This is a genomic window from Eubacterium sp. AB3007, assembly GCF_000688015.1.
Taxonomy (GTDB): domain Bacteria; phylum Bacillota; class Clostridia; order Peptostreptococcales; family Anaerovoracaceae; genus Aminicella.
Genome location: NZ_JIAD01000001.1, coordinates 1,959,653 through 2,014,416, shown reverse-complemented (window position 1 = coordinate 2,014,416; position 54,764 = coordinate 1,959,653). Strand labels below are relative to the sequence as shown.

Annotated in this window: 67 protein-coding genes, 1 tRNA gene, 1 pseudogene and 1 riboswitch (2 of these 70 running past the window's edge); of the genes and pseudogenes, 7 read left to right on the top strand and 62 right to left on the bottom strand. The window is 53.1% G+C overall.

Annotated features, from left to right (window positions below; all coding sequences use genetic code 11):
- Window positions 1-30 carry the beginning of a MerR family transcriptional regulator gene (locus P156_RS0109645; protein ID WP_185752199.1) on the bottom strand. 1,227 nt of this gene lie to the left of the window's left edge, so only the first 30 of its 1,257 coding nucleotides appear in the window; the start codon lies at window positions 28-30; its stop codon lies off the left edge, out of view.
- Between the two features lie 152 nt (window positions 31-182).
- Here P156_RS0109645 and hisD point away from each other — a divergent pair, with 152 nt between their 5' ends.
- A complete protein-coding gene (gene hisD, locus P156_RS0109640) occupies window positions 183-1,442 on the top strand; it encodes a histidinol dehydrogenase (RefSeq protein ID WP_027869932.1) in 1,260 nt (419 codons plus the stop codon).
- 28 nt (window positions 1,443-1,470) lie between these two features.
- Window positions 1,471-2,958 (top strand): APC family permease, encoded by a 1,488-nt coding sequence (locus tag P156_RS0109635; RefSeq protein ID WP_027869931.1) that lies wholly within the window; start codon window positions 1,471-1,473, stop codon window positions 2,956-2,958.
- A 79-nt stretch (window positions 2,959-3,037) separates the two neighbouring features.
- Here P156_RS0109635 and P156_RS0109630 read toward each other — a convergent pair whose 3' ends face one another.
- The 5 genes from P156_RS0109630 to P156_RS0109610 are packed head-to-tail and all read right to left on the bottom strand — an operon-like array spanning window position 3,038 to window position 7,488.
- Window positions 3,038-4,285: a pyridoxal phosphate-dependent aminotransferase gene (locus P156_RS0109630; RefSeq protein WP_027869930.1), complete on the bottom strand. Its 1,248-nt coding sequence runs from the start codon at window positions 4,283-4,285 to the stop codon at window positions 3,038-3,040.
- A gap of 18 nt (window positions 4,286-4,303) precedes the next feature.
- Entirely contained in the window at window positions 4,304-4,936 is a 633-nt protein-coding gene (gene trmB, locus P156_RS0109625) for a tRNA (guanosine(46)-N7)-methyltransferase TrmB (protein WP_027869929.1), read from the bottom strand.
- A gap of 4 nt (window positions 4,937-4,940) precedes the next feature.
- Window positions 4,941-5,741, bottom strand: coding sequence for an energy-coupling factor transporter transmembrane protein EcfT (locus tag P156_RS0109620; protein WP_027869928.1), 801 nt, complete (start codon window positions 5,739-5,741; stop codon window positions 4,941-4,943).
- Window positions 5,738-6,598 carry an energy-coupling factor transporter ATPase gene (locus P156_RS0109615; protein WP_027869927.1) on the bottom strand — a complete coding sequence of 287 codons (861 nt, stop codon included), beginning with the start codon at window positions 6,596-6,598 and terminating at the stop codon, window positions 5,738-5,740. The genes P156_RS0109620 and P156_RS0109615 overlap by 4 nt, the downstream gene beginning before the upstream one ends.
- A gap of 41 nt (window positions 6,599-6,639) precedes the next feature.
- A complete protein-coding gene (locus P156_RS0109610; RefSeq protein ID WP_027869926.1) occupies window positions 6,640-7,488 on the bottom strand; it encodes an energy-coupling factor transporter ATPase in 849 nt (282 codons plus the stop codon).
- 115 nt (window positions 7,489-7,603) lie between these two features.
- Here P156_RS0109610 and P156_RS0109605 point away from each other — a divergent pair.
- Window positions 7,604-7,680, top strand: a tRNA-Arg gene (locus tag P156_RS0109605).
- A gap of 139 nt (window positions 7,681-7,819) precedes the next feature.
- Here the strand turns inward: P156_RS0109605 and P156_RS13750 are convergent.
- From P156_RS13750 to P156_RS0109590, 3 genes are all read right to left on the bottom strand, one after another.
- Entirely contained in the window at window positions 7,820-9,556 is a 1,737-nt protein-coding gene (locus tag P156_RS13750) for an alpha/beta fold hydrolase (protein WP_081818538.1), read from the bottom strand.
- Between the two features lie 190 nt (window positions 9,557-9,746).
- On the bottom strand, window positions 9,747-11,687 hold the full coding sequence (locus P156_RS0109595) for a heavy metal translocating P-type ATPase (protein WP_027869925.1): 1,941 nt from the start codon (window positions 11,685-11,687) through the stop codon (window positions 9,747-9,749).
- An 8-nt stretch (window positions 11,688-11,695) separates the two neighbouring features.
- A complete protein-coding gene (locus P156_RS0109590; RefSeq protein WP_027869924.1) occupies window positions 11,696-11,914 on the bottom strand; it encodes a cation transporter in 219 nt (72 codons plus the stop codon).
- Between the two features lie 170 nt (window positions 11,915-12,084).
- On the opposite strand from P156_RS0109590, the gene P156_RS0109585 reads away from it, so the two are divergent.
- Both P156_RS0109585 and P156_RS0109580 read left to right on the top strand, forming a co-directional pair.
- Window positions 12,085-12,444, top strand: coding sequence for a metalloregulator ArsR/SmtB family transcription factor (locus tag P156_RS0109585; protein ID WP_027869923.1), 360 nt, complete (start codon window positions 12,085-12,087; stop codon window positions 12,442-12,444).
- Between the two features lie 146 nt (window positions 12,445-12,590).
- Entirely contained in the window at window positions 12,591-14,462 is a 1,872-nt protein-coding gene (locus P156_RS0109580) for a flavin reductase (RefSeq protein ID WP_027869922.1), read from the top strand.
- Window positions 14,463-14,516: 54 nt separating this feature from the next.
- Here P156_RS0109580 and P156_RS13605 read toward each other — a convergent pair whose 3' ends face one another.
- From P156_RS13605 to P156_RS0109415, 33 genes are all read right to left on the bottom strand, one after another.
- Entirely contained in the window at window positions 14,517-14,738 is a 222-nt protein-coding gene (locus P156_RS13605; protein WP_027869921.1) for a DUF6485 family protein, read from the bottom strand.
- A gap of 100 nt (window positions 14,739-14,838) precedes the next feature.
- Window positions 14,839-15,180, bottom strand: coding sequence for a 50S ribosomal protein L17 (gene rplQ / locus P156_RS0109570; RefSeq protein WP_027869920.1), 342 nt, complete (start codon window positions 15,178-15,180; stop codon window positions 14,839-14,841).
- Window positions 15,181-15,198: 18 nt separating this feature from the next.
- Window positions 15,199-16,143: a DNA-directed RNA polymerase subunit alpha gene (locus tag P156_RS0109565; protein ID WP_027869919.1), complete on the bottom strand. Its 945-nt coding sequence runs from the start codon at window positions 16,141-16,143 to the stop codon at window positions 15,199-15,201.
- 47 nt (window positions 16,144-16,190) lie between these two features.
- Window positions 16,191-16,811: a 30S ribosomal protein S4 gene (gene rpsD, locus P156_RS0109560; RefSeq protein ID WP_027869918.1), complete on the bottom strand. Its 621-nt coding sequence runs from the start codon at window positions 16,809-16,811 to the stop codon at window positions 16,191-16,193.
- 23 nt (window positions 16,812-16,834) lie between these two features.
- Window positions 16,835-17,233 carry a 30S ribosomal protein S11 gene (gene rpsK / locus P156_RS0109555; RefSeq protein ID WP_027869917.1) on the bottom strand — a complete coding sequence of 133 codons (399 nt, stop codon included), beginning with the start codon at window positions 17,231-17,233 and terminating at the stop codon, window positions 16,835-16,837.
- Between the two features lie 15 nt (window positions 17,234-17,248).
- On the bottom strand, window positions 17,249-17,617 hold the full coding sequence (gene rpsM / locus P156_RS0109550) for a 30S ribosomal protein S13 (RefSeq protein ID WP_027869916.1): 369 nt from the start codon (window positions 17,615-17,617) through the stop codon (window positions 17,249-17,251).
- A gap of 143 nt (window positions 17,618-17,760) precedes the next feature.
- A complete protein-coding gene (gene rpmJ / locus P156_RS0109545) occupies window positions 17,761-17,874 on the bottom strand; it encodes a 50S ribosomal protein L36 (RefSeq protein ID WP_009644389.1) in 114 nt (37 codons plus the stop codon).
- A gap of 14 nt (window positions 17,875-17,888) precedes the next feature.
- A complete protein-coding gene (gene infA, locus P156_RS0109540; protein ID WP_027869915.1) occupies window positions 17,889-18,110 on the bottom strand; it encodes a translation initiation factor IF-1 in 222 nt (73 codons plus the stop codon).
- A 13-nt stretch (window positions 18,111-18,123) separates the two neighbouring features.
- Window positions 18,124-18,870 carry a type I methionyl aminopeptidase gene (map, locus tag P156_RS0109535; RefSeq protein ID WP_027869914.1) on the bottom strand — a complete coding sequence of 249 codons (747 nt, stop codon included), beginning with the start codon at window positions 18,868-18,870 and terminating at the stop codon, window positions 18,124-18,126.
- Between the two features lies 1 nt (window position 18,871).
- Window positions 18,872-19,519, bottom strand: a complete 648-nt coding sequence (locus P156_RS0109530) for an adenylate kinase (protein WP_027869913.1) — start codon at window positions 19,517-19,519, stop codon at window positions 18,872-18,874.
- Between the two features lie 19 nt (window positions 19,520-19,538).
- Window positions 19,539-20,816 carry a preprotein translocase subunit SecY gene (gene secY, locus P156_RS0109525; protein ID WP_027869912.1) on the bottom strand — a complete coding sequence of 426 codons (1,278 nt, stop codon included), beginning with the start codon at window positions 20,814-20,816 and terminating at the stop codon, window positions 19,539-19,541.
- Between the two features lie 5 nt (window positions 20,817-20,821).
- Window positions 20,822-21,265, bottom strand: coding sequence for a 50S ribosomal protein L15 (gene rplO, locus P156_RS0109520; RefSeq protein WP_027869911.1), 444 nt, complete (start codon window positions 21,263-21,265; stop codon window positions 20,822-20,824).
- A 19-nt stretch (window positions 21,266-21,284) separates the two neighbouring features.
- Window positions 21,285-21,467 (bottom strand): 50S ribosomal protein L30, encoded by a 183-nt coding sequence (gene rpmD / locus P156_RS0109515; protein ID WP_027869910.1) that lies wholly within the window; start codon window positions 21,465-21,467, stop codon window positions 21,285-21,287.
- A 13-nt stretch (window positions 21,468-21,480) separates the two neighbouring features.
- Window positions 21,481-21,984, bottom strand: coding sequence for a 30S ribosomal protein S5 (gene rpsE / locus P156_RS0109510; RefSeq protein WP_027869909.1), 504 nt, complete (start codon window positions 21,982-21,984; stop codon window positions 21,481-21,483).
- 14 nt (window positions 21,985-21,998) lie between these two features.
- Entirely contained in the window at window positions 21,999-22,364 is a 366-nt protein-coding gene (gene rplR, locus P156_RS0109505; protein ID WP_027869908.1) for a 50S ribosomal protein L18, read from the bottom strand.
- A gap of 17 nt (window positions 22,365-22,381) precedes the next feature.
- Window positions 22,382-22,924 (bottom strand): 50S ribosomal protein L6, encoded by a 543-nt coding sequence (gene rplF / locus P156_RS0109500; RefSeq protein ID WP_027869907.1) that lies wholly within the window; start codon window positions 22,922-22,924, stop codon window positions 22,382-22,384.
- A 10-nt stretch (window positions 22,925-22,934) separates the two neighbouring features.
- Window positions 22,935-23,333: a 30S ribosomal protein S8 gene (gene rpsH, locus P156_RS0109495; RefSeq protein ID WP_027869906.1), complete on the bottom strand. Its 399-nt coding sequence runs from the start codon at window positions 23,331-23,333 to the stop codon at window positions 22,935-22,937.
- Between the two features lie 155 nt (window positions 23,334-23,488).
- Window positions 23,489-23,674, bottom strand: coding sequence for a type Z 30S ribosomal protein S14 (locus P156_RS0109490; RefSeq protein WP_027869905.1), 186 nt, complete (start codon window positions 23,672-23,674; stop codon window positions 23,489-23,491).
- A 12-nt stretch (window positions 23,675-23,686) separates the two neighbouring features.
- Window positions 23,687-24,229, bottom strand: a complete 543-nt coding sequence (gene rplE, locus P156_RS0109485) for a 50S ribosomal protein L5 (RefSeq protein ID WP_027869904.1) — start codon at window positions 24,227-24,229, stop codon at window positions 23,687-23,689.
- A 17-nt stretch (window positions 24,230-24,246) separates the two neighbouring features.
- The gene (rplX, locus tag P156_RS0109480; protein ID WP_027869903.1) at window positions 24,247-24,552 is read right to left on the bottom strand and encodes a 50S ribosomal protein L24; all 306 of its coding nucleotides are present in this window, start codon (window positions 24,550-24,552) and stop codon (window positions 24,247-24,249) included.
- 12 nt (window positions 24,553-24,564) lie between these two features.
- Window positions 24,565-24,939: a 50S ribosomal protein L14 gene (gene rplN / locus P156_RS0109475; RefSeq protein ID WP_027869902.1), complete on the bottom strand. Its 375-nt coding sequence runs from the start codon at window positions 24,937-24,939 to the stop codon at window positions 24,565-24,567.
- 14 nt (window positions 24,940-24,953) lie between these two features.
- The gene (rpsQ, locus tag P156_RS0109470; RefSeq protein ID WP_027869901.1) at window positions 24,954-25,214 is read right to left on the bottom strand and encodes a 30S ribosomal protein S17; all 261 of its coding nucleotides are present in this window, start codon (window positions 25,212-25,214) and stop codon (window positions 24,954-24,956) included.
- A gap of 19 nt (window positions 25,215-25,233) precedes the next feature.
- Window positions 25,234-25,437: a 50S ribosomal protein L29 gene (gene rpmC, locus P156_RS0109465; protein ID WP_027869900.1), complete on the bottom strand. Its 204-nt coding sequence runs from the start codon at window positions 25,435-25,437 to the stop codon at window positions 25,234-25,236.
- Window positions 25,437-25,871, bottom strand: a complete 435-nt coding sequence (gene rplP, locus P156_RS0109460; protein WP_027869899.1) for a 50S ribosomal protein L16 — start codon at window positions 25,869-25,871, stop codon at window positions 25,437-25,439. The genes rpmC and rplP overlap by 1 nt, the downstream gene beginning before the upstream one ends.
- Before the next feature lie 25 nt (window positions 25,872-25,896).
- Entirely contained in the window at window positions 25,897-26,745 is an 849-nt protein-coding gene (gene rpsC / locus P156_RS0109455; protein ID WP_027869898.1) for a 30S ribosomal protein S3, read from the bottom strand.
- A gap of 13 nt (window positions 26,746-26,758) precedes the next feature.
- Window positions 26,759-27,097, bottom strand: a complete 339-nt coding sequence (gene rplV / locus P156_RS0109450) for a 50S ribosomal protein L22 (protein ID WP_027869897.1) — start codon at window positions 27,095-27,097, stop codon at window positions 26,759-26,761.
- Between the two features lie 17 nt (window positions 27,098-27,114).
- Window positions 27,115-27,390, bottom strand: coding sequence for a 30S ribosomal protein S19 (rpsS, locus tag P156_RS0109445; protein WP_027869896.1), 276 nt, complete (start codon window positions 27,388-27,390; stop codon window positions 27,115-27,117).
- A gap of 15 nt (window positions 27,391-27,405) precedes the next feature.
- Entirely contained in the window at window positions 27,406-28,239 is an 834-nt protein-coding gene (gene rplB / locus P156_RS0109440) for a 50S ribosomal protein L2 (RefSeq protein WP_027869895.1), read from the bottom strand.
- 18 nt (window positions 28,240-28,257) lie between these two features.
- Window positions 28,258-28,548, bottom strand: coding sequence for a 50S ribosomal protein L23 (gene rplW, locus P156_RS0109435; protein ID WP_027869894.1), 291 nt, complete (start codon window positions 28,546-28,548; stop codon window positions 28,258-28,260).
- Window positions 28,548-29,171 carry a 50S ribosomal protein L4 gene (gene rplD / locus P156_RS0109430; RefSeq protein ID WP_027869893.1) on the bottom strand — a complete coding sequence of 208 codons (624 nt, stop codon included), beginning with the start codon at window positions 29,169-29,171 and terminating at the stop codon, window positions 28,548-28,550. The genes rplW and rplD overlap by 1 nt, the downstream gene beginning before the upstream one ends.
- Window positions 29,172-29,198: 27 nt before the next feature.
- The gene (gene rplC, locus P156_RS0109425; protein WP_027869892.1) at window positions 29,199-29,834 is read right to left on the bottom strand and encodes a 50S ribosomal protein L3; all 636 of its coding nucleotides are present in this window, start codon (window positions 29,832-29,834) and stop codon (window positions 29,199-29,201) included.
- Window positions 29,835-29,923: 89 nt separating this feature from the next.
- Window positions 29,924-30,235 (bottom strand): 30S ribosomal protein S10, encoded by a 312-nt coding sequence (gene rpsJ, locus P156_RS0109420; protein ID WP_027869891.1) that lies wholly within the window; start codon window positions 30,233-30,235, stop codon window positions 29,924-29,926.
- A gap of 502 nt (window positions 30,236-30,737) precedes the next feature.
- A complete protein-coding gene (locus P156_RS0109415) occupies window positions 30,738-31,115 on the bottom strand; it encodes a desulfoferrodoxin family protein (RefSeq protein ID WP_027869890.1) in 378 nt (125 codons plus the stop codon).
- Window positions 31,116-31,201: 86 nt separating this feature from the next.
- Here P156_RS0109415 and P156_RS0109410 point away from each other — a divergent pair, with 86 nt between their 5' ends.
- Window positions 31,202-32,149 (top strand): MBL fold metallo-hydrolase, encoded by a 948-nt coding sequence (locus P156_RS0109410; protein WP_027869889.1) that lies wholly within the window; start codon window positions 31,202-31,204, stop codon window positions 32,147-32,149.
- Between the two features lie 53 nt (window positions 32,150-32,202).
- On the opposite strand, the gene P156_RS0109405 is transcribed toward P156_RS0109410, so the two are convergent.
- From P156_RS0109405 to P156_RS12335, 7 genes are read right to left on the bottom strand one after another with little or no spacing between them, the layout of a single operon-like run.
- Window positions 32,203-33,360 (bottom strand): pyridoxal phosphate-dependent aminotransferase, encoded by a 1,158-nt coding sequence (locus P156_RS0109405; RefSeq protein ID WP_027869888.1) that lies wholly within the window; start codon window positions 33,358-33,360, stop codon window positions 32,203-32,205.
- A gap of 19 nt (window positions 33,361-33,379) precedes the next feature.
- The gene (locus P156_RS0109400; protein ID WP_027869887.1) at window positions 33,380-34,606 is read right to left on the bottom strand and encodes a CaiB/BaiF CoA-transferase family protein; all 1,227 of its coding nucleotides are present in this window, start codon (window positions 34,604-34,606) and stop codon (window positions 33,380-33,382) included.
- A 39-nt stretch (window positions 34,607-34,645) separates the two neighbouring features.
- Window positions 34,646-35,188, bottom strand: a complete 543-nt coding sequence (locus P156_RS0109395) for a 2-oxoacid:acceptor oxidoreductase family protein (RefSeq protein WP_027869886.1) — start codon at window positions 35,186-35,188, stop codon at window positions 34,646-34,648.
- Window positions 35,185-35,925, bottom strand: a complete 741-nt coding sequence (locus P156_RS0109390; RefSeq protein ID WP_027869885.1) for a thiamine pyrophosphate-dependent enzyme — start codon at window positions 35,923-35,925, stop codon at window positions 35,185-35,187. The genes P156_RS0109395 and P156_RS0109390 overlap by 4 nt, the downstream gene beginning before the upstream one ends.
- 13 nt (window positions 35,926-35,938) lie before the next feature.
- A complete protein-coding gene (gene vorB, locus P156_RS0109385) occupies window positions 35,939-36,997 on the bottom strand; it encodes a 3-methyl-2-oxobutanoate dehydrogenase subunit VorB (protein WP_027869884.1) in 1,059 nt (352 codons plus the stop codon).
- Window positions 36,997-37,215 carry a 4Fe-4S dicluster domain-containing protein gene (locus P156_RS0109380; protein ID WP_027869883.1) on the bottom strand — a complete coding sequence of 73 codons (219 nt, stop codon included), beginning with the start codon at window positions 37,213-37,215 and terminating at the stop codon, window positions 36,997-36,999. The genes vorB and P156_RS0109380 overlap by 1 nt, the downstream gene beginning before the upstream one ends.
- Before the next feature lie 22 nt (window positions 37,216-37,237).
- On the bottom strand, window positions 37,238-38,731 hold the full coding sequence (locus P156_RS12335) for a hypothetical protein (protein ID WP_051600887.1): 1,494 nt from the start codon (window positions 38,729-38,731) through the stop codon (window positions 37,238-37,240).
- A 328-nt stretch (window positions 38,732-39,059) separates the two neighbouring features.
- On the opposite strand from P156_RS12335, the gene P156_RS0109370 reads away from it, so the two are divergent.
- Window positions 39,060-39,761 carry a DUF554 domain-containing protein gene (locus P156_RS0109370; RefSeq protein ID WP_027869882.1) on the top strand — a complete coding sequence of 234 codons (702 nt, stop codon included), beginning with the start codon at window positions 39,060-39,062 and terminating at the stop codon, window positions 39,759-39,761.
- 41 nt (window positions 39,762-39,802) lie between these two features.
- On the opposite strand, the gene P156_RS0109365 is transcribed toward P156_RS0109370, so the two are convergent.
- The 13 genes and pseudogenes from P156_RS0109365 to P156_RS0109300 form a co-directional block, all read right to left on the bottom strand.
- Window positions 39,803-40,015 (bottom strand): hypothetical protein, encoded by a 213-nt coding sequence (locus tag P156_RS0109365; RefSeq protein ID WP_027869881.1) that lies wholly within the window; start codon window positions 40,013-40,015, stop codon window positions 39,803-39,805.
- Window positions 40,008-40,643: an AAA family ATPase gene (locus P156_RS12330; protein ID WP_034802498.1), complete on the bottom strand. Its 636-nt coding sequence runs from the start codon at window positions 40,641-40,643 to the stop codon at window positions 40,008-40,010. The genes P156_RS0109365 and P156_RS12330 overlap by 8 nt, the downstream gene beginning before the upstream one ends.
- A 79-nt stretch (window positions 40,644-40,722) precedes the next feature.
- Window positions 40,723-42,591: an ABC transporter ATP-binding protein gene (locus tag P156_RS0109355; RefSeq protein WP_027869880.1), complete on the bottom strand. Its 1,869-nt coding sequence runs from the start codon at window positions 42,589-42,591 to the stop codon at window positions 40,723-40,725.
- Complete coding sequence (locus P156_RS0109350; RefSeq protein ID WP_027869879.1) at window positions 42,592-44,745, bottom strand: ABC transporter ATP-binding protein; 2,154 nt, start codon at window positions 44,743-44,745, stop codon at window positions 42,592-42,594.
- 466 nt (window positions 44,746-45,211) lie between these two features.
- Entirely contained in the window at window positions 45,212-46,333 is a 1,122-nt protein-coding gene (locus P156_RS0109340; protein ID WP_027869877.1) for a ribose-phosphate pyrophosphokinase, read from the bottom strand.
- 3 nt (window positions 46,334-46,336) lie between these two features.
- Window positions 46,337-47,515 carry a methionine adenosyltransferase gene (gene metK, locus P156_RS0109335; protein ID WP_027869876.1) on the bottom strand — a complete coding sequence of 393 codons (1,179 nt, stop codon included), beginning with the start codon at window positions 47,513-47,515 and terminating at the stop codon, window positions 46,337-46,339.
- Window positions 47,516-47,582: 67 nt separating this feature from the next.
- Window positions 47,583-47,724: riboswitch (SAM riboswitch) on the bottom strand.
- Between the two features lie 35 nt (window positions 47,725-47,759).
- Window positions 47,760-48,977, bottom strand: a complete 1,218-nt coding sequence (locus P156_RS0109330; RefSeq protein ID WP_027869875.1) for an alanyl-tRNA editing protein — start codon at window positions 48,975-48,977, stop codon at window positions 47,760-47,762.
- A 274-nt stretch (window positions 48,978-49,251) separates the two neighbouring features.
- Window positions 49,252-50,424, bottom strand: a complete 1,173-nt coding sequence (locus P156_RS0109325) for a hypothetical protein (RefSeq protein WP_027869874.1) — start codon at window positions 50,422-50,424, stop codon at window positions 49,252-49,254.
- A gap of 4 nt (window positions 50,425-50,428) precedes the next feature.
- Window positions 50,429-51,304 (bottom strand): GGDEF domain-containing protein, encoded by an 876-nt coding sequence (locus tag P156_RS0109320; RefSeq protein WP_185752198.1) that lies wholly within the window; start codon window positions 51,302-51,304, stop codon window positions 50,429-50,431.
- Window positions 51,305-51,517: 213 nt separating this feature from the next.
- Window positions 51,518-52,174, bottom strand: a complete 657-nt coding sequence (locus tag P156_RS0109315) for a 3-oxoacid CoA-transferase subunit B (RefSeq protein WP_027869872.1) — start codon at window positions 52,172-52,174, stop codon at window positions 51,518-51,520.
- Window positions 52,162-52,884 (bottom strand): CoA transferase subunit A, encoded by a 723-nt coding sequence (locus tag P156_RS0109310; RefSeq protein WP_034802494.1) that lies wholly within the window; start codon window positions 52,882-52,884, stop codon window positions 52,162-52,164. Before P156_RS0109310 ends, P156_RS0109315 begins: the two co-directional genes overlap by 13 nt.
- Before the next feature lie 60 nt (window positions 52,885-52,944).
- A pseudogene (locus tag P156_RS12325) lies at window positions 52,945-53,923 on the bottom strand (short-chain fatty acid transporter).
- A 177-nt stretch (window positions 53,924-54,100) separates the two neighbouring features.
- Window positions 54,101-54,764, bottom strand: partial view of an OAM dimerization domain-containing protein gene (locus P156_RS0109300; protein WP_027869870.1) — the 3' portion only. Its footprint extends 137 nt past the window's final position; 664 of the gene's 801 nt are visible here — the last part of the coding sequence; its start codon lies off the right edge, out of view — the gene reads right to left on this strand; its stop codon occupies window positions 54,101-54,103.

Here is a 54,764-nt window from a genome sequence, read left to right as displayed (position 1 = left end):
ATAGCGGCGGGATACTTCACCGATCTTCATACAGATCACCCCCTGCCTCCATTATACAGAAAACATGGAGTATACTCAACATTTTGTTTCAAGTTCCTATATCAGGCTCTTGACATGTAGTCCTCCCCATATTCTATAATAATAACAACAATACTTTAGTGCAGTAGAGAGGAACTGTGATAATGAAATACATCAAGAAAGCGAAGGAACGTACTGCTGAAGATAATCGCAAGCTCCGTCAGATCGTATCCGATATCATCGACAACGTATGTGAGAATGGGGACGCGGCTCTCCACGAGTATAGCCGGCGTTTTGACGATTCCGACAGGGAGACCTTCCGCGTCAGCCATGAGGAGATCGAGGCCGCCTATGCCAGAATGACTGAGCAAGAGATCGCAGACCTGAAGGAGGCGAAGGCCAATATCGAGGCCTTTGCGAACGCACAGAAAGAGGCTTTGTCCCCTATCAAGGACTTTTGTCCCACACCGGGGATCCACCTGGGACACCGGATCATCCCCGTGTCATCCTGCTGTTGCTATGTGCCCGGAGGCAGCTATCCATTGTTCTCCACGGCACTGATGCTGATCACCCCGGCCAAGGTTGCCGGTGTCAATCGTGTCTGCGCCACAGCTCCTGTGGTCCACGGTACTGCCAGCATCCACTACAAGACTTTGGTGGCTATGGATCTGGCTGGTGCGGATGAGATCTACACCGTGGGTGGCGCTCAGGCCATTGCCGCATTCTCCTACGGAACGGAAGAGATCAAGCCGGTGGACATGATCGTTGGTCCGGGCAACCAGTTCGTGGCAGAGGCCAAGCGCCAGTGCTACGGACAGATCGGCATCGATTTCATCGCAGGCCCCAGCGAGGTCTTGGTGATCGCAGACGAGTGCGCATCCCCAGAAGTGCTGGCGGCAGATCTGCTAGCGCAGTGCGAGCACGACCCCAACGCCAAGGGATTCCTGCTGACCACCAGCGAAGAACTTGCAAAGTCTACCATCGCCGCAGTGGAGGCAGAACTTGAGACATTGGAGACGGCAGGCATCGCCCGCCAGTCCTGGGACGACTACGGTGAAGTGCTGGTGCTGGACGATCTGGCCGAGGCGGTCACCATCGCCAACGACCTGGCACCGGAGCACCTGGAGGTGAACGTGGCAGAGCCGGAGAAGATCCTGGAAGATCTGGTGAACTACGGGTCCCTGTTCCTGGGCGGAAACACGGCAGAAGTCTTCGGCGACTACGCTTCCGGAACCAACCACACTCTGCCGACGGTACGGGCTGCCCGCTATACCGGCGGAGTCTGGGCAGGCACCTTCCTGAAGGTCTGCACTTCCCAGTGGATGACCCCGGAAGCATCCCGCGGCATTGCGCCGCTAGTGAACCGCATGGCCAAAGGAGAAGGCCTGATGGGGCATGCTCTGGCTGCGGAGAAACGGATGTAATCGTGGGAAGAGAGAGAAAGGAGAGAATATGAACAAAGAAAATGGAGACCATCTGGTGCTGAAGAGATCTTTCGGCATGAGAGAGGCTGTTACGATTACGGTAGGTACCGTGATCGGCGTCGGATTGTTTACGACTGGCGCACAGATCGTGGGTCTGATGGGCTCTGCGGTGGTGCTGGCGACATTCATCGCCATGCTGATCAGCGTGTACCCTGCCAGACTTTATGGAGAAATGGGTGCGGCGCTGCCCTATGCCGGCGGCACCTATAAATATGCGCACCTGGGATTGGGCAAGGCCGCCGGGATGCTGGCAGGCTGGAACTTCATCGCCTCGCTCATTGCGGTGACCAGCGGCGAGGCCCTGGCATTCGCCTTCTATTTCAAAACCCTGTTCCGGGCTTTCGGTGTGGAACTTCCCATCAGCGACGTACTGCTGGCCATGATCCCCATCGTGATCTTCATCATCACCAATGTCCGTGGGACCGAGATGACCGGTAAACTTCAGAATGGTTTTATGTTCTTCTTCTGGGGGGTGGCCATCATCTGGTTCATCGCCATGATCCCAAACATCCAACTCCCCAGTTACGTGGTATTGCCGGAGAACATGCAGAACATGAGCGCATGGGGCTTCATCGGCTGCGTGGCCATGATCTGGTGGTGCTTCGCCGGGTTTGAGACCTGCTGTGCCATGGGCGAGGAGATCCGTTATCCACAGATCAACATCCCTCGTGCGCTGGCGCTGTCCCCGTTTATCGTGTTCGCGGTGAATGCTTTGTTCCAGTGGTTCCTGGTGGGGATCACACCGGTCGCAAATGTAGCGGACCTGGCCTCCGCGGATGCTCCGTTTGCTGACGCCATGCAGGCCGCAGGGATTCTGGGACTTCCCATGGCCCTCCTTGCGCTGGGGATCTCCCTGGGCGGTGATTTCTCGACACTGAACGCCAGCATCGCCGTCCCGCCACGTTATCTGTATGCAATGGCCAGAGAAGGTGCGATGCCTAAGTTTTTTGCGAAACTGCATCCGAAGTATCAGACCCCGTATGTTTCGATTCTGTTCCTGGGGATCCTGTCCCTGATCCTGGTGGCATACCCCATCAACTTCGTAGCATCGGTCAGCCTGTTTGCAGACTTGTTCTACTATATTATTGGAATCGCGGCTGCACTTGGACTGCGGAAGCGGCATCCGGAGCTTGACCGCCCCTACAAGGCACCGCTTATTGAGATCGGCGTACCGGTGAGCATCCTGATCTATTTCATTATGCTGACACAGCTGGATCGATACGCCATCGTTACGGGCGTGATCTGGTGCGTAGTCGGACTGGTGGTATTCTATATCTGCCAGAAGGTCTACGGCCCCGGCGAGGGAGAGAAACTGGACGATTATATCATGCAGGCAGAGACACCTTCTGCAGAGGAAGGTGCCCGCATGGATCGGGAATACAAACTATGGAAGAGGATCGTGGCCGCCGCCTGCGTGATCGCAGTGCTGTTGTATGCAGTCCCATTAATCGGCTAAATAGTAAGAGTCAGATAATAAGGCTGGTGCCCTAAGCGTGAGAATGCTAAGGGCATCAGCCTTTTTCAGAAAAGGTATTCTACAGTCCCAGTTTCTGGAACACTTCCACCACCTTGGCGGGTACCTTGCGGCACTTCTCCTCAGAGATGGACGCTACAGAGACACGCAGACCCTTGGCCAGCGGCACCAGGAAGATCCCATCTTTCTCCAGTTCTGCACTTGCAGCAGCCGGATCGCTGCAGGGAATGGCAACGAAGAAACCGCCATCATAGGGCAACATATCCATTCCGGCTTCTGCAGCGGCCTCCTCCAGGGCATGGGCCCGATCAAGCAGCAGCTTTCGGATCTCAGCGCGCTCCTCCGTGACACGCGCCAGCAGCGCGGGATCATCGAAGATGTTGGCCACAAGGCTTTGTCCGGCCTTGGGGGCGTTGGACCAGGCACCGCGGGCAGAGAACTCACAGACCCGGACGAACTCGTCGGCGATCTCCTCGTATGGAGCAAGGCAAATCAGCGCACCGCAACGCAGACCATACATCGTAAAGGTCTTGGACAGGCTGAAGGCGATGATGGGCAGCACGTTAGCCGGCAGTTCCTCCAGAATGGGCAGGAAGGACCGGTATTCCTCCTCGTCACCCGCAAAATCGATATAGGCGGTATCCACCACCAGCGCGATGCGTTTGGACGGATCCTGATCAGCCAGGATAGAGACCACGCCGTGCCAATCACTGTCCGTCAGGGAGTATCCTGTAGGATTCTGGGCCGGTGTGTTCAGGATGATCACCAAACGATCCTGCACCTTAAGCAGTGACTGTACCTTGTCCCGGAATGCCTCTAGGTTGAAGGTCCGCTGTTCATTGTACAGCGCAAAGGTATCCAGCCCTCTGCTCATCTCTGCAGCTACCGTCTTATATGGCCCCCAGAACCAGTCCGTGGTGAGAATCTTGTCGCCAGGGCAGGAATAGTTGGCCACCACGCAGTGCAGGGCACCGGTGCCTCCCGGCGTTGCCACGGCGCGCACCTGTGTGCGAGGCACAAAATTCCTGCCAAAAGCTGCCTTGATGACGGCAGAGCGGTATTTGGGAGTGCCTCCGATGGGTGCATACTGGGCATACTCCACCGGTTCCAGACCTGTAAACGCCTCATCCACAGAAGAGAGGACTGCCAGTTCTCCCTCGTCATCCAGCAATGCGCCGATGGTGGCATTGATTACCTTATCCGCGCCTACTTCATCGATCATCGCGTTTGCTCTGCGGCTGATCCCGAAAATGGTATCCTCCTTGGGGATCACCCTGCCATTTTCTGCGGCCATAACATACTCAGACATAATTTACTTACCTCCTATCTATCGACGACGTAATCGAAGGAAGTTGATAGCCTTCCCGCGACCTGCGAATTTATCTTCGTATTCTGTGGTGACGATCTCTTCCTCGGGTACTGTCCCATGTAGATCCCGGGTCACAAAGCATTCCTCATAGCAGTCTGGTATCTGTGTCAGCGTGTACTCGAACAGGCCATCATTGTCAGTCTTGAATTCCAGCACACCGCCGGGTGCCAGTACTTCCGCATAAGAGAGCATCCTCGCCCGGGTGGTGAGCCGCCGCTTCTCATGTCGGACCTTCGGCCACGGATCGCTGAAGTTCAGGTAGATCCCATTCAGTTCTCCTGCATCAAAGATGTCCGCCAAATCGTTGATATACTGCAGGAGAAAGAGCACATTGTGACCGGAAGCCTCGACCTTCTCCAGAGCATGGTAGGCAACACTCAGATTCCCCTCCACCGCCACAAAACCGGTTTCCGGGTACCGTCCAGCCAGGCTGTCGATAAACTTCCCCTTGCCGCAGCCGATCTCCAGGCAGATCCGCTCTGTCCCCAATCTGCTCCGCCATCGGCCCTTCCAGGCATCCGGGCTATCCACAACATGGGCAGATAACGCCGCCAGTTTCTCATCCAGATTCTTGATTTTTCTCTGTCTCATAACTCTATAACCAGATCCGCATGGCGATCAGTGCCGCCAGAAACAGGATCATCAGCACAATGGAAATATAATCGCTGCGTTTCATACGCATGCCGTTCATCCGAGTGCGTCCCTTCCCTCCCCGGTAACACCTTGCTTCCATAGCCATAGCCAGATCCGAGGCGATACGGAAAGCACTGACGAACAGCGGCACCAGGATGGGGATCAGCGACCTCGCGCGGGCGATAATATTGCCGCTCTCAAAATCCGCGCCTCTGGCTTGTTGGGCTTTCATGATCTTATCGGTCTCCTCCAGAAGAGTGGGGATGAACCTGAGTGCAATGGACATCATCATGGCGATCTCGTGATTGGGAAGTCCAATCAGAGCAAGCGGCGAAAGCAGCCGCTCAATCCCGTCCGTCAGGCTGATGGGGGTGGTAGTCAGCGTCAGCAGGGAGGCACCGATGATCAGCAAGATCAGCCGGATAGCCATGAACGCTGCTGTGTATACCCCCGCATCTGTAACCTTCAGTGGTCCGATGGTAAACAGGATCCGCCCGTCCACCATGAATATATTCAGGACGAACGTGAACAGCAGGATCAGGATGATGGGTTTCAGGCCCCGCATGATAAACCTCAAGGGGACTCTGGAAATTGCCACCACGATCCCCAGCGCGACTGCGCATACCAGGAATCCGGAAAAGTCCTTCACTATAAACAGCTCGATGATGTAGAGCACCGCCGCTATTATTTTAACACGTGGATCCAGCTTGTGGATCGGCGAATTCTCCGGGTAGTACTGCCCTAGGGTAATATCTCTGATCATCTGCCAGCTCCTCGTAAATAGTCGTAGATCGCCTGTTCTCCTTCCCGAAGAGACAGAACATCCAGTGAAACCTCCGCACCGTTCTCCCGAAGCCGGTACATCAGCTCGGTGATGGGTGGCACATCCAGGCTGATCTCTGCAAGTCGGTTTCTCTGCCTGAACACACCTCGCGGAGTATCCGCCATGACCAGTTTGCCCCGATCCATCACCAGCACCTTGTCAGCCAGAGCCGCTACATCCGCCATGTTGTGTGACACAAAGATAATGATGTTGTGCTCAAACTGATGTACGTCCTGGATCATCTTCATGATCTCCCTGTGTGAACCAGGATCCAGTCCTGCCGTAGGTTCGTCCAGGATCAGGACCTGAGGTTTCATGGCGATGACTCCTGCGATAGCCACCCGGCGCTTCTGCCCTCCGGACAGCTCAAAGGGAGATCGATCCTTCAGATGCTCGTAATCCAAGCCCACCAGCTCCAGTGCATCTCTGACCCTTTGCTGGATCTCGTCCTCCCGTAGCCCCAGATTCCGAGGCCCGAAAGCCACGTCTTTGGCCACTGTTTCTTCAAATAACTGGTATTCCGGGTACTGAAACACCAGACCTACCCGCTTGCGAATGTCCCGCATAGCTACGCCTGGTTTGGTAATATCGGTTCCCCCAACAATGATCTGGCCCTCGCTGGGTTTCAGCAGACCGTTTAGGTGCTGGAGCAGCGTGGATTTCCCGGAGCCGGTGTGTCCGACGACACCCACCACTTCACCATCGTAGATCTCAAAGTTGATGTTGTCCAGCGCCACGGTTTCCGTGGAGAGCCCCCTATTATATATATGTGATAGATTTCTAACCTGTATCGACATGTAAATCTCTCTTGCAAAATGTACAAAGCCTATGATGCGAGTTACCGTTCCCCGGTAACAAAGGCTATCATATCCTCGACAGTTACCACATCCTCAGGGATACGGATGCCCCTTCTTCGCAGGTTCACTGCCAGTTCTACCGACATGGGCAGTTCCAGGTTCACCGACCGGATCAGGTCGTGCTCTCGGAACACCTCCGCCGGCGTACCATCCAACAGGATCTCCCCGTTGTTCATGATGATCACCCTGTCAGCCTGGACGGCCTCATCCATGAAGTGGGTGATGAGAATCACGGTAACGCCCTCCTGGTTGAGCTGGTGAATGATCTTCATGATATCCCGTCGTCCCCGCGGATCCAGCATGGCCGTCGGCTCATCAAACACGATGCACCTGGGCCGCATGGCCACTACTCCGGCAATAGCTACGCGCTGCTTCTGTCCGCCGGAAAGCATGTGAGGCGATTTCCTCTTGAAATCCCCCATGCGCACTGCGTCCAGCGCCTCGTCCACTCGCTCCCTGATCAAAGTGGGATCCACTCCCAGATTCTCCGGCCCGAAAGCAACGTCATCCTCCACGATCGAAGACACCAGCTGGTTATCCGGGTTCTGGAACACCATGCCAGCAGCCTGCCGCACATCCCAGATGTGTTCATCGTCTGCGGTGTCCCAGCCATCCACATAAACAACACCCTCGGAAGGTACAAAAAGTCCGTTCAGGTTCTTGGCCAGCGTGGACTTTCCAGATCCATTCTGTCCAATGATGGCTGTAAAACTGCCTTCCTCTACACAAAAGCTTACGCCCTTGATGGCATGTACCGGTTCTGCCTGCTGGTCCTCTCCCTCGCGGATATAGTCGTATTTCAGATTCTCTACCTGGATAATTTTCTTCATAACTAAACTATTATACAACAGATATACCCCTGTCGCAACAAATCATGCAAAAAAACCGAAAATACTCCCCTTGACAACGACACCTTAATCGGATATAATAGCATAGTACGAGCAAGCGCCATTAGCTCAATTGGATAGAGTACCTGACTACGAATCAGTAGGTTGCGCGTTCGAGTCGCGCATGGCGCACCAGAAACCCCCGCAGTATTGCGGGGGCTTTTCTTTTTTTGTCTGTTCCTTTGGAAGCAGAGTTTAACCATCGCAGGGCGCCCGGCACAAAAAAGGGATCCGTATACACGGACCCCTCCCTCTATTCTCTATTCAGCCTGAATCAATCTCTGCGGAAGAAGTTCATGAATCTGGACTCCTTTGGTTTCGCTTCCTCTGCAGCCTTTTCCGCGAGGTCATCGGCTTTTTCCTCTATGCCCTTCAGCTGTGCTTCCAGATCACTGATCTTGCCGGCAGCTTCCTTCTGGACATCTGCGACACCTGGAACCTCAGGCATTTTCGGCATCTCCGGCATCTCTGGCATTTTGAATTCCGGCGTAGCCGTTCCTTCAGAAGGAACGGAAAACTCCGGCATCTTGAATTCCGGCGTGGCCGGAATCTCCGATTCCACCGGCATCTCCGGCATTTTGAACTCCGGAATCGGCGGCATCTCCGGCGCAACCGGTGCCTCTGGCACTTCCGGCATCTCCGGTGCAAACGGCGCCTCTGGTACTTCCGGTATCTCCGGCGCAACCGGCGCCTCTGGTACTTCCGGTATCTCCGGCGCAACCGGTTCCTCTGGTACTTCCGGCATCTCCGGTGCAGCCGGCACCTCTTCCACTTCCGGCATCTCTGCCACTTCCGGTACAACTGGCTCTTCTGGTTCTGCCGGAGCTTCCTCTTCTACCTGGATCTCCGGTACGACCGGCTCCTCCGGTGCAATTGCTGCCATTCCAACACCTGCGAGCCCTGCTACCACTGGTTCTGCAGGAATCTCCGTAATCTCTTCCTCTTCTTCAGGTGCCTCTTCCGGAGCTCCCTCTTCTGCTTCCACCTCAGGAACTTCTTCGGAGACTTCGTTCTGGGCCTCCTCTTCCTCAAGTGGTTCCTCTGTCCCTTCCTCGATCAGAAGATCCAGAAGATCCTCCGGCAGTCCGATGCATTCCTCAAAGAATTCCAGAATGCCATCTTCGACCTCGTCCTTCAGTTCTGCATAATTATGTATCTCATGGCGGTAGCCGCTGTACAGCTCTGTAACCACGTCATTTCCGTTGTCGATCAGCCAGTTGGAGACCTTGTAGACACCTTCTCCGTACTGACCTACAGGATCCTGATCCCCACCGATATTATATACTGGCAGATCTGACGGAACCTTCGATGCCCACTCCGGGCCTGTGATATCCTGCATCATGTAGCAGAAGTCCAGGAAGGACCGGTTGGAAGTAGGTCTGGTGAATGCGTCGAAGGGATCCTCTGCGTGATCCTTCTGTACGTATTCATCGTGGCAGATCCACTCATTGCCTAACTTGATTTCCTCGTCGCATCTTCCGAACATCCAACCCATAACTACGTTACCAGCCTCCGGGTCGGACTCCATTCCCTTGCCTTCATCGACCAGGTTTTTCAGATAGGCGATGCTGTCGTCCAGTCCCGGGAACTCGCCTGCGGTACCACAGAGGGTAACACCATCCAACTCATCCCCGTACTTCGCCATGAAATCTCTGGCAATGAAAGACCCCATGCTGTGTCCGAACATGAAATACGGAAGATCCGGGAACATCTGCTTGACACCCGTCATGAACACATGCTCATCTTCCATCATGGTATGAGGCCCCTTGTCGCCCCAGTCACCCCAGCAGTTGTTCACAAGAGCTGTCTTGCCGTGACCAACGTGGTCATCCGCAGCCACAATGAAGCCTGCCTCCATAAACTTCACGATCATGTGAAGGTATCTTCTCGAGTGTTCACCAAATCCATGGACAAGCTGAATAACGCCCTGCGGCTTTGCGGCGGGAACGTAGATCCACGCCTGCACGGAATCTCGACCGTTCGTCGATCTAAAACTAATCTCGTGTAGCATATTCTATCTCCTTTGCTGTCCATATAACCAATTAAACTAGTCAGTATACATAATACCACTTTCAGTATAGCCTTTTTTTTCCAGATTGTCCAGCAATAATTAAGAGAAAAGAACGAAAAATGGCTGGAAAACAGCCATTTTTCAATCATTTCTCTTCCAGAACGATGGTCTCAAGCGAAGCGAGCACCTTCTACGACCGTCCAACACCTCTGTCGCCCCGAATAAACATACACCTGATCGCGTTGAGAACGGCCAACACCATCACGCCCACATCCGCAAAGATCGCCAGCCACATGTTGGCGATTCCCACTGCTCCCAGCACCAGGCACAGCACCTTGATTCCGATCGCAAACCAGATGTTCTCCTTCACGATACGCATACATTTCCGTGAAATCCGGATCGCCGTGGAGATTCGAAGAGGGTCATCGTCCATCAGTACCACATCCGCAGCCTCTACCGCCGCATCTGAACCCATGGCTCCCATGGCAATGCCCACATCCGCCCGGGAAAGCACCGGCGCGTCGTTGATGCCATCTCCTACAAAGGCCACCATCTCTTTCCGACCGCTTTTCTCAGCCAGCATCTCCTCCAACTTCGCTACCTTATCCTGTGGCAACAGGTCGCTGAAGACCGCATCGATCCCAATCTCATCGGCTACTCTCTGGGCCACTCGCCGGATATCCCCGGTGAGCATAACTGTTCTGCGCACACCGGCCCTGCGAATGGCAGAGATCGCCTCTCTGCTGTGCGGCTTCACCACATCAGAGATCACGATGTATCCGATATATCGTCCCTCCGCCGCCACATGGATCACCGTTCCCGATGTCTCTGGCGCCGGCACAAAGCCCTCCTTCTGCGCGCCGCAGGCTTCCATTAGCCTGGCATTTCCCACGCAGATTTCCTGCCCTTCCACCTGAGCACGGATCCCCATGCCCGGAACTTCTTCTGCTCCTTCTGGCATAGGCACTTCACCTCTGACGGCCTTTCTGAGTGAAACTGCGATTGGATGGGTAGAATATCCTTCTGCCGTTGCTGCCATGCGGAGCATACGCTGCGGATCCTCGCCCTCTACCGCTTTGACTTCTGTCACCTGGAACACCCCTTCTGTCAGGGTGCCGGTCTTGTCAAATACGATAGTATCTGCTCTGGACAAAAACTCCAGATAATTTGCCCCTTTGATCAGCACTCCCTGTCGGCTTGCTCCGCCGATCCCTGCGAAAAAACTAAGCGGGATACAGACCACCAGTGCACAGGGACAACTGATCACCAGAAAGATCAGGGCCCTGTACAGCCAGGTGCTCCAGTCAGGAGCCACTCCCATTGCCAGATGTCCCAGCGGGGGTAACAGGGCCAACGCCACCGCGGCGCCCACCACGAGGGGCGTGTAGACTCTCGCAAAGCGGCTGATGAATTTCTCTGACTGGGCCTTGCGGGAACTGGCATCTTCGATCAACTCCAACACCCGTGCAACTGTGGAGTCCTCGTACTCCTTCTCTGTCCGGATACGGAGCATGCTACTGACACTGATGCACCCACTGATCACCTGATCACCGGGCTTTGTGCTCCGGGGAACCGATTCCCCTGTGAGTGCCGCTGTATCCAGTGTGCCTTGTCCTTCCAGCACGATCCCATCCAGTGGGATTCTTTCACCGGGCTTGACCACAATGGTGCTCCCGATCTCCACCTCCTCTGGATCCACCTGCTCCAGGCTGCCATCCTCTCTCTCGAGATTGGCGTACTCCGGGCAGATGTCCATCAGCGCCGCCACATTCCGTCGGCTACGGTTGACCGCATAGCTCTGAAACCACTCTCCGATCTGATAGAACAGCATGACGGCCACAGCCTCTGTGAAATCGCCACCTCCGTAGATCGCCAGTGCGATAGCGCCAAGGGTGGCGATGACCATGAGAAGGCACTCATCCATCGGTTGTCGGTTCTTGATGCCTTTTCCTGCCTTGATCAGGATATCGTAACCAACCACCAGATACGGGATCAGGTACAGGACCATCCACAGCAGGCGCACCGGCAGCGTGTGTCCCGGCTGCAGGACGTGCTCCGCGACCAGAAGGGCGCCCATCAGCACGGCCGCAACAAGGATCCTTATAAGATTGTTCTTCTGTTTCTTCGTCATCTCGATCCTTATAGGAAAATCTCCATGTCATCTTCGATCTTCTTACAATTGGTACGGACCTGCTCCATGACAGAGACCGGATCTACACCTTCCTCAAACTCTACCTTCATCTTCAGTGCCATGAAGTTCACCGTAGCATCCTTGACACCATCGGTCTTTCTGGCGGCTTCCTCCATCTTGTTGGCGCAGTTAGCACAATCCACTTCGATCTTGTAATTCTTCTTCATTTCCGTTCTCCTCGCTCGTCTGACGATTAAAAGATTGTTTAATTGTTAAATATATAATACACCTTATACCAGACTTTGTCAACCGGAAACATATTGACGTTTCCATATCGCACGAGATATACTAATGGTATATTCAGAAAGGATGCGCTTATCAGCGCTTGTAAACGATCATGACAGAAAAGAAACTCCCACACGATCACGGAACCAATACGGCAGACCTCCTGAATCATTTCCCGGACGAAGCCACCATCGACAGCGTGTCCGCTGCCATGAAACAACTAGGGGACTCCAGCCGTCTGCGGATTTTCTGGCTTCTCTGTCACGCGGAAGAATGCGTGGCGAATATCGCCGCAGCGGTGGACATGAGTAGCCCCGCTGTTTCCCATCATCTTAAACTTCTAAAATCCGCCGGACTTCTTACCTCCCGCAGGGAGGGCAGAGAGATGTACTACACGGCCGCTCAGACAGACCTCGCCCAGTCTCTGCACCATATCGTAGAGGAGGTTGGCCGCATCACCTGCCCTCGATAATTTTTATGAAATTTCTAAATATTTTTCTTTTGTTTTTCCATTTTTGGTGTATAATGAAATGACTAGTAGACTGCATTTTTTATGCGCAAAATCAAAGGGGTAACACAAGTATAACACTATACAATAGATGCAATAGGAGACTCGATATGTTTTCAAAAGTAACTGATACCATCTACTATGTCGGCGTTAACGATCACGATGTAGACCTGTTCGAGGGACAGTATGTCGTTCCCAACGGGATGTCTTATAACTCCTATGTGATCAAGGATACCAAGACCGTGGTCATGGACACCGTAGATGTGAAGAAGACCGATGAATGGCTTGCGAACATCGCAGAAGTGCTGGGAGGCGGACAGCCTGCACAGACTCGCACCTTTACCCCGGAGAACATCCTGGACGCAAAACCCGAGAGTTTCAGCGGTGTAGGTGCCGGAGAGCCTGACTACCTGGTGGTGCAGCATATGGAGCCGGACCACTCGGGATCCATCCAGGCATTCTGCGAGAGATATCCTAACACCACCGTAGTTGCCAATGCACAGATCTTCCAGATGATCGGTCAGTTCTTCCCGACACTGGAGATCCGGAACAAGTGTGTGGTAGATAACGGTGGCCAGCTGGAGCTGGGTATGCATACACTGAACTTTGTGTTCGCCCCCATGGTACATTGGCCGGAAGTCATGATGACCTATGAGTCCAGTGAGAAGGTCCTGTTCGCTGCGGACGGCTTCGGCAAGTTCGGCGCTCTGGACAGACAGGAGCCCTGGGCGGACGAGGCGAGACGGTACTTCATCGGCATCGTAGGGAAATACGGCAAGCCTGTGCAGGACGTACTGGCTGCTGCCGCCACACTGGATATCCAGAAGATTCTGCCCCTGCACGGTCCCATTCTGGTGGACAATCTTGGATATTTCCTGGATCTTTATGACAAGTGGTCCAGTTATGAGCCGGAGGAGCATGGCATCGTTCTGGCCTACACCTCTGTTTATGGTCACACCAAGGAAGCCGTGGAACTTCTGCAGAGAGAACTGATCACATGTGGCGCACAGAACGTGGAAGTATACGATCTGGCCAGATGTGACATGGCGAAGGCAGTCGATGCCGCATTCAAATACGACACTGTTGTCCTGGCTACCACCACCTATAACGGAGAGATCTATCCGTTCATGAACGACTACATCAACCGTCTCACCGAGCGCAACTTCCAGAAGCGGAACATCGCCCTCATCGAGAACGGAACCTGGGCACCTGCCGCTGCCGGCATCATGAGAGAGAAACTGGCTGGCTGCGACAAGCTCCGCTTTGCGAAGAATAACATCACTATCCTCTCCGCACTGAACGACGATACTCGCGGACAGGTCGGCGCACTGGCAGAGGAACTGGCCAAGATGCAGGGTGTTCTTCCACAAGGCAGAGAACCCATCGAGGTACCGGCCATGTTCAAGATCGGCTACGGTCTCTACGTAGTCACCTGCAATGACGGTCAGAAGGACACAGGTCTCATCGTCAACACCGTGGCGCAGGTCAGCGACAAGCCGAACCGCATCATGGTCAACGTGAACAAGGCCAACTACTCCTGTGAGGTTATCCGCCGCACAGGTGTTCTGAACGTCTGCACGCTCAGCGAGGATGCTCCCTTCAGCCTGTTCCAGCGGTTTGGATTCCAGTCCGGCAGAGATGCGAACAAGTTCGAGGGATTCCAGTACTGTAAGCGTGCTGCCAACGGTCTTCCTTACCTGACCAAGGGCGCCAACGCCTTCCTGTCCCTGAAGGTCTATGCCACCGTGGACATGGGTACGCACTGGATGTTCCTTTGCGACATCACCGAGTCTGCGATCCTGAACAACGTACCTTCGGTTACCTACAACTATTACCAGGCCAACATCAAGCCCGCTCCCAAGAAGCAGGCCAAGGGTTGGGTCTGTGAGGTCTGCGGCTACATCTACGAGGGAGATGAACTGCCAGCTGACTTCATCTGTCCGCTGTGCAAGCATCCCGCCAGTGACTTCCGCAAACTGTAGAAAACAACGCAAACAGCAAGGGCTCGCGTATCGCGAGCCCTTTTCGTATGTTAGTTACAGCTTCTTCTGCACCATCTCTGCAAAGTCCTTGAACTTATACTGGCAGTCTATGGCCTGTCGCTCTTCTCTGGTGGAAATCATGTTCCACAGGCAGCTGGGGACCTCTCCCGCCAGGATGTTCTTCTCCATGCAGGGTGTACATCCCTTGTCGTGATTCACGGGGTTAAAGGGACATTCATGATCTGCGCAAGTACAAAAATCAACCTGATTGCTCATGTTCAGCTCCTTTCCGGCACACATTGCTTTGTGCCTGCATAGACAAAGACCACCGGCGCAGTGCCGGCGGTCTGTCGTTCTCTCTTAATGGTCAAATAGCTTATACCAGCTCCAGGAATACCATCTCTGCGCAGTCGCCTCTGCGGGGACCGAGCTTGAGGATTCTGGTGTATCCACCGTTTCTGTCAGCGTATCTGGGGCCGAGCTCCTCGAACAGTTTGGTGACAACTGTCTCGTCATAGATGTAGCTCAATGCCTGTCTTCTTGCGTGGAGGTCGCCACGCTTGCCCAGAGTGATCATCTTCTCAGCGATCCTTCTGGCTTCCTTGGCTCTCGTATCGGTCGTAGAGATTCTCTCTTCTCTGAGCAGGTCAGTGACGAGGTTTCTCAGCATGGCCTTTCTGTGAGCCGAATTTCTGCCCAGTTTTCTATATCCCGGCATGTCTGTGCTCCTTTCTCTCTATTCGTCGTTTGATTTCAGTGAAAGTCCCAGTTCTTCAAGCTTGCTCTTTACTTCGTCCAGGGATTTCTTTCCGAGGTTTCTCACCTTCATCATGTCTTCCTCTGTCCGCTGGATCAGCTCTTCCACTGTGTTGATGGATGCTCTCTTGAGGCAGTTGAAGGAACGGACGGTCAGCTCCAGCTCTTCGATGGTCATCTCCAGAGCCTTCTCCTTCTGATCCTCTTCCTTCTCCACCATGATCTCCATATCGCCGGCAGAATCATCCAGCTGGATGAACAGATTCAGATGCTCCTGCATGATCTTGGCACCGATGGAAACACCCTCCTCCGGGGTGATGGATCCATCTGTCCAGATCTCCAGGATCAGTCTGTCATAATCTGTCATCTGACCGACTCGGGTGTTCTCAACAGTGAAGTTAGCCTTCCGAACCGGAGTAAAGATGGAATCTACCGGAATCACCGAGATCGGTGCATCCTTGTCCTTGTTCTGGTCTGCGGGAACGTATCCACGACCCTTGGCGAGGTCGATCTCCATCACCAGAGTGGCGTTCTCCTCCAGGGTGGCAATGTGAAGCTGCGGATTGAAGATCTCCATATCCGAATCGCCGATGATATCAGCCGCTGTCACTTCCTTCGGACCGACAGCGTTGATGATAACGCGATGGTTGTCTTCTCCGGTCAGCTTAACTGCCAGTTTCTTCAGGTTAAGGATGATCTCTGTGACATCTTCCTTGACACCCGGGATCGTGGAGAACTCCTTCAGGACACCATCGATCTTGACAGACTTCACGGCTGCTCCCGGCAGGGAGCTGAGAAGGATTCTTCTCATGCTGTTTCCGAGAGTGGTGCCGTAACCATCCTCAAGCGGCTCGATTACAAACTTGCCGTAAGTACCGTCTTCGCTGATTTCCTTCGTTATCGTTGGTTTTTCGATCTCTATCACTTAAAAGCCTCCTTAAAGTTCCAAATGCAGTAACCGCCTTAAGGGTATTATTTAGAGTACAGCTCGACGATCAAGTGCTCTGCGATCGGTGTATCGATATCCGCTCTTGTCGGCAGTGCAACGACCTTTCCTTCAAGCTTGTCTGTATCCACAGTCAGCCAGGAAGGAACGGTGATCTGCATGTCTCTGATCTCCTTGAACTTCGGGGAGTTCTTGCTCTTCTCCTTGACTGCGATCACATCTCCGGCCTTGACTTCCTGTCCCGGAGCGTTGACCTTCTTGCCATTCACGGTGAAGTGGCTGTGTACTACCAGCTGTCTGGCTTCCTTTCTGGAGGAAGCCAGGCCCAGTCTGTAAACTACGTTGTCCAGTCTGGACTCTAGCATGATCAGCAGGTTCTCACCTGTGACACCCTTCTTGGAAACTGCCTTGTCGAACAGGTTCCGGAACTGGGTCTCCTGCATGCCATAGAATCTCTTGGCCTTCTGCTTCTCACGGAGCTGCAGCCCGTATTCAGAAGACTTCTTTCTCATCTGGCCGTGCTGTCCGGGAGCGTAATTTCTTCTCTCGAGAGCGCACTTTCCGCCATAGCATCTGTCGCCCTTCAGGAAAAGCTTCTGCCCTTCTCTTCTGCAAAGCCTGCAGTTAGCGCCTGTATATCTTGCCATGTTATATTACTCCTCCCCTCTAATCACACTCTTCTTCTCTTCGGCGGACGGCATCCGTTATGCGGAATAGGTGTGATATCCTTGATCATGGTGATCTCCAGACCTGCTGCCTGCAGCGCTCTGATGGCAGCCTCTCTTCCGGATCCCGGTCCCTTGACATAAACTTCTACGGTCTTCAGACCATGCTCCATCGCTGCCTTGGTAGCCTCTTCTGCTGCCATGGATGCGGCGAACGGAGTGGACTTCTTGGAACCCTTGAATCCCAGGGAACCGGCACTGCTCCAGGAGAGTGCGTTTCCGTCCATATCGGTCAGCGTGACTAATGTATTGTTAAAGGTGGACTGAATATGAGCCTGGCCTTTTTCAATGTTCTTACGCTGGATTTTCTTTCTTCTGACAGTTTTCTTTCCTGCTTTAGCCATGATAAAGTCCCTCCTTTACTTTTTCTTTCTTCCTACGGTTTTCTTCGGACCCTTGCGTGTTCTCGCATTGGTCTTGGTCTTCTGTCCTCTGACAGGCAGACCTCTTCTATGTCTGATGCCTCTGTAGCTTCCGATCTCCATGAGGCGCTTGATGTTCAGAGAGACTTCTCTTCTCAGGTCACCTTCTACCATGTAGTCAGACTCGATGACCTTTCTGATCTTTCCGGCTTCCTCCTCAGTCAGATCCTTGACTCTGGTGTCCGGGTTGATTCCGGTCTTCTCGATGATTTCCTTCGCTGATGTTCTGCCAATTCCGTAGATATAGGTCAGACCTATCTCTATTCTCTTGTCTCTTGGTAAGTCGACACCGGCTATACGTGCCATACGTTTCTTCCTTTCTCCTATCTTCCGTCACATTTCCGGGAGTGATATAGACAGGCTTTCTGTTGAAAAATGATCCTCTTGGCAGAGCGGCCCGGTCCGCGCTGCTGCTTATGTGAAGGACAAAGCCTTCCTTACTAAATGACTTAACCCTGTCTCTGCTTATGCTTGGGGTTCTCACAGATGACCATGACCTTGCCATGTCTCTTGATGACCTTGCACTTCTCGCAGATAGGTTTGACTGAAGCTCTTACTTTCATTCTAACCCTCCATCTTAACCTTTGTCTCGCCACGTGATCCTTCCGCGGGTCAGATCATATGGTGAAAGTTCAACCTTTACCTTATCTCCCGGCAGGATGCGGATGTAGTTCATTCTGATCTTGCCTGAAATATGCGCAAGGATTTCGAAGCCGTTGTCCAGCTTCACCTTGAACATCGCGTTCGGCTGCGCGTCGACCACGGTACCGACCGCTTCAATGACATCTTTCTTTGCCATAGTACACCTCTTCCTAAATGGTAAGTATTTCTGGCTCGCCATCGGTTATGAGAATGGTGTTCTCATAGTGCGCCGCCAATCCGCCATCTACTGTAACTGCTGTCCAGTCATCGGAAAGCACGTCGATCTCATAGGAGCCTTCCGTGATCATCGGCTCAATGGCCAGGGTCATTCCCTGGACAAGCCGCGGTCCTCTCCCGGCCTTCCCACAATTGGGGATCGCCGGATCCTCGTGCATCTCGTTTCCGATGCCATGGCCCGTGTAATCTCTGATAACGCCGAACCCTTCGCCTTCTACGACTTCCTGGATCCTGTGCGAAATATCAAACAGTCTCTGCCCTTCCCTTGCGAACTTGATCCCTTCGAAGAATGCTTTCTCCGCAGTATCGATCAGGTGCTGGGCGGTATCGCTGATCCTGCCGACACCGAATGTTCTGCAGGAATCAGCCATGTAGTGCTGGTACTCGACGACAAGATCACAGCTGACGATGTCGCCTTCCTTCAGCACCCGCTCCTTACTCGGAATGCCATGAACCACTTCCTCGTTCACCGATGTGCAGATGCTGGCGGGAAATCCGCCATAGCCCTTCTCTGAAGCGATCATGCCATGTCTGGCCACCACTTCCTCCACATAGTTGTTGATGTCCATGGTGGTGATGCCCGGCTTGATCAGTTCTGCCAGTCCGGCAAAGATCTCTGCGTTGACCTTGCCTGCTGTGCGCATCAGTGTGGCTTCCTCAGGTGATTTCAATACAATCATGCTACTCCCCCAAGGCCGCTGTGATCTCGCTGAAGGTTTCCTCCAGACCAGCCGCCCCATCAATGCGGGCAAGGCATCCGGCCTTCTCGTAATAATCTACGAGCGGAGCCGTCTCCTTGTTGTAGACATCGATCCTGTTCTTTGCGGTCTCCTCATTGTCATCTGCTCTCTGGAACAGTTCACCACCGCACTTATCGCAGATTCCCTCCTGCTTAGGCGGGATATTGACCACATGGTAGCTGGCACCACAGGCCTTGCAGACCCTCCGTCCGGTCAGGCGGATCATCAGAACATCCTCACTGACCTCAAGGTCGATGACTTTGTCCAGCTTCTGCCCGTTCGCAGCCAGGAACTCATCCAGTTTCTGCGCCTGGTAGACTGTTCTCGGGAAGCCATCCAGCAGGAAGCCGCGCTCTTTGCAGTCATCCTTCAGAAGTCTGTCCGTAGCGATCTCGACTACCAGATCATCTGGTACCAGCTCGCCGCGGTTCATATACTCCTGTGCTTTCTTTCCCAGTTCTGTACCGTTCTTGATATTTTCTCTGAAGATATCTCCTGTGGAGATGTGCGGTACATTGTACTTCTCCACGATCCTATCTGCCTGGGTGCCTTTGCCTGCCCCCGGAGGTCCTAACAAAATCGTTCTCAGCATGTCATTTCTCCTATTATCACTTCAGGAATCCCTGGTAATTACGCATTACCATCTGGTTTTCAAGCTGTCTCATCGTATCCAGAGCAACACCGACTGCGATCAGCAGAGATGTTCCTCCAAAGTGTACATTGAGACCTGTATACTGCGAAATGATCGTCGGCAGTGTTGCAATCACTGCCAGGAAGATCGCGCCTACGATGGAGATCCTGGACATTACCTTGCTCAGGTAGTCTACCGTAGGTCTTCCCGGACGAATACCCGGGATGAATCCTCCGTTTGCTTTCATGTTCTGGGCTACCTCTACGGGGTTGAATGTGACCGCCGTGTAGAAGTAGTTGAAGAAGATGATGAGCAGTACGTTCAGTACAGCGTAAACCCATACGCCCGGGCTTCCTCCCGGCGACAGGTATTTCTCACAGAACTCGTAGAACGGTGTGTTCGGGAAGAAATACATGATCGTCAGTGGGAACTGCAGGATGGACAGCGCGAAAATGATTGGAATTACGCCGGCCTGATTGACCTTCAGTGGAATGTGGGTGGACTGGCCACCGTACATTTTCTTTCCTACGACTCTCTTGGCGTACTGCACCGGGATTCTTCTGGTTCCCTGCTGGATCTCGATGATCCCTACGATGACCAGGATGGCAAAGATGACGAACAGCAGCAGTGTGATGATGCTCATGGTGCCTTCCTGATACTTGTTCCACACGGAGGCGATCCCACTGGGGATCCTGGCGACGATGCCGCCGAAGATCAGCAGGGAGATGCCGTTTCCGATTCCGTACTCGTTGATCTGCTCACCCAGCCACATCAGGAACGCGGTTCCTGCGGTCAGGATCAGTGTGATCACGATGAACGTGAACCAGCTCTGGTCTACGATGGTCTGCTTGAAGAGACCAACAGTCAGGCCCAGGCCCTGAATCAGGGCCAGTACGATGGTCATGTACCGTGTGATTTGGGCCATCTTTTTGCGGCCTTCCATGCCTTCCTTTGCAAGACGTTCAAAATAAGGGAACGCGATAGTCAGAAGCTGTACGATGATCGATGCGGTGATGTACGGTGTAATACTCAACGCAAAGATCGTGAAGTTATTGAACGCCCCGCCTGAGAACAGGTTGAAGAGCTCAAACAGCCCCATGTTGTCGCCGCTGAACATCTGTGCCAGATATTCTCTGTTGATGCCCGGGACCGGGATGTTTGACCCGATCCGAAACACCACCAGCATCAGCAGCGTAAAAATCATCTTTCCCCTGATTTCCTTGACCTTCAGGGCTTGGGAAATCGTTTTGAACATGTCCATTAGATCACCTCTGCCTTTCCTCCGGCAGCTTCGATCTTCTCTACAGCACTCTTGGTGAACTTGTTAGCCTTAACGGTCAGGCTGTTCTTCAGCTCTCCGTTTCCAAGGATCTTGATACCGCCATTCTCGACCTGCTTGACGATACCCAGTTCCTTCAGCATTTCCGGTGTAACTTCAGTGCCTGCTTCGAATCTGTTCAGATCCTCAACGTTCAGTGTAGTGTATTTGGTTCCCCAGATGTTGGTGAAACCTCTCTTAGGCAGACGTCTGTACAGAGGCATCTGTCCACCCTCGAATCCGAGTCTGACGCCGCCGCCGCTCCTGGACTTCTGGCCGTTCATTCCTCTTCCGCCGGTCTTACCCTGGCCGGTAGCGGTTCCGCGACCTCTTCTCTTGCGGGACTTTGTGGATCCGGCAGGCGCTTTTAATTCATGCAGTTTCATACCTTTTGCACCTCCTTCTTTACAGTTCTTCTACAGTTACAAGATGCGAAACCTTGTCAACTGCACCGCGAGTTGCAGGTGTATCAGCTAATTCCACTGAATGATGCATCTTCTTGAGTCCTAACGCTTCTACGACTTTTTTCTGCTTTGGGGAAGCGCCGATGGTACTCTTGGTTAATGTGATCTTGAGCTTATTGGCCATTTTGCGTTTCCTCCTATCCTAAGATTTCCTCAGGTCTCTTGCCTCTCAGCTTAGCAACCTTCTCAACAGTCATCAGGCCTTTCAGACCTTCCAGTGTTGCATATGCGATGTTTCCGGCGTTGTTAGAACCAACGGACTTGGCTCTGATGTCCTTGATGCCTGCCGCTTCCAGTACTGTACGAGCGGAAGCACCAGCGATCACTCCGGTTCCCTGAGGAGCCGGCATCAGGATCACTCTTCCTGCGCCAAACACACCGATGTTCTTATGTGGGATCGTAGTTCCAACGGTAGGAACGTAGATCAGATTCTTCTTAGCATCTTCCGTTGCTTTTCTGACAGCCTCGGGGATCTCGATCGCCTTGCCGAGACCTACACCAACGTGACCCTCATGGTCTCCAACGACGACAGTCACGGAGAATCTCATGTTTCTGCCTCCCTTTACGGTCTTGGCAACACGTCTGATGTTAACAATGGTTTCTGTCAGCTCCAGCTTGGAAGTATCCATAATATTACGCATTATATCTCCTCCTGTTAGAATTTCAATCCGCCTTCGCGAGCACCCTCAGCCAGTTCCTTCACTCTTCCGTGATACAGGAATCCGCCTCTGTCGAAGGCCACTTCCTCGATGCCCTTCTCCAGTGCTCTCTTAGCTACTGCTTCGCCGACCTTTCTTGCTGCTTCCTTGTTTCCACCATATCCGATCTCGGCCTTGAGATCTTTCTCCAGGGAAGAAGCGGCAACTAAAGTCTTGTGACTCTCGTCGTCAATGATCTGACAGGAGATATTCTTGTTTGATCTGAAAACGCACAGCCTTGGTCTTTCGGGAGTTCCGATCAGGTTCTTTCTGACTCTGGCGTGTCTCTTCAGACGTCTGTCGTTTCTGCTTTCTTTTGCCATCTTACTTCACCCCTTTCTTACTTGGCTCCGGTCTTTCCTTCTTTTCTACGTACGTGCTCGCCCTCATAACGGATACCCTTGCCCTTGTAAGGCTCCGGCTTTCTCCAGGCTCTGATCACGGCTGCGTAGTTACCGACCAGGGCTTTGTCGACGCCCTTGACCACGACTGTGTTGGCATCGGGTGCTTCGGTGGTGATTCCTTCCGGATCTTCCATCTCGACCGGATGAGAGAATCCCAGGTTCATGACGAGCTTGTTGCCTTTCTTCTCGGCTCTGTAACCAACGCCGATGATCTGCAACTTCTTCTCATACCCGTCAGTAACGCCCTTCACCATGTTGAAGATCAGGGTTCTGGACAGACCGTGCTGCGCTCTGTCTGTTCTGTTGTCAGTGGGTCTGGTCACGACGACCTCGGTGCCCTCAACGGCAACCTTGATCCTCGGATCGATCTGCTGTGTCAGCTCGCCCTTGGGGCCCTTAACTGTCACCAGATTCTTGTCATCTACCTTAACCTCAACGCCGGCAGGAAGTGCGATTGTTTTATTTCCTATTCTGGACATATTCTACCTCCTACCATACATAACAGATTACTTCGCCGCCAACGCCCAGCTCTCTGGCTTTCTTGTCGCTTACGATCCCGTTGGATGTGGAGATGATTGCGATACCCAGTCCGCCCAGAACTCTCGGTACGTCGTTTGCCTTTGCATAGACCTTCAGGCCCGGCTTGGAAATCTTCTTGATACCAGTGATAACTCTTTCTTTGCCAGCACCGTATTTCAGTGTTACCTTGATGCTGCCCTGCACGCTGTCATCTTTGACCTCGTAGTCAGTGATGTATCCCTCATCCTTCAGGATCTCAACGATCGCCTTCTTCATCTTGGATGCAGGGAACTCAACTGTCTCGTGACCAACAGAGTTCGCGTTTCTGATTCTTGTCAGCATATCCGCAATCGGATCTGTCATTGTCATGTCTGTATACTCCCTTCTTGTGTAGTATGAGAGACCTGACCCCATTTCCCGAAGGGAAATGGCTGGTAGGTCCTCGGCCAGAACCGCAGAGGCTCCGCCTCGTGGCGGTTTACGGCCAATTGCTCCCACTTGCACAAAGCTTATTTCTATGTATTTTACCAGCTAGCCTTACGAACGCCCGGGATCTCTCCCTTGTATGCCAGCTCTCTGAAGCAGATACGGCAGATTCCATACTTCTTCAGCACAGAGTGCGGTCTCCCGCAGATGCTGCATCTCGTGTAAGCACGAGTCGCATACTTAGGCTTTCTCTGCTGTTTTACTTTAAGAGATGTCTTTGCCATTTCAACCTCCTGCTACTTCTCAAACGGCATGCCCAGCAACTCCAGAAGCGCCTGTGCTTCCTCGTCGGTCTTCGCCGTTGTAGTGAATACGATATTCATTCCCTTGATAGTATCAACATCATCGTAGTTGATCTCAGGGAAGATCAGCTGCTCCTTCAGACCCATGGAGTAGTTGCCTCTCCCGTCGAAGGAATTTCTGCTGACACCTTTGAAGTCTCTTACACGAGGAAGAGAAACGTTGAACAGTTTGTCGACAAAGTCATACATGTTGTCGCCTCTGAGGGTAACCTTTGCGCCTACCGGCATACCCTGTCTGACCTTGAAGTTCGCGATGGACTTCTTCGCCTTGGTGATGACAGGTCTCTGTCCGGTGATCAGTGCGATCTCCTCAACAGCAGACTCCAGAATCTTTGCGTTTTCCTTGGCTTCGCCCAGTCCCATGTTCAGGGTGACCTTGGTCAGCTTTGGAACTTCCATGACGTTGGAATAATGGAACTTGTCCATCAGCGCCTTGAATACTTCTTTATCGTAAGTTTCCTTTAATCTTGTTGCCAAAACCTTCTCCTCCTTTCCTAGTCGATTACGTTTCCGGTCTTGCGGTTAACTCTGACCTTCCGGCCATCCTTGACCTCATAACCGATCTTGACCGGCTGCTTTGCTTTGTCGTCGTAGAACATCACGTTGGAAGCATCGATGGGTCCCTCAACGTGCTTGATCTCAGCGCGCTCTCTCTGGGTCTGCTTCTGGTGCTTGGTCTGGACGTTGACGCCCTCTACGATCACTCTGTTTTCCTTCGGCATGGCCTTCAGGACCTTGCCAACCTTGCCCTTGTCTTTTCCGGTAATAACGATTACCATATCATCTTTTTTAATACGCATTCGTTACACCTCCTACAGTACTTCCGGAGCCAGAGACACGATCTTCATGAATCCCTTCTCTCTGAGCTCTCTGGCTACAGGTCCGAAGATACGTGTTCCAACCGGGGTTTTATCGTTTCTATCCTTGATGATTACTGCAGCATTCTGGTCGAACTTGACGTAGCTTCCATCTGCTCTTCTGGCGCCCTTCTTGGTTCTGACCACTACTGCCTTGACAACCTGACCCTTCTTGACAACGCCGCCCGGAGTAGCATCCTTGACCGTGCAGACGATGACGTCTCCGATGTTCGCATACTGACGGCTGGTTCCGCCCAGGATGCGGATGCAAAGGAGCTCTTTTGCGCCCGAGTTGTCAGCCACTTTTAATCTTGTTTCTGTCTGAATCATGATCTGGCGCCTCCTTACTTAGCTTTCTCTACGATTCCGACAAGTCTCCATCTCTTGTCCTTGGACAGAGGTCTTGTCTCCATAATTCTTACTTTATCTCCGATGTTGCACTCGTTGTTCTCATCATGAGCCTTGACCTTCTTGGTCCTCTTTACTGCTTTTCCATAAAGAGAATGTCTTACGAAGTCTTCGATTGCAACTACGACAGTCTTATCCATCTTGTCGCTGACAACGACACCGACTTTGACTTTTCTTCTGTTTCTTACGTCAGCCATCTTACATCCTCCTTTCTGATTAAGCCTGAACCTTGTCAAGTTCCTTCTCTCTGATGATCGTCTTGACTCTGGCAATATTTCTCTTGACTTCTCTCATCTTGACAGGATTCTCGAGCTGCCCTGTGACATGCTGGAATCTCAGATTGAAAAGTTCCTTCTTCATCTTGTCCAGTTCAGCGTTGAGCTCAACATCTGTCATCTCTCTCATCTTGTTCAGATCCATTACGCTTCACCTTCCTTTACCTTTTCATTGCCCTTGACAACGAACTCTGTCTTGACCGGCAGCTTGTGGCTGGCAAGACGCATTGCCTCTCTGGCCACGGTCTCGCTGACACCGTCGATCTCGAACATCACTCTGCCGGGTTTCACAACGGCTACCCAGTACTCAGGAGCACCTTTACCGGATCCCATACGGACTTCAGCCGGCTTCTTGGTGACTGACTTGTGTGGGAAGATCTTGATGAAAACTTTGCCGCCTCTCTTGGTGTATCTCGTCATAGCGATTCTGGCAGCCTCGATCTGATTGGAAGTGATCCAGCCGCACTCTGTGGCGACAAGACCATATGCACCGTAGGTAACCTTGTTACCCTTGGTAGCCTTACCCTTCATTCTACCTCTATGAACTCTTCTATGCTTAACGCGCTTTGGCATCAACATGGGTAGTTCCTCCTTTCACTATTGCTTATTCCTGTGTCTCTGCTGCAGGAGCCTGCGCCTCTGCGGTCTTAGGTTCTTCCTTCGGAGCCTTTCTCATTCTCGGATTGACTGCCTTTGGAATCTCGCGGCGGTTGTCGTTTCTTCTGTCGTTTCTTCTTCCGCCTCTTCTTCTGTCGCCGTCTCTTCTGCCTTTTCTGTCTCTTCTGTCACGCTTCTCCTCGCGGATCGGGCTCTTCAGGCCCTTGTCCAGGACTTCGCCGTGATTGATCCAGACTTTGACACCGATCTTGCCGTAAGTCGTGTCTGCCTCAGCAAAACCGTAATCGATGTCGGCTCTCAGCGTATGCAGAGGAACATTACCCTCGCTGTATTTCTCGCTTCTGGCGATCTCTGCGCCGCCCAGTCTTCCGGAGCAGAGGATCTTGATGCCCTTTGCGTTGGCTTTCATGGTTCTGCCGATGGCCTGCTTCATGGCTCTACGGAAGGACACTCTGTGCTCCAGTGCGTCTGCAACGCTCTCAGCGGTCAGCTGTGCGTCCAGCTCGCTTCTTCTGATCTCTTCGATGTTGATGCGGATCTCTTTGCCTGTCATCTTCTCAAGCTTTTTCTTGAGGTCGTCGATGCCGGCACCAGATCTGCCGATTACCATGCCCGGTCTTGCGGTAAGAACGGTGATGGTCATCTTGTTTTCTGCAGCTCTCTCGATCAGGATCTTGGAGACGCCTGCGCCGTACAGGGTCTTCTTGATGAATGTTCTGACCTTATTATCTTCTGCAAGAAAATCTGCGAAATTTTCTTTTCCTGCGTACCATTTAGAATTCCAGTCCTTGATTACGCCTACTCTTAACCCGTGGGGGCTTACTTTCTGACCCATTCAATGAACCTCCTTAGTCTTCCTTCTCTTTAAGAGTGACAGCTACATGGCTTGATCTCTTAAGAATCATCGATGCTCTACCCTGTGCACCGGCTCTCCATCTCTTCATGGTCGGTCCCTGGTTGGCATAGATCTCTGCAACGTATAAATTATCCGGGTTCAGGTCGAAATTGTTTTCAGCGTTAGCGGCTGCTGATGCAACGACCTTTTCTACGATTTCAGCACCCTTTCCAGGGGTGAACTTGAGGATAGTCAGTGCCTCATTCAGATCCTTGCCTCTTACGAGATCTGTAACAGGCTTCAGCTTGGAAGGAGACATTCTGACGTATTTTGCAATTGCTCTTGCTTCCATTATTCTATCTCCCTTTCTTATCTCTTAGTCTTCTTGTCAGCAGCATGACCTCTGTAGGTTCTGGTAGGAGCAAACTCGCCCAGCTTATGTCCTACCATATCCTCTGTGATGTACACAGGAACATGCTTTCTGCCGTCGTGAACAGCGATCGTGTGTCCTACGAACTGCGGGAAAATAGTGGATGCTCTGGACCATGTCTGCACTACCTTCTTCTCGTTTGCCGCGTTCATTTCTTCGATTCTCTTCAGCAGCTTAGCTTCTACGAAAGGGCCTTTCTTTACTGATCTGCTCATTTAGTTGCTCCTTCCTTATTTCACATTTCTTCTCTTTACGATATACTTGTCAGAAGCTTTGTTCTTCTTTCTGGTCTTGTAACCGAGAGCAGGCTTACCCCAAGGAGTAACCGGGCTCTTACGACCAACCGGGGCCTTGCCCTCTCCACCACCGTGAGGATGGTCGTTCGGGTTCATGACGGAACCTCTGACAGTTGGTCTGAATCCCATGTGACGCTTACGTCCGGCCTTACCGATGGAGATGTTGGAGTGATCGGCATTTCCGACCTCACCGATGGTAGCTCTGCAGACCATCAGGATCTTTCTGACTTCTCCAGACGGCAGTCTGACCTGTGCGTACTTGTCTTCCTTCGCCATCAGCTGTGCGCCGTTTCCAGCGGATCTTACCAGCTGTGCGCCCTTGCCCGGCTTCATCTCGATGTTGTGGATGATAGTACCGACCGGGATGTTGGCGATAGGCAGTGTGTTTCCGACCTGGATATCGCAGTCAGGACCAGAGTAGATCACGTTTCCTACCTTCAGTCCTTCCGGAGCGATGATGTATCTCTTCTCACCGTCTGCGTAGACGATCAGTGCGATGTTAGCACTTCTGTTCGGATCATATTCGATGGCAGCAACCTTACCTGCGATGCCGTCCTTGTTTCTCTTGAAATCAATGATCCTGTATCTTCTTCTGGCACCGCCACCTCTATGTCTGACGGTGATCTTTCCTCTGGAATTTCTTCCGGAGTGCTTCTTGAGGCTTGTTGTCAGCGATTTCTCCGGGGTCTTCTTGGTGATCTCCTCAAAAGTGGAAACCGTCATTCCTCTCAGACCCGGGGAAGTCGGATTATATTTTCTGATTCCCATTACAGTCGACCTCCTATTTTACAGATTTGCGAAGAACTCGATTTCCTTGCTGCCCTCTGTCAGGGTCACTATCGCCTTCTTGTAAGCAGCGGTTCTACCAACGTTTCTTCCCATTCTCTTGACTTTACCATTGACATTCATGATATTGACTTTCTCGACCTCGACATCAAAGATCTCTTCGATCGCGTTCTTGACCTCGGTCTTGTTCGCGTCGACGGCGACCTTGAATGTGTACTTCTTCTCAGCGGCCTTGTCCATGGACTGCTCACTGATGATCGGTCTGATGACTACGTCGTATGCGGATCTCATTATAAGTACACCTCCTCGATCTTTTCGATTGCTTCCTTGGTGACGATGAAGCTGTCGTGGTTTACGATCTCATATACGTTCATGGTGCCTACCAGCGCTGTTCTTACGCCAGGGATGTTTGCTGCGGACTTCACAACGTTCTCATCCTTAGCGGCGGTGATGATCAGCGGCTTCTTGCCAGCCTTGATGTTGGCCAGTGTAGCGACCATCTCCTTGGTCTTAGGAGCTTCCATCTTCAGCTCGTCCAGAACGATCATCTCGCCATCTGCTACCTTGGCAGAGAGAGCTGACAGCATCGCCAGTCTCTTGACCTTCTTAGGTACGGAATAGCTGTAATCTCTCGGCTTGGGTGCGAATACCACACCGCCTCCAATCTGCGACGGGTCTGTGCTAGATCCCTGTCTGTGGCGGCCTGTCCCCTTCTGTCTGAAAGGCTTCCGTCCGCCCCCTCTGACTTCGCCTCTTGTCTTAGCAGACTGAGTACCCTGTCTCTGGTTAGCCAGGTAGTTCTTCACTACGTCGTGAACCGCGTTCTCGTTTGGCTCGATGCCAAAAATTTCATCCTTCAGCTCGATGGTGCCAGCTTCCTGTCCGGCCATGTTGAGCATTGTAATTGTTGCCATTTACGCTTCCTCCTTTCCTCAGTCTGATTATTTGTCCTGACCCTTGACAGCGTATCTGATCTTGACCAGGCTTCCTCTTCCTCCCGGAACAGCGCCCTTGACCAGCATCAGATTTCTGTCAGTGTCGATCTTCACGAGTTCTACGTTCTGAACTGTCACGGTATCTCTGCCCATGCGGCCCGGACCTGCGTTGCCCGGGAATACTCTGGATGGATAAGTCGCACCTGCCAGAGCGCCGGCCAGTCTCTTGTGCTTGGAACCGTGGCTCATGGGGCCTCTGTGGTGTCCGTGTCTCTTGATGTTACCCTGAGTTCCCTTACCCTTGGAAACACCAGTGATGTCCAGCTTCTTTCCTTCTTCGAAATCAGCAACGGTGATCACCTGTCCCAGCTCATAGGTCTCTCCCTCTTCTGGTCTGAACTCTGTCAGATACTTCTTGGGGGAGGTGCCGCTCTTCTCAAAGTGGCCGGTCATCGGCTTGTTCACTCTCTGCGGCTTCTGATCCTCAAAGCCTACCTGTACGGCTTCGTATCCATCTGTCTCGACAGTCTTGATCTGAGTGACTACCTCAGGACCTGCTTCGATGACAGTCACAGGAATCACAGCGCCTGATTCTGCGAAAATCTGGGTCATCCCGACTTTCTTTCCTAAAATTGCCTTCATATAGTTTTTCCTCCATTCTTTGCATTGGTGAACCACTGACCCGCTCCTTGCGGAGGGCATCATGTCTCACATACTTAAGGGGAATTCCCTTACTGTTTGATCTCGATGTACACGCCAGCCGGCATATCCAGCTTGGTGAGCGCGTCAATCGTCTGCAGAGTCGCGTTGGTGATGTCGATGAGTCTCTTGTGAGTCCTCTGCTCGAACTGCTCTCTGCTGTCCTTGTACTTATGGACTGCACGGATGATGGTGGTGACTTCCTTCTCGGTGGGGAGAGGAATCGGTCCGGATACATCTGCGCCGGTCTTCTTGGCTGTCTCAACGATCTTGGCCGCTGACTGATCCAGCATTGCGTGATCATAAGCCTTCAGTTTGATTCTGATCTTCTGTAATTCGCTCATTTTTTCCTCCATTTGATGTTTAGTACTGTTATCGCTATTCTCGTACAAGGGCCGCCCATTGATTTTTCAACGTTCGGGCTGTTTGCCCACTTGCGACACGCCGCCGTGCGTTTCCATATCGGATTGCACGAAATAAAATCAGCAGGCCCTCCGCCCCCGTCCAGCGGGGACTATTCTCCACGGAAATTACCTGATAGCTCAGCAACTTCCCGCTTCAACGCCTAACGCAAGCCTTTTTAGTATATATGAAAAAGCGCAAGAATGCAAGGGTTTTTTCGAAATTTCTCTGGTCATACACCCAACTATTTTTCACCATCTATACGAGGTAGAAACATTGGTATTTCAATCACTATATGTCGTATATATTTACACGCATTCGGGCGTACACATACTTTTTCACAGCGCCAATTGGACAAAAACTTTAGCAAAGTAAAAATTTTTCAGAAAATTAAAAACCTCTGCGCCATAAACGCAGAGGTTACTATCCAACAGGGGATCCTGTTTACAGATCTGCCTTCCACAGTCCGTGGAGCGTGCAGTACTCATAAGCGGCTACCGGCTTGTCATCCGGTGTGATCGCAAAGACTGCCTCCGGCTTGTCTGTGGGCTTCAGCCACTTCACCTGCAGAGCATGCTCTGTTTCCAGCAAGATGCTGCCGATGTAGTGTTCCTCCGTCATGGGGTGCTCTACCTCGCCGACCTTGACGGTAACCTTGCCGTCCTCCAGAACGCAGGCTGGAATGTGCTTCTCAAAAGCAGCCTCTTCCGTGTTGGCCTTCAGCAGTTCCATGGGCTCGCCGCAACATACGATAGGAACACCGGTCTTGTATGCCATGATCACGATGTTTCCGCAGTGTGAGCATCTATACATTTCTAACATTTTTGATTCCTCCTTGCTCTTTCGGTATGATTTTGCTTATAATGATTATATACTCAAAAAACAAGAAAGTAAACAAGGAGAACAGCATGAAATGGAGAAATCCGGACCAGGAACGTCCGTACTATAGTAAATACCAGAAACTGCAGGTCGAGAACCACCGGGACTGGTTTCAGGTATACCAGCTTCCCGGCCACGTCATCGCCATCTGTGAACCGCAGCACCTGCAGGAGGTGAACGTATTCCTGATTTTCGGAGAGGAGAAGGTGCTGATGATGGATTCTGGTATGGGGATCTGCGATATCCGCCCTCTGGTCGAAGAACTTTGTGCCCGGGAGGACGAACTGCACGGGAAAGAGGGAGGCAGTTACTTCAGCACCCTGGAGGTGGTGAACTGCCACTGTCACTTTGACCACACCGGCAACAACTGGCGCTTCGGTCAGGTCTGGGGCGCGGCAGATCCCGTGGCGGAGAAACAAGCGGCCCGCGGCGTGCCCTGCGCCCCTCTGGCCAACCAGTCTGACGAAGACATGTTCCTGCAGGGATATCCTGAGGGATTCGTTCCGTCCAACTACTGCGTTCGTCCCTATCGCTACAGGATCTGTCAGGATGGCCAGATTTTCCACCTGGGAGAACGGGATGTGGAATTCATCAACACACCGGGACACACCGAGGACCACGCCATGCTCTTCGATCACAGGTTTGGCATCCTCTTCGCCGGGGACATGATCTACTTCGGTGCGATCTATGTCCAGTTCGACAATGAGGTGATGGGACACTCCGACATCCAGGATTACATCGACTCCTTGGACAAGGTACGCTTCCGTTGCCCCGACATGCGGGCGATCTACGTGTCTCACAACGATTTTGTCACAGACAAAGCCGCTATCACCGAGATCCGGGACGCTCTCACGGCAGTCCGGGACGGCACGGCAGAAGGAGAGCCCCTGCAGGATGAGAAGTACGGCTACTTTCAGGATCCGCCCACTATGCGGCAATATCAGTTTGATGGATTCTCCATCGTAGCGGGAAAATAGTCAATACAGGGAGAGGCCCTCTCTCCCTGTAGCATCTTGCTTTGTGCATCGCCCTACCGCAGCGCTGCCTCGATCCTGTCGAACGCCTCCTTCAGAGTGTCCACTCCGACGGTACAGGCAATGCGTAGGTACCCTTCGCCGCACTCCCCAAAGGCATTTCCGGGCAGGGTGAGGACATGCGCTTTCTTCAGGAACATATCCGCCGCCTCCACACTGGAAAGCCCTGTCTCTTTGATATTAATAAATAGATAGAAACTACCCTTCGGTGGATTGATGACACTGATCCCGGGGATATCTGTGATCCGTTCCGCAGCATAGAACATTCTCTTTCTGTATTCTTCTACCATAGACGGCTGGACCTCTGCCCTGTGCCGCAGGGCATAGATACCGGCACGCTGAGAGATGGAAGGCGCCGTGAACACCACATTCTCATTGATCTGCTGAATGATCTGGATGATGTACCGCGGGGCGATGATGTTGCCCACACGCCAACCGGTCATGGTGAAGTTCTTGGAGAAGGAGTTGATAACGATGGTCCGTTCCTGCATTCCCGGCAGAGATGCGAAAGGAACGAAGGGGTTCTGGTAGCTGAAGGCGGTATAGATGTCATCCGCCACCACGATCAGGTCATACTTCTCGGCCACCGCTGCGATCTTCTCCATGGTTTCCACCGTGAGACAGTTTCCTGTCGGGTTACTTGGAGAATTGATGACCAGAGCCTTGGTGCGTTCGTTGATCAGACCCTCCAGCCGGTCCACATCGATCTGAAAGTCCTCCTCTTCATAGGTAGGAAGTTCCACAGGGATCCCTCTGGCCAGCTCCACCTGCTGTGGATAGGGGGTGAAGTACGGAGCCTGCAGGATCACCTCGTCCCCATCGTCCAGGATCGCCTCCATCACCAGATACATCGCCAGGCAGCCGGACGCGGACACAAAGATCTCTTCATCTGCCACTGTCATATCGTATTCTTCTTTGTAGAAATCCACGATGGCCTGCCGCAATTCAGGATCTCCCCGAAAGTCCGTATACTTGGTATGTCCAGCCTTAGCATCCCGGAAAGCCGCCTCGATGATCCGGTGATCCGTTGTCAGATCCGGATCCCCCAGGGAGAGGTCGATGACATCATCGAACATCTTTGCCATGACATCCGACTGCCCCATGGCAGTACTCTGATCCTTCCAATATCTCTTTGCAATGAATCTGTGCTTCATGGTGCTTTCCTCCCTCCCTTTATCGAACGGCCCCATGCTCTTTCATAGCCTGTATTTCCTCCGCCTCATAGCCCAACTCCGTCAGGATCTGATCCGTATCCTCGCCGATCGTACCGGTTGGTGCATAGTCACGGCGTCCATAGTCGCTGAAGGATACCGGAGGTGAGGGCATCATCACCCTGGTATGTGCCGCATCAGGAAACTCCACCGGCACCATATACCCATTCTCGATCGCCTGAGGATCCTTGCAGACATCCTTTGCGTTCTGCATGATCTCACAGGCCACACTGTTTGCGCTGAAGATCTCTCTCCATTCTTCCGCAGTCTTTGTAAGAAAAATCTCGTTGCACCGCCGGATGATCTCTTCGATGGATCCGGTCTTCTGCATGGTCTCGATATCCTCGTAACGCGGATCGTCCACGATCTCCTCGATACCGTACAGTTTCGCGATTTTCTCCTTGTCCTGCACATACTCATTGCAGTATACACCGATCCAACGGCCATCTTTGCACTTATATACGGTGTTGAAGGGGTCACTGGGCCGCAGCGGATGTGGGTTCAGATACTGCCTCTCGAACTGAGTCTGAACCACACCGATGGCGTTGCACCAGATTCCGTTGGCGAAGAGAGAGATGTCCACCTTGGTCCCCTTTCCGGTCTGAGATCGTCCATAGAGCGCCATCAGGATCCCCGACAGAAAGGCTGAACTGGTAGCCATATCCCCAAACGCGTAGGTAGGCAGCAGAGGGAAGGCCCCCTCCTCGCTCCAGTCTGCGATGGGGCCAGAGCGCATCCAGAAACAGCTGATGTCGAACCCGGGGTCATTGGCGGCCGGACCCTTTGGCCCGTAGCCGGAGAACAGCGCGTAGATCAGCCCCGGATTGGTCTCTTTCAGGGTGTCATAATCCAGACCGTTCCTGATCAGAGATTTCTCCCTGATGTTGGTGATGAACACATCCGCCTGGCCTATAAGCTCCAGAAGGACCTTCTTGCCCTCCTCTGTCTTGAAATTCAGTGAGACGAATCTCTTGTTGCTGTTGTGGATGGTAAACAGTGGGTTCAGATCATCCTCATATGGCGTGAACTCGTGCGTCCCTGCCAGACGCATCACATCTCCATCGATACCCTCCACCTTGATGACCTCCGCCCCATAAGCACAAAGCATCCGCGCCGTGGTGGGCGCCGCCACCACTGTCCCCATCTCTACGACCTTGACGCCCTGTAAAGGCAGTGTTTTCTCTTCCATAACCTATGCTCCAATCTACTCGTTGTATGTTCTCTCCAGTTATCGCTGGGCTGTCGCAGCCTCCGCCCCCTTGTCGAAGCACAAAGCATTCTTCGGGTTGTTCTTCCCCTTCTTTTCAAAGTAGTGCTCCATCCCTGCTTTCACATGGGCTGTATCGTACAGATCCGATGCTCCCGCCAAGGCTCCCAACATGATGATATTGGTGCCGTGTGGATTATTCAGTTCCTTGGCGATGGCAGTAGCCGGGATCCGGAACACTTGAATGTCCGGGCGATACTTCCTGTCCTCACTCACCAGGGAGCTATTCACAAGGAGCACCCCGCCGGGCTTCAGTCTCTCTTCAAATGTGTCGATGGCGGATTCACTCATAGTCAGGAGAATGTCCGGTTCCAGACAATACGGACTCTGCAGTTCCTTCTCCCCAATCTTCAGTTCACAGTTCGCTGCGCCGCCTCTCATCTCAAATCCATAGGAGGGATACCAGGAGACATTCTTCCCTTCTTCCATGGCGATGTCCGCCAGGATCATGCCGGCGACCAGCACGCCCTGTCCGCCGATTCCGGAACAGATCACTTCCATCATAGGTCACCTCCCTTGTCGATAAACTCCCCGAGCGGGAGATATTTGCTTTGTGTATCCTTGATGAATGCACAGGCATCCACTTCAGACATCTTCCAGTTGGTGGGGCACATGCTGAGCACGTCGATCAGGCAGAACCCTTCTCCGTTCATTTGCTTCTGCAGGGCCTTCTTGATAGCCTTCTTGGTTTTCTCCGTGTTGGCCGGTGTATTCACGGTGCATCTGGCCAGGTATGCCATATCTGTCTGCCCCAGGATCTTGGTGATGTCCACCATGCTCCCGTTTTTCTTCTCGTCCCGTCCAAAGGGAGATGTGGCGGTCTTCATTCCCGGGAGAGTCGTAGGCGACATCTGCCCGCCAGTCATTCCAAACACACTGTTATTGATAACGATGGCCAGGATATTCTCGTTTCGGATGGCGCTATACAGCGTGGACTCGATGCCAATGCTGTAGGCAGAGCCATCGCCTGGGCGAGCGATGACCAGCGCATCTGGCCGGGCATGTTTCAACCCCGCTGCTGTGACGATAGTCCTGCCATGCGCTCCCATGACGGTGTTGTACTTCAGAGCGAACTGGCCGAACTGTCCACAGGCGACATCGTCCGCCGTGAGGATTCGGTCACTGACCCCCAGTTCCTCCGCTGCTTCTGCGATGAGACGGCAGATGATCCCGTGTCCGCAGCCCGGACACCAGGAGGCCTGCTGTGTCATATCGATATCTTTTGGAATGGTGTAATTCATCTGCAGTCCCTCCTCAATACTTCTCTGCCATTTCCTTTAGTTTCTCAACGATCTTAAGTTCATTGATATTGTCCCAGTATTCTCCGTAGAATTCCACCGGATGGCGGTTTCCATCGGCCAGGATCACGTCATCCCGCATCTGACCCAGGATGTTCATTTCGATATCCAGGAAGGCTTTCACCTGGTCTCCCAGCTGATCGAAACCCTTCTTCGGGAATGGCCACAATGTGATAGGACGCAGAAGGCCAACCTTCAGTCCCTCCTTCCGGGCACGCTGCAGCGCCGACTTGGCCACACGAGAACTGGTACCGTAGGCCACCATGACGATCTCTGCGTCCTCTGTCTGCACTTCCTCCCAACGCTGTTCCTGTTCCATCCTTCCATACTTGTCCAGGATGTAGGCAGGATACTTGTGTCCTCCATCTTCCCAGTCCCAGTAGCGGTTCCAGATGGCCCTCTGGGGCTCTCCTTCCTTTCTTGGATGGAGGGCCCAGTCACAGCTGTCTACGTCGTGCTCCTTCATCTCCGGCAACTCCACCGGCTCGATCATCTGTCCGATGGTGGCGTCGGTGGCAATGAGCACCGGATGTCTGTACTTCTCTGCCAGATCAAAAGCCCCATAGGCCAGATCCACACTCTCCTGCACGCTGGCAGGCGCCAGCACGATGGTTCTGTAATCTCCGTGTCCACCGCCGCGAGTCAACTGCCAGTAATCGCCCTGCCCCATAAAGATATCTCCCAGAGCGCAGCCAATCCGCTGAACATCCACGATGACGGCCGGCAGATCACTGCCGCACAGGTAGGAGATCCCCTCCTGCTTCAGTGAGAACCCCGGTCCCGAAGTGGTGGTCAACGCCCTCATACCGCCGGCAGAAGCGCCCAGCAGCATATTGACACCTGCCAGTTCCGACTCCGTTTGCACGCAGTCTCCTCCGACCTCGTCCATGCGCCAGCAGAGATATTCCAGGATCTCTGACTGCGGCGTGATGGGATACCCGCTGAAAAACCGGCATCCGGCGCGCAGACAGGACTCCGCCAATGCTTCGTTTCCCTTCATCAGTACCTTTGCCATCACTGCTGCCCTCCTTCGTCCACGATCTCCAGGCAATAATCCGGGCACATCTTGTAACATGCACCACAGCCTATGCACTCCTTGCTCTCGTCGATCTGTACGATCTCAAAACCCTTCGCTCCCAGCTTTGTGGACGGGATCAAAACGTCCCTGGGACATACGCTGGAGCAAAGGTAGCACCCCTTGCACCGACTCTCATCGAGTATAACTTTTGCCATTCTTACCTCCCCGTGATGATGATTATGCTTTCTCTGCTGTCATGTTCTTTCCGACCATAACCTCGGTCGACTTCATAGGCTTACGTTCCTGCTTGACACCGTCGATATAGACGGTCCCGTCTTCCTGGATCTCCACAGTGTGTTTCTTCTTGTCGATCGCGTTGACCAGGAAGAAGATCACTGCGCTGACCAGCATGCCGTACATGATCGGGGTGGTGGCCGAAAGGCCGTCCTTCGCCATGAATGCCACGACGGTGAGGAAACTGCCCAGAAGGGACAGGAGTCCGGCTCTCGCACTCACCTGCTTCATCAGGAAGGCGAACACAAGCGGAATAAAGATACAGCCGGAGATAAACGCATAGGCTACGTCCAGCGCTACCAGCACACTCTGGATCCACAGAGCACACACGATGGCCAGCAGTCCTACAACGATGGCAATGCACCGGGTGATCATGATCCCCTGCTTTTCCGGGATTCCGGGCTTGGCGTTGGCTACTAGATCATTGAAGGCGACGGTAGCCGTACCCATGATCTCGCTGGAAGCGGTGGACATGACGGCGGCCAGAGCGGCTGCCAAAAGCACGCCTCTGATCCCCATCGGGGTGAAAGTGGTGGTTGCAGTGGCGAAAGCCAGGTCAGGATTCTCCAGATCCGGGATGGTGACCACCAGACAGAGCCCAATAATGATCAGTGCTACGGTATACAGGAAGATATACAGCGCCGCCAGAGCTGTTCCCCTTCTGGCGATCTTGGGACTCTTGGCCGTAAATGCTCGCTGCCATATATCCTGTCCAACCAGAAAGCCAGGTAGATACAGGAAGATGTAGGCCACGATCTTCGCCGCGCCCAGGTTCCCCAGATTCAGATGAGTCGCAGGGACCGCCTCTGCCAGAGCACCGATTCCTCCCACGCTGTGGATGGCCATGGCTGGACAAAGCACGATGATCCCCAGTGTCATGATCAGGAACTGGATGATGTCGGTGTAGGTCACTGCCCACATACCGCCGATGACCACATAGGCCAATACCACCACACCGCCGATCAGCATGGACACCTGCGTGGACAGACCGAACATGACGTTCATGATGGTGCCGGCCGCGACCACCTGTACTACGGCGACCATAAAGAGATAGATCATCATGACGACCGCACTCAACACTCTCGCATAGGGACCGTAAAATACACCGAAGCCTTCCGCGGCACTGAGAATTCTCATGTTGGTCAACTTGGTTCTCAGAAAGAGACTCAAGAGGAATATGCTTGCCGCGCATACACCTCCAAGCCAGATCGCTCCTACTCCGAAGTTATACGCCAGGGTGGAACTGCCCATGGTCAGTGAACCACCGATCACGCAGGCAGCCATCGCTGCTGTAAACCTCCAGATCCCGATACTTCTCCCTGCCACCATGAAATCCTCTGTGGTCTTGGCCTTTCGCGCCGTCCAGATTCCGACGCATACGAGCATCGCCAGATAACAGATGACGATAATGATGTCGAGTGTGGAAAACTGTGCCATGCCTTTTTCCTCCTTCTGCTTATTAATAAGATGCAGTTTTGAAATAGTTATAAGTATTTACTTGAAATTATCGATAATTATACCCTCCTCCTTATTCATTGTCAACATATAATCACAAATTTATGTATATTTTTTTGTCTACAGCAAACATATCCTGATATTTCGATCATTTCTTGCACATAAAACAGCGGTTTTCCATAGTTCTTGCTTTGGAAAACCGCCTGCATACACACAAAATATGCATTGTCTGTGTGTAATATCCTCTCGTCTTTACAAAACCCCAAAAACGTGATAGATTATTCACATTGAACCAACGGAGGGAAACGACATGATCGGAGTCATCGCAAATACCATATCTGTGCTGCTGGGCAGCACCATCGGCCTGATCGCCAAGAAGGCCATCCCTGATAGCTGGGGCGACACTATCCTGAAAGGAATGGGCCTGATCTCAATATTCATCGGCGTGTCAGGCATGCTGAAGGGAGAACAGACACTGGTGCTGGTACTCTCCATCGTCATCGGCGCCATGATCGGCCAGGGACTGGATATCGACGGCCGGTTCAACCGGTTCTCCAAGAAGATCGAAGCGAAGTTCGATGGCGGCAACGAGAACTCGACCTTTGCCCAGGCCTTCATCACCTCCAGTCTGCTGTTCTGCGTCGGAGCCATGACCATCGTGGGTCCCATGAACGCCGCACTGAAGGGAGACAACTCTCTTCTTTACACCAAAACAGTTATGGATGGCTTCAGTTCCATCATGATCGCCGCCTCGCTAGGGTTCGGCGTCCTGTTTTCTGCAGGCACCGTCCTGCTGCTGGAGGGCGGCATCTTCCTTGTGGCCGCCGCTGTAGCCCCCATGCTCAGCACCGCTGTCATCAACGAAATGACCTGCGCCGGCTCCCTCCTGATCGTGGCACTTGGGCTGAACCTGCTGAAGGCCACCGACCTGAAGGTCATGAACTACACCCCCGCCATCTTCCTGCCCATCGCCTTCTGCCCCCTGATGGACTGGCTGACCGGTCTAATGTAAGAAAAAGGGATGTCCCAAGATGGACATCCCTTTTCTGTATACTATTCCAGATCTTCGCCTGCCCAGTCGTCGCCAGACCATTCTTCGTTCGGCCACTCCTCATTGACAAAGATTTTCTTCATGACCTGATCCATTCCGATCACCAGGGTCATCCCTGTCACAAAGCCGACCCCCAGCACAGCGATCGCAACCTTGGCTGCCGTCGATGTCTTGCGGCGTCCCAGATCCGCACTGTTCTTACTCATCTTACTCATGATTTCCCTCCCTTACACCATAATTCCTCGTCTTGACGAACTCCACGATGAGGTCCGCTGCTGCTTCCTCGGAAATATAACTGGTATTGATACTCAGGTTGTAGTTTCTAAAATCCCCCCACTTCTGGCAGGTGTGGTAATTATAATAGTTGCCTCTGGCCTTGTCATAAGTCTGGATCTTCTTCTTGACCTCGTCCGGATCATCCCCGTAGATCTCTACACAGCGTTTGATCCTCTCCGGAAGCTCCGCATAGATGAATACGTTCGTCACATCCGGGATATCCTTCAGGATATAGTCCGCGCACCGGCCGACGATCACGCCCTCACCGAGTTCTCCGATCTGCTCGATGATGTCGAACTGGGTAAGAAAGAGCTTCTCGTTCATGGAGATGCCCTCCCCGGCAACCCCCTCTCCCAGACCCATGACTGACGAAAGCGTGTAGGAGAAACTGCTCTTGGCCCTAAGTTCAGCCTGCTCGATGATCTCTCTGGAGAGTCCACTCTTCTCGCATGCGATATCGATCAACTGCTTGTCATACAGTGGCACTCCGAGCTTCTCTGCGACGATTCCACCGATGAGGCGTCCTCCACTTCCGTATTCCCGACTGATGGTCAGCAATTTCTTCATTTTCTCAGACCTCCGTTTCCAGAGCAACCGTTTCTGCTCTTCTATTTTCCATTATACTCTAATCCCCTGGTCTTGTGAACTATTTTTTCACAGCGGCCGTGCTTTGCGTATCATCAAACTGGGCGTTATACATATCCGCGTAGAAGCCCTTCGCCTCTAGCAGTTCCTGGTGTGTGCCCTGTTCAATGATGTCGCCCTGGTTCATCACGAGGATCCTGTCCGCATTGCGGATAGTAGAGAGCCGGTGTGCGATGACAAAACTGGTCCGCCCCTCCATCAATGTGTCCATGGCCTGTTGGATCTGTTCCTCCGTGCGAGTATCCACGGAGGAAGTCGCTTCGTCCAGGATCATCACCCGGTTGTCCGCCAGGATAGCTCGCGCAATGGTCAGGAGCTGCTTCTGCCCCTGGGAAACGTTATCTGCATTCTCGTTCAGGATCATATCATATCCGCCGGGCAGTGTCCGGATGAAATGATCCACCCTGGCGGCCTTTGCGGCCCGAATCACCTCTTCATCCGAGGCTTCCGGATTTCCATAACGAATGTTCTCCATGATGCTCCCAGAGAAAAGCCAGGTCTCCTGGAGCACCATCCCAAAACTCTCCCGAAGTTCGTGCCGGTCAAACCGACGGATATCCACTCCGTCCAGCGTGATGCTCCCTGCATCCACGTCGTAGAAACGCATCAGCAGCTTCACGATGGTGGTCTTGCCGGCCCCGGTAGGCCCCACGATGGCGATCTTCTGCCCAGGTGCCACGTCCACGCTGAAGTCCCGAATCACGGGATGCTCCGGGTCATATCCAAAGCGCACATGATCGAACCCAATGGCGCCCCTGACATCAGTCAGGCTTGCTTTGTGCTCCGGCTCGATCTCCTCCTCCGCTTCTCCAAGGAAGGCGAAGACCCTCTCCGACGCGGCCGCCATGGACTGCACCTGGTTCATCACCTGTGCCACCTGAGAGATCGGCTGGGACAGGTTCTTTACGTACTGAATGAATGCCTGGATATCGCCAATTCCGATGACACGCCGGATCGCCAGCATTCCCCCGGAGATGGCCACCCCTGCATAAGCCAGGTTGCCCACAAACATCATCAGCGGCATCATGATACCGGAAAAGGCCTGGGATTTCCAGGCGGACCTGTACAGGACGTCGTTGACCTCCTCAAAACTGTCGATCATATCCTGTTCCTTGCTGAAGGCCTTGATGACCTGCTGCCCGGCAAAATTCTCCTCTACCTGCCCGTTGATCTTCCCCAGGTACTTTTGCTGCGCCTGAAAGTGGGGCTGTGAGAACCGCACCAGCAGCGCCATGAGCCCGGCCGACACCGGTACCAGCAGCACGGCGATTCCCGTCATAAGTGGAGAGATGGACAGCATCATAAGAATGACGCCTGCCACCGTACATACCGCCGTGATGATCTGGGTGATGCTCTGATTCAGGCCTGTCCCCAACGTATCCACATCGTTGGTGATGCGGGAAAGTACATCTCCATATGGCCGGCTCTCAAAATACTCCATGGGCAGTCGATCGATCTTGTCCGCGATATCTCGCCGCAGGTTGTAGCTGATCCTCTGCGTCACAGTACTCATGATGAAGTTCTGCAGAAACGAGAACACAGAGCTGGCCACATAGAGCGCCATGGTGATGAATAGGATCCTGGCGATCACATCAAAAGCGATCCCTCCGCTCCCAGTGATCTTCCGCATGAGACCCTCTGCGATCTCGGTGGTGGCCATCCCCATCACCTTCGGCCCGATGACCTGAAATACGGTAGATGCCGCCGCCAACAGCATGACAAGCACCACCACCAACCGGTATCCACCCATGTAGCGCACGATATCCGCGATCGCCTTTCGCAGGTTCTGCGGCTTCTCCCCTGGCGCCAGTCCTCGCCCGTGGCCGCCTCCTCTGGGACGCGATGTCCTTATCTGTCTATCCTCTTTCATTTACATCGCCTCCAGTTCCATACTCGACAGCTGCGAGTCCGCGATCTCACGGTACACCCTGCAGCTTCTCATCAATTCCTCATGGGTACCCTGCCCCACGATCCTTCCCTCGTCCATCACCAGGATCTGCTCCGCATGGAGGATCGTGCTGATCCTCTGGGCAACGATGATCCGGGTGGTCCCACTGAGTTCCTCCGCCAGCGCCCGTCTGAGCGCCGCGTCTGTCTTCATATCCAGCGCCGAGAAACTGTCATCGAAGATGAGGATCTCCGGTTTCCGTGCGATTGCCCGTGCGATGGCCAGCCGCTGCTTCTGTCCGCCGGACACGTTGCTGCCGCCCTGAGCGATGGCACTGTCGTATCCCTTCTCCTTCTCCTGCACAAAGCCGTCCGCCTGTGCGATCTCTGCCGCCCTCTTCAGTTCCTCCTCGCTGGCATCCGAATCCCCGAACCGGAGGTTACTGGCGATGGTCCCGGAGAACAACACGCCCTTCTGAGGCACAAAGCCCACGCACCTTCGCAGCTCCTCCAGTGGGAGCTCTCTCACATCCACTCCATCGATCAGGACGCGTCCTGCGGAAACGTCGTAGAACCTGGGGATCAGGTGCACTAGCGAACTCTTCCCGCATCCGGTGCTCCCGATAATGGCGGTGGTCTCTCCAGGTCTGGCCTCAAAATCGATATCCTTGATGATATCCATATCTGCGTCTGGATACCGGAAACTCACGTGTTCAAACCGCACTGTTCCTGTATGCTCCCGAATGTGTGTCACCTCCGTCGGTTCCTGGATGGCAGGCACTGTCTGAATCACCTCCTGGATACGGTCTGCCGCCACCCCGGCTCTAGGCAGGAGGATGGACATGACGGTGAGCATCAGGAAGGACATGACGATCATAATGGAATAGGTGATGAAGGCGGTCATCGCCCCCACCTGCAGAGTTCCGTCATCGATGCGACTGGCCGAGGCCCAGGTGATGACCACAGTCAGGCCGAACATGATCAGCTGCATGGAGGGCTGCATCAGCGCCATGACCCGAGAGGTGAACAGCTGTGTCTTCATTAGCTCTGTGTTGGCCTTGTCAAAACGCTCCTGCTCTTCCTTCTCTCTGGTAAAGGCGCGGATCACAGACAACCCCGTCAGGATCTCCCTTGCCACCAGGTTCACCCCATCGATCAAAGTCTGCATGATCCGGAATTTTGGCATTGTCACTGCCATCAGGAGCCCCACCAAAGCGATGATCATCAGCACTGCCAGTGCCACGATGTATCCCATGTCAGCACCGGTATGGGCCACCTTGATGATCCCCCACAGACCCATGATCGGTGAGAAGAGCACCATGCGGAGCATCATGGTGCTTACCATCTGCACCTGCTGTACGTCGTTGGTGGCACGGGTGATCAGCGAGGCTGTCTGGAACCGGCTCATCTCCCCGTCAGAAAAGGCCATCACGTTACGATAAAGCTTTCTCCTCAGATCCCGGCCGACACCGGCCCCTACCCGGGAGGCGATCAGCGCTGCCACCCCTGCGGACAGGAACATGAGCAGAGCCATTAGTCCCATCTTGGCTCCGGCAATCCACAGGTACCGGGTCTGGCGGGCATCCACGTCGACGCCCGCCCGTGCATCGCACTCGGCGGCGTAGGCAACGCCCATGGCCTTCAGGGTCTTGTCCCCCACCGTATCGATCACCTTCTGCATCTGAGTGCGGGCGGCGGCAGGGTCGGTGTCGCCGCCGCCAGGTGTCGCGGCCGCGCCGGAAGCATGGTCAGCCGCGGCCGCATCCTGCAGGTCCTCTGCGTGGGCTGCGCGGAAGGTCATCACCAGAGGCACCAGCAGGGCTTTGTCCGCGGCATCCAGCGCCTCCTCCGACATGCTCCGGCGGGCGTAGACCCCATGTGTCGCTTTGGCATCGAACGCTTTCTCCCAGGTGGTCTTCTCATCTTCTGTCATAAACACCGTTGCAGACTCATAGTCCTGCGCCTGGATTTTCTCTGGTATGATATGTTCGATCCCCTTGTTCTGGATCCCCACATCGATGATGTCCTGGGTGTACGCAGGCAGTGCCAGATCGCTATAAGCCTGGAGGCTGAGCACCAACACCAGCACAATGATCCAGTGCCAGTATGGTTTCAGGTTCTTCACAAGATTTTTCATACATCTATTCCTCTATCTTTTCTATCATCCACTTTTTGGATTGCTGTACACTTTAGTCGTCAATACCGTTATTATGAGGAGATCAAAAGGATTTGTCAAGTGGAGCAAAAAGCAGGTGGCGGCGCCAACTATAAATATTCATTGATTGCATACTGTGTTTTTTCAGCAAATTGTTCGCGTGGATATTCCCCCCATCCACGGCCAAATTATCCATAAGGCCAGGCTTTGGCTGGGCTTCATCCGGGCCTCGTCGGGCTTTGTCTGTGCAGAAGCCGCCTGCAATTCGCCTAGATATACAAAATATGCCAGAGATCCCTGAAAATCTCTGACATATGCAACCAAATCTATTATATTCTCGCAGATTCATGCCCTCCGGGGTTTCGGAAAAACATGCATTTCTGTGTATGGCCTGGAAAAGTGGATATTTCGGCATCAAACCCGGCAGAATATCCATAAACCATATGTTTTATTTCTCCAGCAGTGCCTCTACCTTGTCTTTCGGATCGATGATGTTGCTGACGGAAACGTCATGATTGACAGCCGCGATCAGGTAGGCGGTGTACTTGGAACAATCCACCTCATGGAACCACTCACGCTCCTGCAGGTCTCTGGTCCGGTACGTCAGATTGGAGGCCAGCACACCCTTGATCATGCCGTCTGCATAGGCTTTGTCGAAGTCCTTCAGCCCACCGGTGAAGAGTCCGTAAGTAGCGTAACAGTAGATGTCTGCGGCACCGCGGCGTTTCAGTTCTCTCCCCACTTCCAGCATGGACTCGCCGGAGGAGATGATGTCATCGGTGATGAACACAGACTTCCCTTCCACGGAAGCGCCCAGGTACTCGTGAGCCACGATGGGATTGTGGCCGTTGACGATGGTTGTGTAGTCACGACGCTTGTAAAACATTCCCAGATCCACTCCCAGTACGGAAGAGTAGTACATGTTCCGGTGCATGGCTCCCTCGTCCGGAGAGACCATCATGAAATGGTCCTTGTCACAGACTATATCCGGAAAGTCCTTCTTCAGGGTCTTCAGCACCTGGTAATACGGCATGATGTTATCAAACCCCATCAGCGGCACCGCGTTCTGCACCATAGACTGGTGCGCATCAAAGCAATACAGGTTGGCTACGCCCATTGCCTGCAGTTCCTGAAGCATGCAGGCGGCATCCAGGGACTCCCGGAAGCTACGCTTGTGCTGACGTCCACCGTAGAGGATCGGCATGATGACACTGATGCGGTGCGCCTTCCCCCCCACCGCCTGGATGATCCTCTTCAGATCCTGATAATGATCATCTGGTGACATATGGTTGCTGTATCCGAACAGATCGTAGGTGCATCCGTAGTTGCCCACGTCCACAAATACGTATAGATCCCGTCCTCTGACGGTCTCGTTCAGAATCCCCTTGGCATCGCCAGAGGAAAATCGAGGGCATCCGCTGTCAACAATGAACGACTCCTGTGTGCCGGCCCATCCGCGCAAGTACTCGTCTACACGATCCACCAGTTCCTTGGCGCCCTCCGTTGCGACCAGACCGATCTGGCCCAGATGGCTCTCCGTCTTCAGTATTTCTTCAGGTTTAAAATGCATGCTTTATAACTCCTTCTTCAGTTCCTCTACCTTGTCAAGATGTTCCCATGTGAAGTCTACGTCGGTTCTTCCGAAGTGGCCGTAAGCTGCCGTCTTTCTGTAGATCGGGCGACGCAGGTCCAGATCCCGGATGATAGCTGCCGGGCGCAGGTCGAAATGACGGTTCACGATCTCAGCGATTTTGTCGTCGTCCATGACGCCTGTACCGAAGGTATCTACCATAACAGAAACAGGTTTCGCCACACCGATGGCATAGGCCAGCTGGATCTCCAGTTTGGTAGCAAAGCCCGCAGCTACCAGATTCTTTGCAACGTATCTGGCAGCGTATGTCGCAGAACGGTCTACCTTGGTTGGATCCTTCCCGGAGAAAGCGCCGCCGCCGTGGTGCGCATATCCACCGTAGGTGTCCACGATGATCTTGCGGCCGGTGAGTCCAGAATCCCCGTGAGGACCACCGATGACGAACCTTCCGGTGGGGTTCACAAAGTATTTCGTGTTCTCATCCAGAAGCTCCTGAGGAACGATCGGCCGAATCACGTACTCGATCATGTCTCTGCGGATCTGCTCCTGTGTGACATCGGGATCATGCTGTGTGGAGATCAGCACGGTATCCACACGCTTGACCTTGTCACCATCGTATTCCACTGTCACCTGGCTCTTGCCGTCCGGGCGCAGATAGCGCAGAGTGCCATCCTTCCGTACCTTGGCCAACTGATAGGTCAGCTTGTGTGCCAGCGCGATCGGCATCGGCATGTACTCCGGCGTCTCAGTGCAGGCGTAGCCGAACATCATACCCTGGTCACCGGCACCGATGGCCTCGATAGCGTCGTTCATACTGCCTTCCTTATGTTCCAGCGCGTCGTTGACACCCATAGCGATGTCACCGGACTGCTCGTCGATGGCGCTGAGTACGGCGCAGGTCTTGGCATCGAACCCGTATTCCGCATTGTTATACCCGATGTCATCGATGACTCCTCTGACCACCTTTGGGATGTCCACATAACAATTGGTACTGATCTCACCCATGACCATGGCATATCCCGTGGTCGTGGTGGTCTCGCATGCTACGCGGCCATTGGGATCCTGTTCCAGAATAGCGTCCAGAATCGCATCTGAGATCTGGTCGCACACCTTATCCGGATGCCCCTCGGTCACAGACTCGGATGTAAAAAGTCTCTTCATTTATTACCTCCTACTTGTGTAAAAAAACCTTCCCAATGGGAAGGCCGTCTCGTACGATTTACGATCTTCCTCATCTTTCAGGGCGCTGCGCGTCCTGTAGGATGTAGCACCTTGGCTCGCTGCGCCGCCGGATCCGCAGATCGCGTCTACCACAAAGCCAGGTTGCCGGGCGTCATAGGGCCTATTCCCTCAACCACTCTTAATAAGGATTTCTTATTCAATTATACCGTCTATACGTTGCTTGTCAACCCTGCTTAAGGGTCTTTTCCAAAAAATCCTCCAGACTGTCTTTGTCCGGGAAGAATGCCCGGGCCGAGTCCGGCCGTCCGCCGCCCTTCCCTCCGAAGGCTGCCGCGTGCTCCTTCACAAGCGCCCCACAGGCCGGTGTACCACCAGAGAGCAGCACCACCGTATTGACCGGTTCGCAGACCAGGGCGATGACGCCCGTGATCCTTCCCGCAAGCTTCTTGCCCAGGTTGAACAGATCATCCACAGAGAACTCCTGGTAGTGGGCTACCAGACCTGGTTCCATATGCGACGCCAGTCGCTCCGCCTCTTCCTCCAGCAACCGACTGCGCAGCGCTGCCAGTTCCGCATGGGTCTTCTCCGCTTTCTGCTCGAAGACCTCGAACTTCTGAAGAACGTCCTCCGTTCCCGCCGACAGTCTGGTGGACAGCTCGTACAGAGTGTCGAACTGCTGACGGTAATGCGCCAGAGCCCTGCCGCCTGCCTCAAAATAGATGCGGGACATCCCCTTGTTGGGCTCGATCTTGTAGATTTTCAGAAGCCCAACCTCACCGGTACGGGCAGGGTGGGTGCCACAGCAAGCCACGCAGTCCTCCGGATCCGCAGGGTCCCCTACCGTCACGATAGAGATATCCTCATCGAAAGCAAGCGGTTTGCGAAGAGGGTACTTCTCCGCCTCTGCTCTGGAGGCGAAATAGTCCACATGCACCGGTACATTGTCTGTGATCACCCGATTGGCATCGGCTTCCGCCGCCATAGCCATCTCCCAGGTGACCTTGTGGCAGTCTGCCTCTTCGTCGAAGGCAATGTCGATGGTAATGTAATCCTCCCCCATGTGGAAACCCTTGTTATGTCCGCCGAAGAGGCGATAGAAGGCCCCGGACAGGATGTGCTCCCCCAGGTGGCGCTGCATGTTATCAAATCGGTGGGACCAAAGTATCTCCATAGAAACATGAGCCCCCTCTGCAAGACCATCCGCAGCGCCCTGAAGCACGTGGATGATCTCCTCCCCCTCTTCATAGACATCGATCACGTCCCAGGACTGCTCTCCAACTGTCAGTGTCCCCCGATCGCAGCTCTGCCCTCCCCCGGTAGGAAAGAAGATCGTCTGATCGAGAATGACCCTGATCCTGTCTTTATCCTCGTAAAGTGATAATACATTTCCTTCTGCATTTTTCAAGTAAAAATCGCTCTGAAAAAGTCTGTTCGCCGTCATGTTTTCTCCGTTCTCCAAAATAATGCTTTGTTCTTCACAAAAATTGTGGATAACTACCTCTTGACAAATCTGAAATGGCGCTGATAATATTGCAATTTCAACATCTACGACCTTCCAAGTTATCAACACCTCAGCATGAATAAAATTGTATACGATTCTGAAAACCCCTGTGGAAAAACCCCATAATTGGCGAAATAATGGGAAGCGGGCCATGTTGAAAATCGTTTGCAAATCTGCGAACACCAGTTGACATAAAACCGGGCCACGATCCTTTTTATTCGATTTTTATGGCCTCCAGAAATTCCATGAAATCCTCGAATCGGCTATCAAGAAAACGCATCAGCACCGGCTCCAGAAACTGGAACGATCCCACATGATGCATGCGCCAGAATATCTCCGATGTATGCAGCGCGATCTCCAGCTTATGGATATTCCGCAGCGTCTGAGCACTGGCCAGCAACTGTCCGTTCCCCACATGGATCACACCCAACAGATCATCCTGCAGTTGATAAGAGCTTTTCTCCACATGACTGTTATCCGGCTGGTAGAGCATAAACGTTCGACCACCGTGCTCCTCGCTGATGACCGCGTTCCTTGCCGGCGCGATGCTCTCACGCCCGAAATCCGCCGGACCGCCATCAAACTGATACACCGTTACGAACTCATCGTGAGACAGGTTCATGTACACCTCTTCCGGCGACAAAGCCATGAGCGATACTCTCCTGTACCCGCTGATCCGCAGATTCCGAAAGTCCAACTCTGTCACAACCAGAAAGTGAGTACCCCCTGCTTCCACGATGGACCTGCACTGACAACCATTTCGGGTCACCGACAGGATCACTCGATTGCGGTAGAATGTCCCTGCTGGAAATTCCGGAAAGAGATCTAACTCTACCCCTTCCTCCGCAAGCAGTGCCGCCCCGTCAAAATCACGTCCAAAACAACGCATGAGGAAGTAGTTGGCCAGTCCGTTCTCAGATTCCAGCTGCACACAGGTCTTCCGCCACAGGATCTCCTCCTCTTCTGCCGTCAGCGACCCCTCCATATACTGATAGAAGCGGTATTCCTCCGCTTCTCCTGGCAATGCGATATGTTTCTGGAGGTTGTGCCGCACAAAGCCCTGGATGAGGGACACGGCTTCTCGCATCCGCAGCGCTACCTTGCGTCCTCCAAGACCACCGATAAGATCGCTCTCAAGTTCCGCCAGTTCCGTTCGGTCTTCACCTGCGAATGATTCAAAACGATCAAGTCCGTATTCCTCGTAGTCGAAGTAAAAGAAATGGAACAGGTCGTTCTCCTCTACACTCACATTCTTCCACCGCACACAAACTACCAATACCCCCATGAGACGAGTATTGGTGACCCAACAGGAATGAATCTCTCTGTATTGTGCTGATGGACAACGGGCAAGACCGCCGTCCAGCACCTGGAAACGATTGTCCTCCATCGCGCTACCGTCTATACTCCTTTTCTTTATACATGATCTGATCCGCTAAGTTCGCCACCTCCTCGATGGTGGTCGGATGGGCAGAGTCATACTCCGCCATTCCGAGAGCTGCCGAAGTACGTTCCCACGGATCCAAACTTTCATCACCTGCGTTCTTTCTGTATTTCTGCCGGGCCTGCTCGATCAACGCGACCCTGTTCCGATAATCGAGACCCCGAAGCACCACTGCAAATTCATCGCCGCCGATACGGAAGACAGGCGAGTGGCGGAAAACTTCACAGATCAGGCTGCAGCACCGGATCAGGTAAATATCTCCTTTCTCGTGGCCGTAAGTGTCATTTACAAGCTTCAGGTTGTTCACATCCATGATGATTATGGCGAAGGGTTCTGGCTCTTTCTCCAGGTCTGTCTTCATGCCAGTGTAATCGTGCCCCCTTTCGGTGACATTCTCAAAGAAGGTGAGTTTGCCGCGGCGATAGGCATCCAGGTATTTCTTTGCCTCCTTCGGACTGTAGGAGTCCCCGGTGAGCATATTCAGATACACCGGTTGCTCCATCTTATCCTGATCCTCCTCCTTACTAACTCCGGCGATGACATTTCGGATATTATCGATCTTGTTAGTGTTCAGTGGTTCGATGACATAGATGTAATCAACTTCCATGTAATCCTTGATCCGGTCCAGATTCTTCTGTAGCAATTTAAAAATTGCAGATTCCCTGCCGGATTTTATACACTTCTCCATGTCATCTACATCAATGCAGGCTTCCGTGTAATTCAGGACGTTCTCGATATGGACCCGGTACTTCTCGTGTAGCATCTGATTGTATTGAAGATACTGGTAACAACCGATGGCTACACACAGCGCAACCACAAATACCACAATGCCGATCAGTATGCTTCTTTTAAGTGGCTTTCGATTCTTGGACACGACGTCCATCCCTTCTCATAACCTCAAAACATCTCGTTCTATTCTCCATATCGCAGTACTCGCAATTATACTTATCATTTAATTATAGCAGAAAATGGATATGCAGGCAACGTAAACAGCCCCTCGAAACGAGGGGCTGAATATTTTGTGCTTCGCAAATGGGGATTAATCCTCCATAACCTTCATGTCGTCGGCGAAGATCAGCTTGCAGCCAGTGGCTTCCTGCATCTCTTCCTTGGTGAAGTCAGGATGCATCTCGGTAACCAGGATGCCTTCCGGAGTGACCTCCATAACACCCATCTCAGTGATGATCATGTCGACACACTTCTCTGCAGTCAGAGGCAGTGTGCACTTCTCCAGGATCTTGTGGTTGCCCTTCTGGGTGTGAGTCATGGCGATGATCACCTTCTTGGCACCTACCACCAGATCCATAGCGCCGCCCATGCCGGCAACCTTCTTGCCCGGGATGATCCAGTTGGCCAGGTCACCGTTCTCGGCAACCTGCATGGCGCCCAGGACGGTAGCATCTACGTGGTGACCACGGATGATCCCAAAGCTGTCTGCTGTGTCAAAGTACTTGACTCTCGGCAGAGTCTTTACATACATTCCGCCGGAATCGATGATGTCTACATCGATCTCAGCCGGATCCTGTACGGTCTCGTCCAGTCCTGCGAATCCGTTCTCGGAGTGCAGGGTTACAACGATGTCCTCATCTATGAACTGCGGAACCATGGTCGGAAGACCAATTCCCAGGTTCACCACGTCTCCATCGTGCAGTTCTTTTGCTACTCTCTTAGCAATTCTTGCTTTTATATCTGCCATTTTGGTTCTCCTTCCACAACGTTATCTACAAGTACACCAGCTACTTCGAAGGTATCCGGATCGACTTCGCCGATCTCCACCAGTTTCTCAGTAGCAACCACTACGTGATCAGCTGCGCCAGCCATGACGTAGTTGAAGTTCTTGGTAGCCTTGGCACTCATGAAGTTACCAAATCTGTCGCAGATAGAAGCTCTGCAGAACGCATAGTCGGCGTGGAGAGGTCTCTCCAGCAGATACTTGACACCATCGATCTCGATCGTGATCTTCTCTCTGCCCAGCTCATCCAGCTCGGTCTCCATCGGAGTTCCTACACCAACCGGTGTCAGAACGCCGCCCAGACCATAGTTGGCTGCTCTGATCTTCTCTGCCAGTGTTCCCTGGGGAACCAGTGTGTACTTCAGGGAACCATCTGCGAACTGCTCGTTCAGTCTCGGGTTAACGCCCAGATGGGAAGCGATGATGTGGTCAACCATGTGGTTTTCCAGCAACTTGCCGATTCCTCTCGCAGTCTTTCCGGGGCCGTTAGCCGGCTGACCCTCAGCCAGTCCGCCGTCGTTTCCGATCACGGTCAGATGCTTGACGCCTTTTCTTACCAGTGCATCCATCAGGATCTCAGGTGAACCGGTCGCCAGGAAGCCGCCGACCATTATAGTCATACCGTCTTCAACGCCTGCAACTGCTTCATCGGCAGTTATTACTTTGTCAATCATATTAATCACCTTTCTTTTAATAAATTAACTTACATATATATGCAAGGATCCTCTCTGCTGTTACAGCATGCCAACAATGATGAATCCTCCACAAACAACGATACCCACAAAGAACAGGGTGATCAGGCAGTAGCCCATGATGTCCCTTGCGGAGAGCCCTGCGATTCCCAGAGCAGGCAATGCCCAGAATGGCTGGATCATATTGGTCCAGGCATCGCCCCATGCGATCGCCATTCCGGTGATAGCCGGGGATACGCCCAGATGAAGTCCGGCCGGCATCATGATTGGGCCTTGCACTAACCACTGGCCGCCGCCAGGGATGTACTACCTTCCGGTGCGAACACCATCATTCCCATGATCCCTGCGTAGAAGGGGAACTGCAGGATGATCCCTGCGGCTCCACCAGATGCCTCCTGCACCGCCCTCACGTAACTGATCGGGGTCTTGTGGAAAATGATCCCCAGGATCAGGAAGATGAAGTTGACGATGTTCAGGGACAGGTTGAATCCTGCTGTGATGAAATAGTAGACCAGATAGACCAGGCCCGCCAGCGCGATGATCGAGGGATGGATCCTGAAAATCCCGCATGCCAGATCACAAAGCCTGAATAGGCAGATGCGATCAGCAGACGGTAGTCGATGCCCTTGACCTGTCTGGCAATCTCCTTGGCCAGGATCGCACCTACAACCAGACCGAAGCCCCAGTTGACCCAGCATGCGATCAGGGAGAAGAAGGTCACGACTACGATTCCCTGAACAGGACTCTTAGCGATGGATGCGATCCGGGCGATCAGCCTCTTCACGGCAGGGGCGTTAGCCAGAGCACTGCCCAGCACAAGCACCAGTGCCATCTGCATGGAGAAGGCCAACAGATTCCAGGCGCCCTCGCCCCATGCGTTGACAATGTCGATGGGACCTGAACCGGTGGCCGGCATGGCCGCCAGGAATACGATGACCGTCAGGATGATGCAGAAGATGAAGAGATCCGGTAAGAACCGATTCACCAGGTGGACGCATCCGTTCGATATCTTTCTGAACATTTGATAATTCTTCCAATAAAAACCGTAACGATTGCCAGTCGCATAGACTGCGACCTATCGTTCATTATAGTACGAGACAGCCCCGTTGTCAAAGAATTATCAAGTCAAAATATGCCCACCGGGGCGTCAGTTCTAAACACCGACGCCACCGGTCGTTTTTCTTACTGTAAGGAGAGACTAGCGGTCCTCGATGTTCGGCTTATCCTGCCAACCCTTCTTGACCACTTCCTCCATGATGTAACTCATGACGTGCTCAGCATACTTGCCAGGGCCGAAACCTGCGTCGTAACCCAGCTCCTGTGCCAGCTCGTGGGAGATACGCGGACCGCCACAGGTGCAGATGAGCTTGTCTCTCAGACCCTCTGCTTCCACCAGCTCGATCATCTGTGTGAGCTGCTTGATATGGATGTCCTTCTGGGTAACAGTCTGGGAAACCAGGATCGCGTCTGCGTTCACTTCTCTGGCTTTGGCCAGCAGCTGCTCGCAGGGAACCTGGGAACCCATGTTGTAAGCGACCACGTTCTTGAATCTCTCCAGACCGAAGTGGCCGTGGAAGCCCTTCATCTGGATGATAGCATCGATGCCTACGGTGTGGGCGTCGGACTCGATGGATGCGCCGACGACGACGATGTCTCTGCCGACGTTCTCGGCAATCCAGTTACCGCACTCCACTCTGTCCAGCACCTCGACATCTACCTTCTTGACCTTGATGGAAGTGTAGTCCACGGTGTGGACACACTTTCCATAGACCACGAAGAAGGTGTATCCCGGACAAAGCTCATGGTAATAGGTGACGTTCGGTTCCTCGATGCCCATCTTGGTAACATACTGCTTGGCGGCC

Excerpts from the sequence above, each read along its gene's own strand:
- hisD (WP_027869932.1), top strand. The coding sequence starts at position 183 with ATGAAATACATCAAGAAAGCGAAGGAACGTACTGCTGAAGATAATCGC.
- P156_RS0109635 (WP_027869931.1), top strand. The coding sequence starts at position 1,471 with ATGAACAAAGAAAATGGAGACCATCTGGTGCTGAAGAGATCTTTCGGC.
- P156_RS0109630 (WP_027869930.1), bottom strand. The coding sequence starts at position 4,285 with ATGTCTGAGTATGTTATGGCCGCAGAAAATGGCAGGGTGATCCCCAAG.
- trmB (WP_027869929.1), bottom strand. The coding sequence starts at position 4,936 with ATGAGACAGAGAAAAATCAAGAATCTGGATGAGAAACTGGCGGCGTTA.
- P156_RS0109620 (WP_027869928.1), bottom strand. The coding sequence starts at position 5,741 with ATGATCAGAGATATTACCCTAGGGCAGTACTACCCGGAGAATTCGCCG.
- P156_RS0109615 (WP_027869927.1), bottom strand. The coding sequence starts at position 6,598 with ATGTCGATACAGGTTAGAAATCTATCACATATATATAATAGGGGGCTC.
- P156_RS0109610 (WP_027869926.1), bottom strand. The coding sequence starts at position 7,488 with ATGAAGAAAATTATCCAGGTAGAGAATCTGAAATACGACTATATCCGC.
- P156_RS13750 (WP_081818538.1), bottom strand. The coding sequence starts at position 9,556 with ATGCTACACGAGATTAGTTTTAGATCGACGAACGGTCGAGATTCCGTG.
- P156_RS0109595 (WP_027869925.1), bottom strand. The coding sequence starts at position 11,687 with ATGACGAAGAAACAGAAGAACAATCTTATAAGGATCCTTGTTGCGGCC.
- P156_RS0109590 (WP_027869924.1), bottom strand. The coding sequence starts at position 11,914 with ATGAAGAAGAATTACAAGATCGAAGTGGATTGTGCTAACTGCGCCAAC.
- P156_RS0109585 (WP_027869923.1), top strand. The coding sequence starts at position 12,085 with ATGACAGAAAAGAAACTCCCACACGATCACGGAACCAATACGGCAGAC.
- P156_RS0109580 (WP_027869922.1), top strand. The coding sequence starts at position 12,591 with ATGTTTTCAAAAGTAACTGATACCATCTACTATGTCGGCGTTAACGAT.
- P156_RS13605 (WP_027869921.1), bottom strand. The coding sequence starts at position 14,738 with ATGAGCAATCAGGTTGATTTTTGTACTTGCGCAGATCATGAATGTCCC.
- rplQ (WP_027869920.1), bottom strand. The coding sequence starts at position 15,180 with ATGCCGGGATATAGAAAACTGGGCAGAAATTCGGCTCACAGAAAGGCC.
- rpsD (WP_027869918.1), bottom strand. The coding sequence starts at position 16,811 with ATGGCAAGATATACAGGCGCTAACTGCAGGCTTTGCAGAAGAGAAGGG.
- rpsK (WP_027869917.1), bottom strand. The coding sequence starts at position 17,233 with ATGGCTAAAGCAGGAAAGAAAACTGTCAGAAGAAAGAAAATCCAGCGT.
- rpsM (WP_027869916.1), bottom strand. The coding sequence starts at position 17,617 with ATGGCACGTATAGCCGGTGTCGACTTACCAAGAGACAAGAGAATAGAG.
- rpmJ (WP_009644389.1), bottom strand. The coding sequence starts at position 17,874 with ATGAAAGTAAGAGCTTCAGTCAAACCTATCTGCGAGAAGTGCAAGGTC.
- infA (WP_027869915.1), bottom strand. The coding sequence starts at position 18,110 with ATGGCAAAGAAAGATGTCATTGAAGCGGTCGGTACCGTGGTCGACGCG.
- map (WP_027869914.1), bottom strand. The coding sequence starts at position 18,870 with ATGATTGTATTGAAATCACCTGAGGAAGCCACACTGATGCGCACAGCA.
- secY (WP_027869912.1), bottom strand. The coding sequence starts at position 20,816 with ATGTTCAAAACGATTTCCCAAGCCCTGAAGGTCAAGGAAATCAGGGGA.
- rplO (WP_027869911.1), bottom strand. The coding sequence starts at position 21,265 with ATGAAACTGCATGAATTAAAAGCGCCTGCCGGATCCACAAAGTCCCGC.
- rpmD (WP_027869910.1), bottom strand. The coding sequence starts at position 21,467 with ATGGCCAATAAGCTCAAGATCACATTAACCAAGAGTACCATCGGCGCT.
- rpsE (WP_027869909.1), bottom strand. The coding sequence starts at position 21,984 with ATGCGTAATATTATGGATACTTCCAAGCTGGAGCTGACAGAAACCATT.
- rplR (WP_027869908.1), bottom strand. The coding sequence starts at position 22,364 with ATGGCAAAAGAAAGCAGAAACGACAGACGTCTGAAGAGACACGCCAGA.
- rplF (WP_027869907.1), bottom strand. The coding sequence starts at position 22,924 with ATGTCCAGAATAGGAAATAAAACAATCGCACTTCCTGCCGGCGTTGAG.
- rpsH (WP_027869906.1), bottom strand. The coding sequence starts at position 23,333 with ATGACAATGACAGATCCGATTGCGGATATGCTGACAAGAATCAGAAAC.
- P156_RS0109490 (WP_027869905.1), bottom strand. The coding sequence starts at position 23,674 with ATGGCAAAGACATCTCTTAAAGTAAAACAGCAGAGAAAGCCTAAGTAT.
- rplX (WP_027869903.1), bottom strand. The coding sequence starts at position 24,552 with ATGCGTATTAAAAAAGATGATATGGTAATCGTTATTACCGGAAAAGAC.
- rplN (WP_027869902.1), bottom strand. The coding sequence starts at position 24,939 with ATGATTCAGACAGAAACAAGATTAAAAGTGGCTGACAACTCGGGCGCA.
- rpsQ (WP_027869901.1), bottom strand. The coding sequence starts at position 25,214 with ATGGCTGACGTAAGAAACAGAAGAAAAGTCAAAGTCGGTGTCGTTGTC.
- rpmC (WP_027869900.1), bottom strand. The coding sequence starts at position 25,437 with ATGGATCTGAACAAGATGAGAGAGATGACAGATGTTGAGCTCAACGCT.
- rplP (WP_027869899.1), bottom strand. The coding sequence starts at position 25,871 with ATGTTGATGCCAAAGCGCGTTAAGCATAGAAGAGTTCATAGAGGTAGA.
- rpsC (WP_027869898.1), bottom strand. The coding sequence starts at position 26,745 with ATGGGTCAGAAAGTAAGCCCCCACGGGTTAAGAGTAGGCGTAATCAAG.
- rplV (WP_027869897.1), bottom strand. The coding sequence starts at position 27,097 with ATGGAAGCAAGAGCAATTGCAAAATACGTCAGAATGTCTCCTTCCAAG.
- rpsS (WP_027869896.1), bottom strand. The coding sequence starts at position 27,390 with ATGAGCAGATCAGTAAAGAAAGGCCCTTTCGTAGAAGCTAAGCTGCTG.
- rplB (WP_027869895.1), bottom strand. The coding sequence starts at position 28,239 with ATGGGAATCAGAAAATATAATCCGACTTCCCCGGGTCTGAGAGGAATG.
- rplW (WP_027869894.1), bottom strand. The coding sequence starts at position 28,548 with ATGAGATCCGCATACGACGTAGTCATCAGACCGATCATCAGTGAGCAG.
- rplD (WP_027869893.1), bottom strand. The coding sequence starts at position 29,171 with ATGGCAACAATTACAATGCTCAACATGGCCGGACAGGAAGCTGGCACC.
- rplC (WP_027869892.1), bottom strand. The coding sequence starts at position 29,834 with ATGAAGGCAATTTTAGGAAAGAAAGTCGGGATGACCCAGATTTTCGCA.
- rpsJ (WP_027869891.1), bottom strand. The coding sequence starts at position 30,235 with ATGAGCGAATTACAGAAGATCAGAATCAAACTGAAGGCTTATGATCAC.
- P156_RS0109415 (WP_027869890.1), bottom strand. The coding sequence starts at position 31,115 with ATGTTAGAAATGTATAGATGCTCACACTGCGGAAACATCGTGATCATG.
- P156_RS0109410 (WP_027869889.1), top strand. The coding sequence starts at position 31,202 with ATGAAATGGAGAAATCCGGACCAGGAACGTCCGTACTATAGTAAATAC.
- P156_RS0109405 (WP_027869888.1), bottom strand. The coding sequence starts at position 33,360 with ATGAAGCACAGATTCATTGCAAAGAGATATTGGAAGGATCAGAGTACT.
- P156_RS0109400 (WP_027869887.1), bottom strand. The coding sequence starts at position 34,606 with ATGGAAGAGAAAACACTGCCTTTACAGGGCGTCAAGGTCGTAGAGATG.
- P156_RS0109395 (WP_027869886.1), bottom strand. The coding sequence starts at position 35,188 with ATGATGGAAGTGATCTGTTCCGGAATCGGCGGACAGGGCGTGCTGGTC.
- P156_RS0109390 (WP_027869885.1), bottom strand. The coding sequence starts at position 35,925 with ATGAATTACACCATTCCAAAAGATATCGATATGACACAGCAGGCCTCC.
- vorB (WP_027869884.1), bottom strand. The coding sequence starts at position 36,997 with ATGGCAAAGGTACTGATGAAGGGAAACGAAGCATTGGCGGAGTCCTGT.
- P156_RS0109380 (WP_027869883.1), bottom strand. The coding sequence starts at position 37,215 with ATGGCAAAAGTTATACTCGATGAGAGTCGGTGCAAGGGGTGCTACCTT.
- P156_RS12335 (WP_051600887.1), bottom strand. The coding sequence starts at position 38,731 with ATGGCACAGTTTTCCACACTCGACATCATTATCGTCATCTGTTATCTG.
- P156_RS0109370 (WP_027869882.1), top strand. The coding sequence starts at position 39,060 with ATGATCGGAGTCATCGCAAATACCATATCTGTGCTGCTGGGCAGCACC.
- P156_RS0109365 (WP_027869881.1), bottom strand. The coding sequence starts at position 40,015 with ATGAGTAAGATGAGTAAGAACAGTGCGGATCTGGGACGCCGCAAGACA.
- P156_RS12330 (WP_034802498.1), bottom strand. The coding sequence starts at position 40,643 with ATGAAGAAATTGCTGACCATCAGTCGGGAATACGGAAGTGGAGGACGC.
- P156_RS0109355 (WP_027869880.1), bottom strand. The coding sequence starts at position 42,591 with ATGAAAGAGGATAGACAGATAAGGACATCGCGTCCCAGAGGAGGCGGC.
- P156_RS0109350 (WP_027869879.1), bottom strand. The coding sequence starts at position 44,745 with ATGAAAAATCTTGTGAAGAACCTGAAACCATACTGGCACTGGATCATT.
- P156_RS0109340 (WP_027869877.1), bottom strand. The coding sequence starts at position 46,333 with ATGCATTTTAAACCTGAAGAAATACTGAAGACGGAGAGCCATCTGGGC.
- metK (WP_027869876.1), bottom strand. The coding sequence starts at position 47,515 with ATGAAGAGACTTTTTACATCCGAGTCTGTGACCGAGGGGCATCCGGAT.
- P156_RS0109330 (WP_027869875.1), bottom strand. The coding sequence starts at position 48,977 with ATGACGGCGAACAGACTTTTTCAGAGCGATTTTTACTTGAAAAATGCA.
- P156_RS0109325 (WP_027869874.1), bottom strand. The coding sequence starts at position 50,424 with ATGGAGGACAATCGTTTCCAGGTGCTGGACGGCGGTCTTGCCCGTTGT.
- P156_RS0109315 (WP_027869872.1), bottom strand. The coding sequence starts at position 52,174 with ATGGCAGATATAAAAGCAAGAATTGCTAAGAGAGTAGCAAAAGAACTG.
- P156_RS0109310 (WP_034802494.1), bottom strand. The coding sequence starts at position 52,884 with ATGATTGACAAAGTAATAACTGCCGATGAAGCAGTTGCAGGCGTTGAA.